Genomic DNA, 55,934 nt, shown 5'->3' on the forward strand with positions numbered 1-55,934 from the left:
GAGAACCTCAGCGCTTAACCCCGCATCGGCAATTTCTTTTAACGCATTGGCGATTAAAGGGTACTGTTTATGCGGATTATCAGCAGCAATATGCTTTTTCATCTGATCATCAGCGTAGCCCTTTACCTCAATAACTTTATCGTCAACGTACTGACGCGTTGCCAGCACAACCGACGGATCAATTTTCAGGGAAATTGACGATGTGCTCGACACAATAAGAATCATGCGGATGGTCTGCGTGCGGCCACTGCCTTCCTGCAGCTGAGGCTTATATGTCTCCGGGCAGTTAGCCACGGCGATCAGAATGCCGTCGTCGTCATAGAGACCGATCTCTCGGATCCAGAAACCGCCCTCATTCTCGGGAATAATCTGTTCAGCGATGATCTGGCTGGTATTGTTTGGGTCAACAGCGAGCAGGTTCAGCGGCGCTATGCGTTTTTGGTTGACGAGCTTCGTCTGCGCCGGGTCGGGGGTTGGCAACGTTCCGTTGGCGTCGCCTACCGCCATTTGCGTCAGGTTGAGTTGCGTACCAAGTGCCGTCGCGTTAGCTAGCCGCGCCGCGCCCTGATTCGTCAGTATGGCAAAATATTTTGCGGTCATGCGTTCACTCTCAGGTTATCAATCAAATGGATGGCCGAGGCCGGGTAATAATCACCACCGACAATAAGTTCCTCAGTGGTATAGGGGTAAACAGCCAGCGCATCGCCGTGATAGCATCCTGCGCCAACATAAAACTCTCCCGTTGAGCTCAGGCTGATAGCCAGCCCGGTCATGTGTCTACTTGCCGGTTTGGCATCCTCAATGAGCCGTTCAAGCTCCTGATACATTTCGTCCGTGATGCCGTTATCAAGCACACCGACAACCAGACGGAATGTGCCAGGCTCCTCACCGAGCTGCCACCACTCGCGCACCTCAATCAAAAAGCCAAGCGGTTCCACCACACGACGCAATGCGCTGATGGTTCCTTTGTGCTGATGGACGAAAAACGAGGACATAATGACGCTGCGTTTGGTGCTCTCCGGCCACGCCTCATCCCAACGGTCTACCGACAGCGCCCATGCCAGGTAGGGAAGTAAATTTACCGGGCACGCGCTGGGGTTCCATAACGTGCGTAGAGGTACCGGCACACGCTCAATATTCGAGAGCGCAGCGGCAGCGGCGACTTCCAGCGGCGAGGATCCAACGGGTAACAGCCTTTCACTCATCCGAACCCCCGATTGCTATCTGATACGAGGTACAGTTCGAGGCCTGCGACTTACTCAGTACAATGTCAGAGTGGGGAGATTCCAGTTCCACGCGCTGCACGCCTTCAACGTGAAGTGCTGCATAGATGGCCGACAGACGAATATCGCGTCCAAGGCGATGCTGTGCGCTGATATAATTCAGCAGCTTCTGCTCTGCAGCTTGTCTGATGGGTTCAGCTTCTGGTCCGGGATAAACGTAGAGCGTTGCGTTTATCTTGTAAGGCACAATTTCGGCTGACTGGACAGTTACACGATCGCCGACCGGGCGGACGGTTTCAGCGTTAAGCGCTTTTTCAACAACCGCCAGTAGTTCAGGACGAGCGGTACCATCACCCTCACGGGATAACACCGAAATCGTCACGTATGCGGGCTGAGGGCTTTCAACCGAAACGTCAGCGACCCGTCCGTCGGCGCTTCGACCATGATATTCATAGGCTCCAACCGGCCCCGCGACGCTCAACCCTTCAAAGGCCTGCTGCGCACGCAGTCGCAGGTCAGCATCAGACTCCATGACGGCAGCCGTTGGCGGAATGGTAGTGACATCGCCCGGGGTGATGGTCAGGCGTTCGGTATTATTGTTTCCCGCAATAACGTCCAGATCGTGACCGGAAGAATAGGCCAGCGTCACGGCCAGCGCAGCCTCATTAACCCGCTGGCGCCAGATAACTTCCCGGTAGGCATTCTCCTGCAGCAGCTTCACAATCGGCTCGGATTCCAGCGTCAGCGTCCGTGCAATCGCCTCTCGCTCCTCTTCCGGATAGAGCGAGACAAAGGTGGCCTTTCGTTCTGCCAACAGCGTTTCATAATCCACCTCCTCCACGACATCAGGCGCGGCGAGCTGGCTCAGATCAACAATAGCCATAGCGTTTAACTCAGTGAAATGGTGATAGAAAAGGATTGCCCGGAGGTCGGGCGCGTGCCGGTGATATCGACATACAACGTCCCGTCGTTCTCCGAACGCTCGAAAGTGATGGCCGTCAGGCTTATTCGCGGCTCCCATTTCTGGATGGCGGAATAACAGGCGGCCATGATTTGCAGACGCAGCGCCGGGCTCTGCGGCCTGTCGATCATCGCCGCCAGCAGCGAGCCGTAATCCCGCCGCATGACCCGCGAGCCAATCGGCGTAACCAGAATGTCGCGCACGCTTTGGCGGATGTGTTCCGCCTCTGAAAGGCTAAGCCCGGTCTGCCTGTTCATCCCCCTGTAACGCACCGTCATTGTGTCCCCTTAGTCCAGCTTCCGCCGCTTTGCACACTGCCGTGCGCGTGGTTATCCACCTGCACCCCGTTGGAGGTGAATTTACCGCCGGAATGCTCAATATTTCCGGCCATCACACCGCCCTTCTGCACTTCAAGAGAGGCGGTAATTAACTTGTTGGTACACACCACTTCAGGCGTATCCAGCGTGATGCGGGACGTTGACGTCACCCTCACCTCCGGCACGGTGGCAGTCAGCGATTCAGAGGCGGTAATATCGGCCGTTTTAATGCCTGTAACCGTCAGCGCCCCGTGACCGGGTTCGTACTCAATCACCGCGCCGTCAGGGAACGAGACGTGGAACGCGTCAGGTGACCCGGACGGCGCCGGATGGTCGTCAGAGAAAATGCCGGGCAGCACAAAGGCGGTATCAAGCTCGCCGCCGATGGCCAGCAGCAGCACCTGTTCCCCCTCAGAAGGGGCCCACCAGACGCGCGAACGTCCCGCACGACAGGTGAGCCAGTTCAGCCAGGTGGTTTTCATCCCGCCGGTCTGGACACGACAAAGTCCTCTGCTGAGGTCAACATCGGTCACAACACCGATACGAATAAGATTGCGGATCGCGCGAGCGATGCCGTTCATGGAAGTTAATGTATTCATGAGAAGAGAATGCCGTTCAGGAGGAACGGCAGCAACGAGACGGGGTTTTCTGCGGGATGATACAACAAGCGGTCCAGACGGCAGTCGGATGGCGGCCTTCAGCGCGGGGAAATTACTCCTCCCACTGGCTGACCAGCTCGCCGTTAACGTACAGCGCCTTCGGACGCGTGACGGGCTCCGGCAGCGGCGGCTCGGGGGAATACGTCGCGTGCAGAGCGCCCTGCTCCTGGGAAACAAGAATACGCTCGGTTAATTGCACGCTGATGGTGATATCCATCGTATCGTCATCGTTTAAGACGATCGCGAAGGTGTAACCGTTTTTACGGCCTTCATCGAGGGTAAAAATATCCGGCTGGTTTTCCCGAAGCCAGGCCAGCACCGGGACGAAAAATCCCTCGCTGTCGCCGGTGAAGCCGCTAACCTTCGCGTTCAGCGCATACCGCTTTTCAAAGGAGAGCGAGGAGGCCTGGCGGGCGTCAATATTGCCGCCTCCGACCGACATCTGCAGGCGCTCCGGGTTGGCATTGAGTTGGGGGATCGCGTCAATTAATGCCTGACGCAGGCTCTTGAGTTTGTGCATCGAGTTTATCCTGACAGTCTTTAATGGTTTCAACCTGCAGCGCGCAGGCGATAAGGGCGTATTCCAGCCTGCGAATATCCGCGCTGAGATCGCCGTTAGTGGCGGGTTCGCTCCCCGGCATCGGGCAGCGGCTCACCTTCGGGCAGGCGTTGTAAACAATGGGCTGCAGAGGCGCAGGCGGTGCGGGTGTGCAGCCTGCGGACAGCATCAGGCAGCTGAGCGGTATACCAGCGGCGTAACGCTTCATTTTCATTGAGTAATCTCCCGATAGTCGCTTCCCGTCTTGCCCTCTCCTCGCCCGCGGTGACAAGCTCCTCACGGAGCCTGACCTGGGCATTTTCATTTGCTCTGGCCATCCGCTGCGACAGGGACAGCTGCTGATCAAGCGTGGCGAGGGCTGTTTTTTGCTCGCTGGCGACCCGGTTGGCCGTGGCTAAGGAACGGGACAGGTTCAGGTTGTCATGACGAAGCCACAGCGTGATGGCCAGCAGCCCGGCCAGCGCCAGCATGAGCGTTCTCACGGCAGCCCCTTCATGCACCAGGCCTTCTCGCGGACGCGACGGTTTTCCAGACCGGCATTTTTGACGCCGTTGACGTACACCCAGCGGGTAAGCTGCCCGCATGCCTGCGGCCACTGTTTACGTTTGATAAAGGACACCAGCGTCGAACGGCAGGCGGCGCCTGCGCCGACATTAAAGGTAAAACTCACCAGCGCGTCATAGACCCGGGGCGGCATCTCTACTGGCGCACACGCCGCCAGACGCCGCTCAACATTGAGCACATCAGCGACCAGATTTACCGCGGCCTCACGCTCGGTAATGTCCCGCGTCGGCACAACGTTTGCCGTGTGGCCAATGCCGGACGTCCATACGCCGGCGCTACACCGGTAGGGCGAGAGGCGACATCCTTCGAGATCGGCAATCAACGCCAATCCTTCCGGGGACGTTTTCAGTAATCGAAAGTCAGGCATCAGCACCGCCAGGGCCAGCACGCCGGCGACGCTGCAACGCTTAATGATTGAGTTCACGAATGCTCTTCTTATCGAGGCCAAGAGACTGGAGATAGCGCCAGGTTTTTCGCTTAAACCAGTAATTCGTTAATGCGGTAAAAATGGCGCAAAGACTCCCGACGTACAGCGCGACTTTTTCAGGAGACATCGCCCCGAACCAGGCCAGCGCCACGGCCAGCCAGTAGGCGATAAACGTGGTGATTTTCTCCAGGCTCAGTCCCATAGGTTTACGGATTCTTTTGTGGGGGCGCTATTCACCTCCGGCATCTCTACCGGCGTGCCGTGAGGCAAGATAACGCCTAACTCCGCGAGGCCAGGATTGGCCTTCAGAACGGCTTCAACGACGCCAGCCGTGCGCCCATAAAAGCGGGCGCAAACGGCATCAAGCGTGTCCCCCTGCATTGCATAGATTTTCATCAGACGCTCCCAACATCCGGTTTCCAGGTACCGTAGAGTTTCCCGGGCCAGCAGGCTTTTCGCTATCGCTGTCGGATGGACAATCGCGGGCACAACAGATCGTCCGCGAGCGGCGAAGCGTGGTTCAACGGAAGCGCAAAACAGGAATGAGGGTGTTGGTACGGGTGATGACGCCGGGGCTAGCGCCAGCTCTCGTCTTCCCAGACTTCCCGGAGGATAGCGTCCAGCGCCTCGCGATCGGCTTCTTTTTCAAGCCCCTGGAGCTCGACACCCGTCACCGATCCTATTTTCACGTTCACCCGCGATGACGGAAACAGGGAGCGTATTCTGCGGGTCAGTTCGCACTGAAAGGCCTCAACGACGGCATGATCGATCTGCTGATCTTTATCGAGAGTAATGTTCACCCGAACGTTGCCCTCTTTTTTGATTCGTTCCGGAACAGGCGATGCTGAGAACACAACGGTAAATGCGTTGTTCTTAATTAAATTTCCCCGCGCAATCTCAGCAATCAAATTCAGGGCAATCTCACGATCTCTTTCCTGACACGTTCCTTCTGTCGTCAGTCGCGCAATCAGCTCGACTCGTTCAATCATGACCTGCTCGTTCAACTCTCTGTCCACACAACCTCCACCACGAGATACTGTATAAACATACAGTAGCACGTATTCATAAAAAGAGTGAAGCGAAAAATCAGAACCCTTCACGGTATGTACATGATATGGATGGAGATTAGCGGGTTCTCTGAGCGAAGAGATCCGTTAAATACCCAATACGTTCAAGGATTTTCCGCGCCTTTTGCTGGTAAGAACACGGTGCCGGAAATAGCGATCCGTCGGCTGCACCTCTGCACCATTTATCGTTAAAGCGGCTGATGCCTCCCGCCATCAGATGCAGGGCTTCTGCCCGGCTGATGGCTATCCCGGTGGCGAGCCGTATCTCATCGATCACCTTCTCCGGCACGCCGTTCTGCGGGTCGCTCGCGAAGACGACGGGCGCTGTCGCGCCAGGGCGGATGAATTTGATGCGTTCGGTTAACGCCCGCCTCGCACGCCGGCTGAGGGGTTGAGAAAGATCGGTCTGCGTATAGTTATTGACAGAACTCCGAGAGGATACGGGCGCGTCCTTAAGATCCGCGGCCCGCTTCGGTACAATTTTCCACTGCGTGAGCCGGGTTAAAACTGGGCTGCCCGCGCCAACGGCGGAATCGTACACGCCGCGGATGCGGACCGTTTCCTCGCCGTACTGGTTAAACCCGGCGCGCGGCTCATACAGCGTGCGCACCTGTAAATCATCGCGACGCACAAACGGCCCGCCCTGCGCGGTAACGTAACCCGCCCAGTCCCCGGCGTCGGCAGCCTCCTGGACGGCGGCAAACTCAATGCTCAGACCGCGCGCGGCCTCGGCATCCACCAGACGTCGCAGCTCGCGGTAGACCGTTACCGGCGCGCCGCCGATGAACTGAAACTGGCGAATGTGCCAGCGTCCTGCCCAGGCCGACACGGCGGACGCCGTCTCCTTCAGCAATCCACCGCTTTCGTTATCGGTATCGCCATCGAGCGCATAGCCGTCGATATTCTTTGAGATGTATTTGGCGATATAGCCGGTAGCACTGCCTTTCTGCGGATCGATCGCGTCCGCGTGAAAGCGCGCCTGTCTGGCGTCTTCGCTCTGCAGCTCAGCGCCATCCTCCTGCCGGGCGTAATCCCCGATAATCCGGCGAACGCATTCGACGTCTTCCGGCAGCATAAACATCAGCATGTGCCAGTGGGGTGTACCGTCGTGATGGGGTTCCGCAACGCGGATACCAAAGATACGGCGCCCGTCCCGGTGCAGTTTTGCCCGGATACGCGCCCACAGGCGGGTAAAGTAGAGTTGCGTATCCGCCGGGCTGGCCCCGTTCCACTTCGCGTTGGGGAAGCCTGATTTCAGCGTCGCGTGATACTGCGCGGGCGCGGTTAAGGTATAGAACTCGCCCACGTAGCCCAGCGCCTCACAGATATTTTCAAACCCGCGGATACGGGTCATCAGTTCACAGCGACGTATCGCCGGGTTGGCCGCCGAGCTGTCGTATTTTTCAATCAGGCTGATGCGGTTGCCCTCTTCATCTTCCAGCTCCATGCCCTTGAGAAATTCGCGCGTGCGGCGCTTCTGCTCGCGCCACTCGGTCACGCAGCGTTTGCTCGCATACGCCGTTCTCCGTTTGCTGACGTTGCCGAGGGCAATCTGCAAATGCTCGCTCCAGGCAGCCGCGACCCGACGCAGGCGCCCGCGCCACCACGCCTCGGAAAACATGCGGATCACCGCCGCGGCAACGTCATCTTTGTTGAAAAACGTCTTCGACACCCGCTCCCAGTGCGGAGGCGACACGTTGAACTGTCGGGCGATCAGTCCGGCGCGCTGATACCAGACGTACAGCGTCTGGTATTCACCCATCTCAGCATCGTTAATATTCGCCAGCTCGCCGCGAATAAAGCTGGCGATATCTGCGGCCAGCAGGTCGATGTCCGCGCGGGACATATCAGGAAGGCGGTTATAGCGGGCAACCAGTTCGACCATCCGCGAGGCGAGGTATTGCAGAAGCAGAGTGTCGAAATGGCCGTCAAACACGGCCCTGGAGACCTCGTCGTGCAGGCCTGTGCAGGCATAGCGTTCAGAGACCCGCCTCAGACGGGGCAACATCCTTTTGCAGAAGCGGATCAAAAAGGCGTTAGCCTGCGGGCTGCCCCGATGCTGTTCGAGGGCGTCAACCGTGCGCCAGACCTCGAAGCGTACGCAGTCTGGCTGCTGTGAGAGGGCAATTCTTGCCTGCTGCAGCGCCGCGAAAAGGCGATCGCGGCGCTGCTGTTGGGCGTGGGTGAGATAAGGGCTGGCAATGGCCGACCGTGGGGCATTCCACGGATAAGCAAATGACGTAGCCAACTTATCCTCCCCGGACGTGTTTATTTTTCATCTCCGCGATCTCCTGGCAGGTCACGCACAGGGCTACGCCAGGCACCGCTATTCGGCGCGCCTCCGGTATCGGGGCCTCGCAGTCCTCGCAGAGGAAACGCGAAGGCGATGCGGGTCGTCTGCGGGCGCGATTAATGTAACGCTCTCTGTCCTCCTGCTCGCGCGCCTGCGCAAGATCGATAAAATCGGCCATCAGTGTAGCTCCTGGGATTCACGCTCGTAGCGGGCCGCCTCGTGGCACAGCAGTTCGGCAACGTCTTCTCCGCTCATGCCGGTTTTGTAGATATGGCTCGCCAGCGCCTCCAGACGCAGGGAGACCGCGAGGGCTCGCGCGCATCGTTCCTCTGTTTTTGCCTCTGCCAGCAGGCGCTTCAGTTCTTCACTTCCGGTCGGATAAGGGCGGTTTTCACTGTTTCGCATCACGCGTTCTCCTTAAATTCAGGCAAAAGGATGCCCGGCGGGTTTACGCCATTAGTTTTTGGGTTGGGTTATATCGGCATGGTCAGCCGTTCAGGAAATAAACTCACGACAGCACGAAAATGATTCATGGCGTTAATCAGCGCCCTTTTCTCCTCTGTGGTTAGCTCACTGAGCTCGCACTCATGACGGGCGACGGGCAATCTCGCCAGGAAAAAGAGGGCGGCCAGCGCCCTGCTGTTCTCCTCAAAACAGGGATCGCGCTTATCGCGCAGCTCAGCCATAAACCGCGCCAGCTCTTTTCCGCTATCGCTCCCGTATCGGGCGCGCAGTTCAGCGATGTGGTTAAGCCCGCTAAGGCGAGCTCCCACGCTAAGTGGAACCCTTGCACGGGCAGCTTCTATCGCCATATCTCCCCTCGCGTAAATTCACGCACGCTAGTGCGCTGAAAACGGGCACAGCACGGTTTTTTCCGCCGTTTGATGATTGCGATTTCAGATGCCATGCTGCATGATTCCCATTTTGATAATGTCTGCAATCATTAGCCTCTGTTTGCCAACGCCTGCCGCTGATTGCCCGAATTTGTAATGATACTAATACCCAAGTGAGTATTAGTAAACACCCAAAGGAATATATTTTGATTTTAGATTCTCAAGTGAATAATGAAGAGTTACTCGATAGAATCTGTCAGGTATATGGTTTCACGCAGAAAATCCAGCTGGCCCGGCACTTTAATATCGCCGCCAGCTCGCTTCAGAACCGCTACGCGCGCGGTACCGTCTCTTACGACTTTGCGGTTCAGTGCGCGCTGGACACCGGTGCCAGCCTTCGCTGGCTGATGACCGGACAAGGTGCACAGTTTGAAGGTCACCCCGCGCCGGGCGATCCGGTTTCGGTTTCCACATTCACACTAAGTGATGGGAAGCTGGAAGAAAATACCACTTTGAGTATTGGCTCTGGTTTCTTTAGCAAACCGCTGGCTCGCGGCATCGCCGTTCGGGCGGAGGGAAAGCTGCACTTTATTGAAAAAGAAGCATCGTTAACCGACGGCCTGTGGCTGGTTGAGATTGAAGGCACCGCCAGCATCCGCGACCTCACGCTGCTGCCGGGTAAAAAACTCCACGTGGCGGGCGGCAAGGTTCCGTTTGAATGCGGTATCGACGAGATAAAAACGGTGGGTCGCGTAGTGGGGATTTACAGCGAGGTGAGCTGAGGTTGGGTCATGAGAATCCTACTGGCGGTTGGATTTGTGAGCTCTACCCAAACGGTGCAAAAGGCAAGCGTATCAGAAAGAAATTCGCTACTAAGGGCGAGGCTCTGGCGTTTGAACAGTACACCGTTCAAAACCCGTGGCAGGAAGAAAAGGAAGACAGGCGCACGTTAAAAAAGCTGGTTGATTCATGGTATAGCGCTCATGGCATTACACTGAAAGACGGCCTGAAACGCCAGTTAGCCATGCACCATGCTTTTGAGTGTATGGGTGAACCACTCGCACGCGATTTCGATGCGCAGATGTTTTCCCGCTACCGAGAAAAACGGTTAAAAGGTGAGTATTCCCGTTCAAACAGAGTGAAAGAGGTATCGCCTCGCACGCTTAATCTTGAGCTGGCCTACTTCCGGGCAGTGTTCAATGAGTTAAACCGCCCTGGAGAATGGAAGGGTGAAAACCCACTGAAAAATATGCGCCCATTCCGCACAGAAGAAATGGAAATGGCATGGCTAACTCACGACCAAATTTCGCAACTGCTCGGAGAGTGTAAACGGCATGACCACCCTGATTTAGAAACTGTGGTAAGAATTTGTCTCGCCACTGGCGCACGGTGGTCTGAGGCCGAGAGCCTGAGAAAAAGCCAGCTCGCGAAATACAAAATCACATACACCAACACGAAAGGCAGAAAAAACCGTACCGTCCCAATCAGCAAAGAGCTCTTTGAGTCTCTTCCTGATGATAAAAAAGGCCGGTTGTTTAATGATTGTTATGGCGCGTTCCGGTCTGCTTTGGAAAGAACTGGCAGCGAACTACCGGCAGGACAACTTACCCACGTTTTGCGCCACATCTTTGCCAGTCACTTTATGATGAATGGTGGTAATATTTTGGTCTTGCAGCGGGTACTCGGCCATACCGACATAAAAATGACGATGCGATATGCGCATTTCGCTCCAGATCACTTAGAAGATGCCGTGAAGTTGAACCCTCTCAATTCCCAAACGAAGATTAATGAGGTTTTGAATGTTGCTTGATAATGTATCTATAGACAGCCGTATCAAGGGGATTTGGTATCAAATATCCAGCCAAAATAAGCATACATCAATTACTTTAGATGAAATAAAGTCCTTAGCAGACACGAAGGGTTTAACTATAATTGAATTAAGAGAAATCACCTTTGGTTATGATGTGCATTCAGATGGCATATTAATAAAAACCAACACAGGGAGCGCAATTTTCCCTAGACTAAGGGCTACCGAAATTAATTTATCACAAGAGCGAATTGCCCCGTCACTAAATTATGAAAAATACTGGAAGCATATCGATTGGTTTTTACCACCATATATTTCTAATGGGGCATTATCGGAATCGATACAACGGTGTGATGTAACCCCCAGAACCTTTTCAACAATTGATACCAAAATAGCTCAAAAACGTTTTGAGAATGAATTCTGCTCATTATATCCATTATCAGTAATAATTCCCGTAACCATTCAAAACCTATCAACATCCACAGCAATCAGCAAACACCTCCCTATAATTAAAGAAGCTATATTAGCGTTTTACAGCGGAATGAAAATAGCCGCCATTGCAGCTCTCATCCCAATAATTGAAGACATATTGAGAGTCATCGTTGGTGAAGAAGGAAGCGAGCTAGATACAGTAAGTAAAATAAATAGTTGTTTTGATATAGCTCGATTGAATGTTTTGAAACTTGATATTCATGGAGTGGATTGGATTCCTAACGAATTTTGCGATCCTACGTTTTTAAAAATCAATAATGAAAGAGTATTTATGCTTGAGACGCTTCGAGCATGGTTGTTAGATAGTTTTTACGCAAACACGATTAACTATGACAAAGAGTCTGGTTTTAATAGACACCATTTTGCACATGCCCTTTCCGATGTATGGCAAAATGAAAGTAATTTTTTCAGAGCGATAGGTTTAATACATGCGTTAGCATTTGTTGAATGTTTTTCATTTGCCGATAGCAGAATCAGTATATTCGTTCCTGAAAGCAATGACGAATCACTGTCTTTTCATGCAGAGGTACTAGCATGCCTTGAGGCACAAGCTATTAAAAAATTTGCATTGAATCGTTATCAGTTGACAAATGAATTGCCATTTAATGTGACAGCATCTGATGACGGATGGTCAATCCGTGCTGTTACACTGAGTGAAAAAATGGATAAAATAATAATACCTCTACTGAGAGATAAAGGTTGGCAATGTCACAACATTGGAGACCCAATAAAAGATGGTGAATACATAACCGTTGAAGCAAAGAAAAATGGGAGAAATATAAAAATAGCATTAGTTTACAGTTTTGCTATATCTCCCCAAATCTATTCACGGTTTAATGGGTCTTATGATTTTGTGCTGTGTCAAGGTGCCTCTTACAAGAGTAATGAGTTTACTTCTCACTTACAATGTCAGGCTTTACCCTTAAGCGCCTGGATTGCCCCTGATGCATGATTTTCTCATGTTTTAGGCATGGATCTTACTTGGGTTTAGATTGGCGATAAAGTGGCGGTAGAAATGGCGAATAATGGGTAATTATTGGCAAACAATGGCAATCTATATCAATGATAAATAACGCAAACTATTGATTTTCGGTTGTTCCTGTAGGAACTACATAATCGCTTGGTCGCTGGTTCAAGTCCAGCAGGGGCCACCAAATTTTAGTTTTACAATCATATGATTAAGCCACTCTATTGAGTGGCTTTTTTTGTTGGGTGAATGATGGATGTCCCCTGACTTTTCCCCAGGCATTCGCCAGGCTGTATCCCGCCTCTGATTTTTGCTGCACCCTATGCGAGCACATACGGAATCAATCACTCGTAGCCCGCCCTGCAGCTCACCCTCACAAACTGCAAAACTAAAGAAATCCCCCATCGCGCCGATCATCATCCGTGTGTATTATTTCCTGTAGCTTTTACAACAACTAACCTTAACTCAAATACTTAAGCGCCAAAGCGAAAGGCATCATGAGCACACCGATCAAACGGCTAGAAATCATTAAAAATGCCATTGAACTGGAAGATGACGACATCATCCAGAGCCAGCTGACACGCCTGAAAAATGAAGCGTTTGACGATGAGCTGCAGGCAATCGTCGTGGCGCTTGAGGAGAAGAACTACACCGCTGCGATGGCGGCAATTACCGCCTGGCTGCAGGGCCAGCGCGCCGTGACCCAGTGGCGCGATCCGCAGGTGGCCGCCAGCAAGCTGGAGCTGAAGGCGCTGGAAGAGCGTCTGCGCGATCTGATTGACCGGCGCAACGCCCGGGTGCAGCAGCTTGATGAGTTCAACGATCTCTATTTTTCTCGCCTCGGGCCGCTGATGCAGCAGATCCTCGCCCTGCGTAAAACGCTGGCCGAGCTCAATCTGCGCCGTCAGCAGGCGGAAGCGCGTCGTCGCGAGGAAGATTACCGTCGCTGCCAGCGCTATATGGCGCAGGCGGTAGAGGTGCTGGCGACGCTCACCCAGCGCTGGCGCGATCTCCCGGCCGACTCCGTGCAGGCCGCTGAGGCGCGTAAGCATCTGGAACAGCAAAGCAATCTGATTGCCAACCTGCTGGCCGAAGCGCTGGAGCTGGAGAGCGGCTTAACGCGCGAAGAGGAGCCTACGCGTCAGGCGCGCGACGACGCTAACGAAGAGTACGAGAAATATCGCGAGCAGCATCACGATGCCGAAGTGCGGCTGCGCAAGGGCAAGGATCTTTCGGAAGAGGATCGGAACGAGCTCAAGCGCCTCTGGCGGCAGGCGAGCAAGCTCTGCCATCCGGATCTGGTGGCGGACGACCTGAAAGAGGAAGCTAACGCGATGATGGTGCAGCTCAACCAGGCGAAGCAGCGTGGCGACGTTAAAACCATTCGCTCACTGGTGGCCCGGCTGCAGCAGGGCTTTGAGCCATTGATGGCAAGCGACAGGCTGAACGATCTGGAACGTATCCGCAAAAAAATGGCGCAGGTTCGCGAGCAAATCGACATTTTAGTGAACGAGCTGGCGGAGCTGGAGAAAGAGGAGTCCTGGCTTCTGGTCTCGTCGCTGAACAATATGGAAGCGTACTTCGCTCAGCAGGAGAAAGCCCTGCACGAGGTCCGCGCCTCGCTCGAACATCAGGTGAGCGAAGCGCAGCTGGATTCCGCCGCCTGATTATTTGGCGTGCCAGTATGCGCTGGCACGCACCAGCTGCTGGTCAATCGCGTCGGTTTCAAACTGACGGCTCAGCGTCTTCACCACCTTCCCTTCCCCGGTCAGCCAGATGAAGTAATCTTCCCCTGGAACGGTCAGCGCCGCCAGATGGTCCGCTACCGCCTGCTCGCTGTGGCCCACCACCCAGGTGATGTTGAATTCACTCAGGTGCGCCAGATACGCCTTATAAGAATCGTCTCCGACCGTCACAACCGCATGAATTTCCGGGCGAACCGGCAGTTTAGCAATGCTCTCCAGGCGTCGGCGCAGCGCGGGCATGCCGGACTCGTCGCACACGTACAGCTGCCAGGCGTAATCCTCCGGCACCACCAGCGAACCGCGCGGGCCGCCGATGGTCAGCCTGTCTCCCGCTTTCGCCTCGACCGCCCAGCGGCTGGCAATGCCGCCGTCGTGAATGAAGAAATCGAGTACCAGCTCATGGTTTGCCTCGTCGTACAGCGGCGTATAGTCGCGCGTCTGAGGACGTACGCCGTCGCCCCAGTCGATGCCTTCATCGGTGACCACCGGCGGCACAAACACTGCCCCCGGGGCCGGGAAAAAGACTTTGGTATGGTCGTCGAAACCGCGGGAGCTAAAGCCCTCCAGCTGCTCGCCGCCTAAAACAATGCGCTGGAAACCCGCGCTGGCGCGCTCAACGCGGAGCACCGTCAGCTCGCGAAAGCGCAGGTCATTACGAACACGCTGTGGGTAACGGGTAGATGCCATTTTTAGCCCCTTCTCTGGTGAATACGATATATCTAAATCAATTATCCAAATGATAATGATTACTAGTAAGTAAAAATGCAAGATCTTTTAGATTGCATCTGAATATATCTTAGATATAGTTTAGATATATCAAATTAAGAGAGCTACTATGCGACACGAACACGACAGCGGCGGGCGCCGACCGCGCTTTTTCGGCCACGGCGATCTGCGGCTGGTGATTCTGGATATCCTGACCCGCAGCGCGAGCCACGGCTACGAGCTGATCAAAGAGATCGAGAACCTGACCCAGGGGAATTACACCCCGAGCCCAGGAGTGATCTACCCGACCCTGGATTATCTTCAGGATCAAACCTTTATCACCATTACGGAAGAAGAGAACGGTCGTAAGACGATTACGATTACCGCTGAGGGACAACGCTGGCTGGACGAAAACCGGGAGCAGCTGGAACAGATCCAGGTGCGTATCAAAGCGCGTTCCGTCGGTTTTCAGCTGCGCAAAAACCCGCAGATGAAGCGGGCGCTGGATAACTTCAAAGCGGTGTTAGACCTGAAGGTGAATCAGGGAGAGCTCAGCGACGCGCAGCTCAAGCAGATTATCGGCGTTATTGACCGCGCGGCGCTCGAGATCTCCCAGCTGGATTAAGCGGGAGCGTGCTCGCTCACGCGGAAGACGCGTACCAGCTCCTTCAGGTGCATCGCCTGTTCGTTAAGCGATGCTGCCGCCGCGACGGACTCCTCCACCAGCGCGGAGTTCTGCTGGGTGGTGGCATCAATCAGGCCAATCGCGCTGTTAATCTGCGAGATACCTTCCGTCTGCTCGTGGCTGGCCTGGCGGATTTCGCGCAGGATAACGTCCATCTCTTCCACGTTGCCGACCATCCCGTTGATCAGTGCACTCGCTTTTTCAACCAGGTTCATCCCGTCCTGGGTCTGGCTGGTAGAGCTCTCAATCAGCTCGCGGATTTCGCTGGCAGACGACGCGCTCTTCTGGGCAAGCTGGCGAACTTCACCCGCCACCACCGCAAAGCCGCGACCGTGCTCGCCGGCGCGCGCCGCTTCCACCGCCGCGTTCAGCGCCAGAATGTTGGTCTGGAACGCAATGGCGTCGATCAGGTCGATAATGTCGGACATTCGGTTCGACGTCTCGTTAATCAGGCGCATTTTGCTGGTTACCTGCTTCATCATCTCGCCGTTGTTTTTGACCACCGTGGCGGCATCCGCCGAGAGGTTGGTCGCTTCCCCGGTATGCGAGGCGGTATTTTTCACCGTCGCGGTGATCTGCTCCATCGAGGCGGCGGTCTGTTCTACAGAACTTGCCTGCTCTTCCGTGCGCGCGGCCAGATCCTGGTTCCCGGCGACAATCTGCGCGGCTGCGCTGGAGATATTCTCCGAGCCGGTTTGCACCTGCTGCACGATGTCCAGCAGTCGCGTTTTCATCTCCATCAGCGCATGCAGCAGCAGACCCGTTTCGTCTTTACCGTGTGGCGTGATGCTGCCCGTCAGATCGCCCTCAGAAATGGCTTTTGCAAAATGCACCGCCTCGCCGAGCGGTCGAGTGATAGCGCGCACGATAAACCAGCCAATCAGGCTGCCTGCCGCGACGCTAAAGAGCGTGAGCAGGATCAGCAGCAGACGGTTAGACCTGAAATCCCCTTCCACCTGCGCGCCGGCACTCTGCATCTCGCTGTTTTGAATGGTAATCAGCTCCTTCACCTTCGCTTTATAAGCCTGCTGCACGGCGAGGGTGGTGGTCATCATCTCCTGAATAGCGCCCGCACGATTGTTGTTCTGCACGGCCTGCAAAATGCGGTAGCGCGAGTCCAGATACTGCTGGCGCACGCTGCGGATCTCCGCCAGCACCTGCTGAGACTTTTGATCCTGCAACGCGTTGTTCAGCTCGCCCAGGATCACCGTGATGTGCTCGCTGATCTCTTTCAGGCGCTGCTGAGATTGCCCCGTATAGGTGCCCTGCTCGTCCAGCAGCATCAGCTGTTGAGTGCTAATAAATTCCTGGAAGTTATCGATTAACTGGTTCGCTTTTACCGTGGTCGGATAATCACTGGTAATAATCGATTGCATCCCGTTATTAGCCCGATCCAGACTCAGCAGAGACAGGCTCGCACTGATGGCCATCAGGACAATAAAGAACCCGAACGCCAGAAATAATTTCGTGCCGATCTTTACGTCATGTAAGAACATATTTTCTCCATCGATGTGATTATTTCTCAGACGATCGCTGTTATCGGTAACGATTTCGCTAACTTTATGAGTTTGATCGTTTTTTTATTTCATAACCACCGCAATGCATAGGTGTAGGCTATTAATATGGCCTCATCGATCGTTACCAGACCGTCAAACGGGGTATTTTCGAAATAGCATTCTGAAGAACTGACTTAGGCAGGAATAAATAACTGAGGCACTTTCTTTAGTTATTTAATATTAAATTAACAATAAACCACATTAATAGTCACAATCAGAAAAATAAAAAGCCGTTTATTCCCTACGGTATAAACGGCTTTTTTGGAACATTACTGACTCAGTGGAGCACAGTCACCGCATCCTTGAGGCGTCCGGCGCGGTGCTTCACCATTGCAGAAATGTGGGCGCTCTCCTCGACCAGGTCGGCGTTTTTCTGCGTAATGCTGTCGAGTTCAGCCACCGCGCGGGTCAACTCTGACAGCCCGGTGGCCTGTTCGGAGGTCGCGTGGCTGATCTGGGCGATAAGCTGCGTCACGTTTTTCACCTGCACCACGATATCATCCATCGTGCGGCCTGCGGCGTGAACCTGCTCAGAGCCGGACTGCACCTTGCTGGCGCTGGCATCAATCAGTTTACGAATATCATTGGCGGCACTGGCGCTGCGACTGGCGAGATGGCGCACTTCGCCCGCGACCACGGCAAAACCTTTTCCCTGCTCTCCTGCCCTTGCCGCTTCAACCGCCGCGTTCAGCGCCAGAATGTTGGTCTGGAAAGCGATATCGTTAATCAGGGAGGTAATCGAGCCAATCCGCTGCGTGCTGTCGGCAATGTCATCCATGGTTTTGACCACGGTCTGCATCGCGTTGCCCCCTTTCGTGGCCGCGCTGCTCGCGGCCACGGAGAGTTTATCCACCTCGGCGGCAGTTTCAGAGTTACTCTGAACGGAAGCGGCCATCTGGTTCATTGTTGCGACGGTCTGCTGCACGTTCGCCACGGTCTGACGCGTCCGATCGTTCAGGTCTTCATTTCCCTGTGCCAGCCTGTCGCTGCCGTCACGGACGCTCACCACCTGGCTCGACACGTCATTGATTAACCAGCGGCACATCAGGCCCAGCTGCCCGACCGCGCGCAGCGTCAGCCCGAGCTCGTCGCTGCGGTTCAGATGCTGCACGCTGTTGCGCTCACCGGTTGCGACCTTCAGGGCCTGTCGCGCCACATTCTCTACCGGGCGGACAATCTGTTGCTCAAACAGCAGCGTTCCCAGCAGCATCACCACCGCGGCAGCAACGAGCGGCATCCACCCGGCGGAAGTCGCGATCAGCGTGGCGGCGAGAACGGCAAAAAGCGCCGCCATCACGCTGCGTACGCGCCAGCGCAGCGGCATTGCCGGCAGTTTACCCAGCCAGCCTTTTCCAACCACCAGCCCCTTGTGCACGCGTTTCTTACAGCTCCCGTCGTTCAGCGCCCGGTAGAGCGGCTCCACGGCCGCAATCTCTTCGGCTGTGGCTTTGGTGCGAATGGACATATAGCCCGTCACCTGCCCGCGGCGCACCATCGGCACCGCATTCGCACGCACCCAGTAGTGGTCGCCGTTTTTGCGCCGGTTTTTGACAATTCCGCTCCACGGCTCGCCCTGCTGCAGCGTGTACCACATATCGGCAAACGCGGCTTTTGGCATGTCGGGGTGGCGGACCAGATTGTGCGGCTGGCCCGTCAGCTCATCAAGCTGGTAGCCGCTCACCTGCACAAAGGTGTCGTTGGCGTGTGTGATGTAGCTGTGGACGTCTGTGGTAGACATTAAGGTGGTGTCATCGTCCAGAGAATATTCATTCTGGGTGACATAGGTTGGAGAGGACATCGTGGGCATCCCTTGCAGGTTATTTGAATGTTAATTTTGTGGGTCAATGTTTTTTCGGCGGTAAACAATTTATCTTTAGTTGTTAAACTTGATGAAGATCGCAGATTTCACTTAAACCATACTTTTTGTACGATTTTATAATTCATTGATTTCAAATACTTTCGTAAAGAAATTACCTATAAAGCATGACCAGTTAATGCCCACTTAAGTTGCAGCCAATGCACTTCTTTAGTGCAGATGCGCTTTTCCGCCTCATTTACCCTTTTTGTCCTGTACCGCTAAATCCCGTTTCGGTTGCTCCGGCATGATTAAATATTGTGCAACATTATTTTAACCTGGCGTTTATCCCGATTTTCGTTAAGTCATCTGAAGTGGCGTAATCCCTGCAATACTTAAACCAGTATCATGTGATACGCGATCCCCGGGAGCACATTTTGAACAGGTTACCTTCCAGCGCCTCGGCTCTTGCCTGTACCGCGCACGCACTGAATCTCATTGAGAAGCGAACGCTCGATCATGAGGAGATGAAACAACTTAACCGAGAGGTCATCGATTACTTTAAAGAGCACGTCAATCCAGGTTTTCTGGAGTATCGCAAATCTGTTACCGCCGGCGGGGATTACGGAGCCGTAGAGTGGCAAGCGGGGAGCCTTAACACGCTTGTCGACACCCAGGGACAGGAGTTTATCGATTGCCTGGGTGGTTTTGGTATCTTCAACGTGGGGCACCGTAATCCAGTTGTGGTTTCCGCCGTACAGAATCAACTTGCGAAACAACCTCTCCATAGCCAGGAACTGCTCGACCCGCTTCGCGCCATGCTCGCGAAAACGCTGGCGGCCTTAACGCCCGGCAAACTGAAGTACAGCTTCTTTAGCAACAGCGGCACGGAATCGGTCGAAGCGGCGATTAAACTCGCCAAAGCGTACCAGTCGCCGCGCGGGAAATTCACCTTTATCGCCACCAGCGGCGCGTTCCACGGTAAATCCCTGGGCGCACTGTCTGCTACCGCCAAATCCACCTTCCGCAAACCGTTTATGCCGCTGCTGCCGGGCTTCCGCCACGTGCCGTTCGGCGACATTAACGCCATGCGCACCGTGCTGAGCGAATGCCGTAAAACCGGCGATGACGTGGCGGCGGTGATCCTGGAGCCGATTCAGGGCGAGGGCGGCGTAATCCTCCCTCCGCAGGGCTATCTGCCCGCCGTGCGTCAGCTGTGCGATGAGTTTGGCGCGCTGCTGATCTTCGACGAAGTCCAGACCGGGATGGGGCGCACCGGCAAGATGTTTGCCTGCGAGCACGAAAACGTGCAGCCGGACATCCTGTGCCTGGCGAAAGCGCTCGGCGGCGGCGTGATGCCGATTGGTGCGACGGTTGCGACTGAAGAGGTCTTCTCGGTGCTGTTCGACAACCCGTTCCTGCATACCACCACTTTTGGCGGTAACCCGCTGGCCTGTGCGGCCGCGCTGGCAACCATCAACGTGCTGCTGGAGCAAAACCTGCCCGCCCAGGCGGAGCAGAAAGGTGACATGCTGCTGGACGGCTTCCGTCAGCTAGGCCGGGAGTATCCGGACCTGGTGCAGGACGCGCGTGGCAAAGGGATGCTGATGGCGATTGAGTTTGTCGATAACGAAACCGGCTATAGCTTCGCGAGCGAGATGTTCCGCCAGCGGGTGCTGGTCGCCGGAACGCTCAACAACTCGAAAACCATCCGCATTGAACCGCCGCTGACGCTGACGATTGAGCAGTGCGAGCAGGTGCTGAAAGCGGCGCGTAAAGCGCTGGCAGCGCTGCGAATAAGTGTGGAAGAGGCGTAATCAACGCCGGGTGGCGCTACGCTTACCCGGCCTACAAAATACTGCATGCAGGCCCGGTAAGCGTAGCGCCACCGGGCATGGTCATTACTCCGGCAACAGCCCCACAAAACTGCGTTTCTTGCGCGGCTCCGACATCAGCTCCTCAAGCTTATCCACGCACGCCAGATAGTGCGGGGTTTGCTTGTGCGCCAGCACCGCCTCTTCGTCTTTATAGGCTTCGTAGATAAAGAACCGGGTTTTCACCCTCGGATCCTGCAATACGTCAAAACGCAGGTTTCCCGGCTCCTGGATTGCCCCCTCGTGGTTGGCGCGAAACACCTCCAGAAATTCGTCCACCCGCTCGGGCTTAATGTTGATCTCCACCAGCGTCACGTTCATTTTGCTTCTCCCTGTTTCTCATCCTGCCAGAACTGGAACGCATCGCGGGCGTTCCAGTTCTCGTGAACCACTTTTTTCACCGCCTTCAGCATGGCGAGCGGCGCGCTGGACTGGAAGATGTTGCGCCCCATGTCCACACCGGACGCGCCCTGGTCAATCGCGCGCCAGCACATCTCCAGCGCCTCGTGCTCCGGCAGCTTTTTGCCCCCGGCGATAACGATCGGCACCGGGCAGCTGGCGGTCACTTTTTCAAAGCCCTCGTCCACGTAGTAGGTTTTGACGAACTGCGCCCCCATTTCGGCCGCGATGCGGCTGGCGAGCGAGAAATAGCGCGCGTCGCGCGCCATCTCTTTCCCCACGCCCGTCACCGCCAGCGTCGGCATACCGTAGCGCGCGCCCGCATCGACAAGCTTGATGATGTTGTTGATCGACTGATGCTCAAACTCGCTGCCGATATACACCTGCGCCGCCACCGCGCAGACGTTCAGGCGCAGCGCGTCCTCCATCGCCACCGCCACGCACTCGTTGGACAGTTCGCCCAGAATCGAGTTACCGCCGGAGGCGCGCAGCACCACCGGTTTGTTCGTCGCGGCTGGCACCTGGCTCCTGAGGATGCCGCGGGTGCACATCAGCACGTCGGTTTCGCCAAACAGCGGCGCGATGGAGAGATCGATACGCTCAAGGCCGGTGGTCGGCCCCTGAAAGTAGCCGTGGTCAAAGGCCAGCATCACCGTGCGGTTGCTCTGCGGGTTGAAGATGCGCGCAAGCCTGGACTGCATGCCCCAGTCCAGCGAGCCGCAGCCCTTCAGGGTGTACGGCACATTCTGCTGCGGCGTGCCGATGCCAAAATCCTTGCCGTCTTTGATGTCGTCTAAATCAGCCATTTGCTCCCCCGTCAGAAATCGTATTTGCTGATGTTCTCTTTGGTGAACACCACGCGCTCCGGCAGCAGCACGATGCCGTTGCCCTTCGCCTCATACTGGTAGCCCTGCACGCTGTTCGGCTCGACCTTCAGCGCGCCGATATTTTTTACGTCCACGCTGTCGCCGACGTTAAGATCGCCTTTTTTCAGCAGGCGATCGGCGACGTTGACCGCAATTTTGCCCTGTTGTACGACATCCCACAGGCCGAAGGCTTTCACCGTGCCGCGCTCAACGTACGGGCGCATCACGTTCGGCGTGCTGAACCCGACAATCGCCACTCCTTCCCGCTTCAGGTTTTCCGCCGCCTGCGCCGCCGCTGGAAGCGCGTTGGCGTCCGGGGCGATAATCGCATCCAGATCCGGATAGGCTTTTAAGATCCCTTCGGCGGTTTGCAGGGATTTGGTGGCGTCGTTATAGCCAAACTGGGTCGTCACGACCTGCCACTGGGGGTGATCTTTCTCGATTTTGGCCTTCGCCTCTTTCACCCACTGGTTCTGGTCGGTGACGGTCGGGCTTGAGTAGAAGAACGCCACTTTAGCGTTCGGTTTGGTGACCTGTTTGCCCGCCATCTCCACCAGCAGGCCGCCAAGCTGCTCCGGCGTCCCCTGGTTGATGTAGATGCTGCGGCACTCCGGTTTGGTGTCGGAATCCCAGGTCAGGACCTTGACGCCACGCTGCATCGCGCGCTTGAGCGCCGGGCAGAGGCCGTCCGGCGACACGGCGGAGACGATAATGGCCTTATAGCCCTGGTTAACGAAGTTATTGATGAGCTGCACCTGCCCGGAGACGCTCGGCTCGGTTGGGCCATCGTAGGTCACGTCCACGCCGAGGTCTTTCCCCGCCTCTTTCGCGCCGTTGCCGCCGCTGGTGAAGAACCCCACGCCCACCAGCTTCGGGATAAAGGCAATGCGGTCCGCCGCCTGCGCCGAGGCAAAGCTGAGGGCCATTGCCAGGACTATCAGTTTTGTTTTCATCTTACGCTCCGGAAAGTTTTCTAAAGAGAGAACGCACCCACTCGCGGTGCAGACTCAGCGAACGTCCCATCACCACCACAACCAGCAGCGCCCCTGACAGCGCGCTCGACACCTGGTTAGGGATGCCGACCATCTGTAAACCCTGCTGCAGGTAGCCCACCAGCAGTGCCGCCAGCGCAGTACCAACAACCGAACCTGACCCGCCGTAGATATTAGCCCCGCCGAGCACGGCGGCGGTGAGCGCGGGCATCAGCAAATCACGCCCCAGATCCGAACGCGCGGAGCCGAAATAGGAGACCATCACCAGCGCGGCAACCGCCGAGGCCACGCCCACCAGCCCGTACAGTGCGTAGGGCATGCCGTTCACCGACAGCGCCGCATAGCGCGCCGCGCGCGGGTTTTGCCCGATCAAAAACAGATGACGACCAAAGCGCCCTCGGTGGGTAATCAGCCAGAAGAAAAACGTAATCACCGCGAACAGCACCAGCGGGATCGGCAGGCCCAGCACCGTGAGGTTAGCGAACGCCGTGAAGCCGTCCGGGAAGCCGCCGATGCCCTCATAGCCCGTCGCGCCCGCCATGCCGGAGAGCAGCAGCGCACCCCCGCCGTAGAGGTAGAGCGTGCCAAGGGTGATAACCAGCGGGCTAATGCCGGTATAGTGAATAAGCGCGGCATTAAGTAATCCGCACAACAGGCCGAGCAGCAGCGTCAGCGGAATGGCAACCGCCATCGGCCACCCCGCCTGCATCATCACGCCCAGCGCGATGGCGCACAGTCCAATGGTTGAGCCGAGGGAGATGTCGATCCCGCCGCTGATAATCACCAGCGTAAGCGGCAGCGCCACGATGCCGATGCAGATGAAGTCGCTGGTGCTGAACAGCAGCATGTTGACATCGAGCATGCGCGGGTTGCTGGCGCCAAAGAGCAGGATCTCCAGCACCAGTAAAATCAGCAGCGCGCTTTCCCAGTTAAGCCTCATTTACGCCACCTCTTTTTTGCGTTTGGGAAACGGGGTGACGTGCTTTCCCCCTTTGTTACCCGGCTGGAAGCGACCGTACTTCAGCGCCCGCTGATGGCGCGCCAGCGCCTGGCGCAGGCGCCCGTCGAGCACCAAAACGCCTAGCAGCACCAGTCCGGCGATAAAGTCGTTCCACCACGCCGGGAGCCTGAACAGCACCAGCACGGTGTCGATTTGGGTCAGGAAGAAGGCGCCGAGCAGCGCGCCAATCAGCGTGCCCGTGCCGCCCAGCAGCGAAATACCGCCGAGCACGCAGGCGGCGATGGCCTTCATCTCCAGCCCGCTGCCGGTCTGGTTGGGCACAAAGCCAATCTGCGCGGCAAAGACGATCCCGGCGCAGGCCGCCAGCATGCCGTTGAGGGTAAAGGCGATCATGCGGGTGCGGTTCACCGCCACGCCCAGCTGGCGCGCGGCGGCGAGGTTATCCCCCACCGCGTAGAAATCACGCCCGAACGCGGTGCGCGAGAGCGTCCACGCGCCCGTGACCGCGATAATCAACACCAGCATGCCGAGCGGCGAAATGCCGACGGCGGCAGGCTCAGAGAGGGATTTCAGCCCGGGCGGCAGCCCTTCAATCCACTTTCCGCCGGTCCAGAGCAGCATTGCCCCGCGGTACAGCCCCAGCGTGCCGAGGGTGGCGACAATCGCCGGGATGCGCAGCCCCACCACCAGGAACCCGTTGAACGCCCCGGCCAGCGCGCCAATAGACAGCGCGAAGAGAATGGAAACGGGAAGGCTGTAGCCGCTATTAAGCGCCACGCCGACGGCGATGGCGGACAGCCCGACGATGGAACCGACGGACACGTCGATATTGCGGGTCAGCATCACCAGCGCGGCACCGATGGCCAGCAGGATCAGGATCTGCGAGCTGGCGAAAATCATCCCCAGCGTCTGTAAACTCAGGTAGGACGGATTCAGCGCCACCAGCACGGCGAACAGCGCCAGGATGGCGAGGAACGCGCTCAGCTCGCGGTTTTTCAGCAAGGTCTTCATGACTGCCCTCCGAATGCCAGCGCCATCATCCTGTCGAGGCTGACGGCGTGGCGCGGCAGCTCGCCGCTGAGCACGCCCTGATGCATCACCAGCACGCGGTCCGCAAGGCCCGGGAACTCGTCAAGATCGCTTGAGATCATCAGCACCGCCACGTTCTGCGCCGCCACGCTTTTTATCAGCTGATAGATGTCGGCGCGCGCCGAGACGTCCACTCCGCGCGTCGGTTCATCGACGATCAGCAATAAGGGGTTGGCCTCCAGACAGCGCGCCAGCAGCACCTTCTGCTGGTTGCCGCCGGAGAGCGTGCGCACGGTTTGATCCGCATGATTGAGCTTGATCCCCAGCGCCCGGTGATAGCGCTCCACCACCGCCGACTCCCGCTTGCGCTGCTGCCAAATCGACGGCTCGTTCAGCGCCACCGTGTTCCAGCGGATCGGCGCGTCGAGGAACAGGCCGGATACCTGCCTGTCTTCCGGCAGGTAGACCAGCCCTTTTTCCAGGCGTGAACTTACCGGCTCGGCGGTAATGTCCTGATTCTCCAGCCAGACGCGTCCGCCGCGTACCGGCCGCAGGCCGTAGAGCGTTTCCGCAAACTCGGTGCGCCCGGATCCCACCAGCCCGGCCAGGCCGACGATCTCTCCGGCGTAGATCTCAAGGCTGAGATCGATAAAGCCTTCCCCGGTGAGATCCTCCACCCGCAGCACCGGGAAATCCTGCGGCTGGGTGCGGCGGTTGCCCGGCAGCGCCAGCCACAGCTTTTGCGTATCGCTGAGGGATTTCTCCCGGCTTACCGGCGTCATGGCGGCGATCAGGGCGCTGTCGTCAAACTGCGCGGTTTCACCGCTCAGCACCACCGCGCCGTCGCGCATCACCGAGACGTGGCTTGCCAGCTGGCGAATCTCCGGCAGCTTGTGCGAGATAAAGACAATCCCGACGCCGAGCGCCTGCAGGGCGCGGATCTGGCGGAACAGCCGCTCGGTTTCGCCCGGCGTGAGGGAGGCCGTGGGTTCGTCGAGGATCAGGATCCTGGCGTTGCGCATCAGCCCGCGCAGGATCTCCACCATCTGCTGATCCGCCACTTCCAGGGTGCTGGCGGCGGCGTCGAGGTTAAGCTGGCACTGGAGCTGCTGGAGCTGCTCCGCCAGCCGCTTTTCCAGATCGCGTTCGCGCGGCAGGCGAAACAGGATATTTTCCCGCACCGTCAGGTTGGGGAACAGCAGCGGCTCCTGCGGCACCAGATAAATGCCTAACCCGTGCGCCTGAGCGGGCGTGAGCCGCGCATATGACTGCCCCTCGACAGAAAGTTCACCGCCGTCCGGCGTTTCGACCCCGGCGATTATCTTCATCAGCGTCGATTTTCCCGCGCCGTTTCCGCCCATCAGGGCGTGCACCTGGCCCGCAAGCAGCGTGAAATCAATGCCTTTTAAGACCGGCACGCCTGAGAACTGCTTGCTGATATTCCGCGCGTCGAGAAGTGGTGTCATCATCGCTCCGCTATTGAACAAATGATTTTTAGATTTAATAATGTTCAAAAGCGTAGACGGTGAACTATATTTACAACCGTGCAGGGATCACAGTTTTATCGATTGAGATTCAGATAAACCAGAAACGATCTAAAAGATCCGTTTTGTCGCGTGGCTCACACTTTCCCTTCGCGTCATCACGAACATATGATCTAAATTTTTATAAGAGTTCAACTATGAGCGATAAACGCACTGCGGAAGAAGTAAGGTTTGCCGGGCTGGCACTGGCGGAAGAGGAGCTGGTGGCGCGCGTGGCCTGGTGCTACTACCACGACGGGCTGACCCAGAACGACATCGGCGAGCGGCTCGGGCTGCCGCGCCTGAAGATCTCCCGCCTGCTGGAAAAAGGCCGTCAGTCCGGGGTGATCCGCGTGCAGATCAACTCCCGCTACGAGGGCTGTCTGGCGCTGGAGACCGAGCTACAGCAGCGCTTTGGCCTGAAGCTGGTGCGCGTGATGCCCGCGTTAAATACGCCGCCGATGAACGTGCGGCTCGGCATTGGCGCGGCGCAGTCGCTGATGGGCGTACTGGAGCCCGGCCAGCTATTAGCGGTGGGGTTTGGTGAAACCACCATGAGCTGCCTGCAGCACCTGAGCGGCTTTATCAGCTCGCAGCAGATCCGCCTGGTGACGCTTTCCGGCGGCGTCGGGCCGTACATGACCGGTATTGGCCAGCTGGACGCGGCCTGCAGCGTCAGCATGATACCCGCCCCGCTTCGCGTGTCATCCGCAGAGGTGGCCGGGATCTTAAAACGCGAGACCAGCGTGCGGGACGTGATCCTCGCCGCGACCGCCGCCGACGTCGCTGTGGTCGGCATTGGTTCAGTGAACCAGCGCCGTGACGCCACGATACTGCGCTCCGGCTATATCAGCGAAGGTGAACAGCTGATGTACGCCCGCAAAGGCGCGGTCGGCGACATTCTCGGTTATTTCCTCAATGCCGAAGGGGAATGCGTCGAGGAGCTGGAGATCCACAAAGAACTGCTGGGCGTCACGCTCGATGAACTGGCGCAGCTGCCCACCATCGTTGGCGTGGCCGGAGGAGAAGAGAAAGCCGATGCGATTTATGCCGCACTGAAGGGTCGCCGTATCAATGGCCTGGTGACGGAGGAGACGACAGCCCGCGCGGTGCTGGCTCTGGCCGACTAAGAGCCGCCCTGCGCTAACAACGAGGCAAGCTCATGAGTTACCTTTTAGCGTTAGATGCAGGGACAGGCAGCGTTCGCGCCGTGATTTTCGATTTACAGGGCAACCAGATTGCCGTCGGCCAGGCCGAGTGGAAGCACCTGAGCGTGGAGAACGTGCCGGGATCGATGGAGTTCGATCTGGAGACCAACTGGCAGCTGGCCTGCCGGTGCATTCATCAGGCGCTGGAACGTGCGTGCCTGAGCGCGGCGGATATTCAGTCCGTCGCCTGCTGCTCGATGCGCGAAGGGATCGTGCTGTACGACCGCAACGGCGAGGCCATCTGGGCCTGCGCCAACGTCGACGCCCGCGCCAGCCGCGAGGTGGCCGAACTCAAAGAGATCCACGACGACCGTTTTGAATCCGAAGTGTATGAGGTTTCCGGCCAGACGCTGGCGCTGAGCGCCATGCCGCGCCTGCTGTGGCTGGCGCACCATCGTCCTGACATCTACCGTAAAGCCGCCACCATCACCATGATCAGCGACTGGCTGGCGGCGAAGCTCTCCGGCGAGCTGGCGGTCGACCCGTCTAACGCGGGCACCACCGGCATGCTGGATCTCTTCTCCCGCGACTGGCGTCCGGCGCTGCTCGACATGGCCGGGCTGCGCGCAGATATCCTCTCCCCGGTGAAAGAGACCGGTACCGTGCTGGGCGCGATTACCAAAGAGGCCGCGCAGCAGAGCGGCCTGCGCGAAGGCACGCCGGTGGTGATGGGCGGCGGCGACGTGCAGCTGGGCTGTCTGGGGCTGGGCGTGGTCCGCGCCGGACAAACGGCGGTGCTGGGCGGTACCTTCTGGCAGCAGGTGGTGAACCTGCCGCAGGTGCGTACCGACCCCGAGATGAACATCCGCGTGAACCCGCACGTTATCCCCGGCATGGCGCAGGCGGAGTCGATCAGCTTCTTTACCGGGCTGACCATGCGCTGGTTCCGCGACGCCTTCTGCGCCGAGGAAAAGCTGATTGCCGAGCGGATGGGGATGGACACCTATTCCCTGCTGGAAGAGATGGCCAGCCGCGTACCGGCGGGCTCCCACGGGGTGATGCCGATTTTCTCCGACGCGATGCATTTCAAGCAGTGGTACCACGCCGCGCCGTCGTTCATTAACCTTTCCATCGACCCGGAAAAGTGTAACAAAGCGACGCTGTTCCGCGCCCTGGAGGAGAACGCGGCGATCGTCTCGGCCTGCAACCTGGCGCAGATTTCGCGCTTCTCCGGCGTGACGTTTGAAAGCCTGGTGTTTGCGGGCGGCGGGGCCAAAGGCGCCCTGTGGAGCCAAATTTTAAGCGACGTCACCGGGCTGCCGGTGCGCGTGCCGGAAGTGAAAGAGGCGACGGCGCTCGGCTGCGCGATTGCCGCAGGCGCGGGCGCGGGGCTGTTTGCGGATATGGCCTCGACGGGCGAGCGGCTGGTGAAGTGGAGCCGCGAGTTCACGCCGAACCCGCAGCACCGCGAGCTGTACGACGGCATGATGCAGAAATGGCAGGCGGTGTACGCGGACCAGCTCGGGCTGGTGGACAGCGGGCTGACGACGTCGATGTGGCAGGCCCCGGGGTTAGTAAAAACCCACACCCCTCACCCTGCCCCTCTCCCCTGAGGGGAGAGGGAAAAAATCAGATCGAGCCAATTCTTTGAGACCGCACCAGCCAGTCCCCTCTCCCCTTTGGGGAGAGGGTTAGGGTGAGGGGCGAAGTTCTTTGAGATCTATCACAATCATTCGATCCCGCTTTTACCTTTCCGCTCCCGCTGGCTAAATTAGTAACTCATCCGACCACATAACAATAATTTTACACTGGAAGAGACTATGAGCCGCTACCCGTCGTTATTCGCCCCCCTCGATCTGGGGTTCACCACACTCAAAAACCGCGTGTTGATGGGCTCGATGCACACCGGGCTGGAGGAGCATCCGGACGGGGCCGAGCGTCTGGCAGCCTTCTATGCCGAGCGCGCCCGCCACGGGGTGGCGCTGATTGTCACCGGCGGCGTGGCCCCGGCGCCTTCCGGCGTGGGCATGGAGGGCGGCGCGGTTCTGAACGATGCGTCACAGCTGCCGCACCACCGCATTGTGACCGACGCGGTACACCGCGAGGGCGGTAAAATCGCCCTGCAAATCCTGCACACCGGACGCTACAGCTATCAGCCGAACCTGGTCGCGCCGTCGGCCATTCAGGCGCCAATCAACCGCTTTAAACCTCACGCCCTCAGCCACGATGAGATCCTGGCGCTGATCGACGACTTTGCCCGCTGCGCGGCGCTGGCGCGCGAGGCGGGCTATGACGGCGTGGAGGTGATGGGCTCAGAAGGCTATCTGATCAACGAGTTTCTCGCCGCCCGCACCAACCAGCGCGACGACGAATGGGGCGGCGACTATGCCCGCCGGATGCGCTTTGCCGTGGAGGTAGTGCGCGCGGTGCGCGAACGAGCGGGCGCAGACTTTATTATCGTTTTCCGCCTGTCGATGCTCGACCTGGTGGAAGGCGGCGGCACGTTCGACGAAACCGTGCAGCTGGCGCAGGCGATTGAAGCCGCAGGCGCTACCATTATCAACACCGGGATTGGCTGGCACGAGGCGCGCATCCCGACCATCGCCACGCCAGTGCCGCGCGCGGCGTTCAGCTGGGTAACACGGAAGCTGAAAGGCAAAGTCTCTGTTCCACTGGTCACCACCAACCGCATTAACGATCCGCAGGTGGCGGACGATGTGATTTCGCGCGGCGACGCCGACATGGTGTCGATGGCGCGCCCGTTCCTGGCGGATGCCGAACTGCTCTCCAAAGCGCAAAGCGGCCGTGCGGACGAGATCAACACCTGCATCGGCTGTAACCAGGCCTGTCTGGATCAGATCTTCGTCGGCAAGGTCACCTCTTGCCTGGTTAACCCGCGCGCCTGCCATGAAACCAAAATGCCGGTCGTTCCGGCGGTCAGTAAAAAGCGCCTGGCCGTGGTGGGCGCTGGCCCGGCGGGCCTGGCGTTTGCGGTGAATGCCGCCTCGCGCGGGCACAGCGTGACGCTGTTTGATGCGCTGGCGGAAATTGGCGGGCAGTTTAATATCGCCAAACAGATCCCCGGCAAAGAGGAGTTCTATGAAACCCTGCGCTACTACCGCCGGATGATCGACCTGACGGGCGTCGAGCTGCGGCTTAATCAGTTTGTCAGCGCGGCGGATCTGATCGGTTTCGACGAGGTGATCCTGGCGAGCGGGATCGTACCGCGCACGCCTGCGATCGAGGGCATCGATCATCCTAAAGTGTTGAGCTATCTGGATGTATTGCGTGACAAAACGCCGGTCGGCGAGAAGGTGGCGATTATCGGCTGCGGCGGGATCGGCTTTGATACCGCCATGTACTTAAGCCAGCCGGGCGAGGCTACCAGCCAGAACATTGCCGAGTTTTGCGTGGAATGGGGTATCGACACCAGCCTGAACCAGTCCGGCGGGCTACGCCCGGAAGGGCCGCAGCTGCCGAAAAGCCCGCGCCAGATCGTGATGCTGCAGCGCAAGGCCAGCAAGCCGGGCGAAGGGCTGGGCAAAACCACGGGCTGGATCCACCGCGCCACCCTGCTCTCGCGCGGGGTGAAGATGATCCCGGCGGTGAGCTACCAGAAGATCGACGACGAGGGTCTGCACGTCACGATCGGCGGCGAGCCGCAGCTGTTACGTGTGGATCATGTGATTTTATGCGCCGGGCAGGAGCCGAAGCGCGATCTGGCGGATCCGCTGCGCGAAGCCGGTAAAACGGTGCATTTGATCGGCGGGTGCGACGTGGCGATGGAGCTGGATGCGCGGCGGGCAATTGCGCAGGGGACGAAGCTGGCTCTGGCGATCTAGGGTATTGCCGGGCGGCCAGGGTAAAAGCAAAACGGCAACCCAGTTGCCGTTTTTAGCGTTTGCTCCCTCTCCCTGTGGGAGAGGGCCGGGGTGAGGGCATCAGGCCGCACATCCCCAATCTTACCGACGACGTCCCAGCTTCACCGCCTTCAGCACCACGAACTTATTGTTCGTCGCAACGGTGACGCAGTTGCCGAAAATCTTCTTCAGCTTGTGGAAGTAGTCCAGGTGGCGGTTCGCCACGATGTACAGCTCGCCGTTGATTTTCAGGCAGCGGCGCGCGTGGTGGAACATCTCCCACGCGACGTTATCCGTCAGAGCGTGCTTCTGGTGGAACGGCGGGTTGCAGAACACGGCGTTGAAGCGGAACGGCTCTACGCCGGACAGCGCGTTGTTGATCATAAACTCGCAGCGGTCCAGCGCTTCCGGCATGTTGGTTTCCACGTTCAGACGGCTGGAGGCCACCGCCATTGGCGACTCGTCGCTGAACACCACGCTGGCGTCCGGGTTCTTCGCCAGCAGCGTCAGGCCAATCACGCCGTTACCGCAGCCCAGATCGACGATTTCCCCTTCCAGATTTTCCGGCAGATGTTCCATAAAGAAACGCGCCCCGATATCCAGCCCGGTGCGGGAGAAGACGTTCGCATGGTTGTGGATGGTCCAGTCGGTGCCTTCCAGCTTCCAGCTCAGCGTCTCCGGCGCGTCGGCCAGCTCCGGCGCGCTGAAGGTGCAGTTGATCAGGCGCGCTTTTTTCCAGGCCAGCGTCGTGGTGGTCGGGCCGAGGACTTTCTCGAACAGCTCGAGCGTCGAGGTGTGAATATCGCGCGCTTTAGCGCCCGCAATGATGCGCGTTTCCGGCGTCACGACCTTACGCAGCGCGCGCAGCTGTTGCTCCAGCAGCGCCAAGGTTTTTGGCACTTTGATCAGCACCACGCCCGGCGCCTGCGGGTAGTCCGCGGTGCTGTCGAGGAACTTCACGCTGGACTCTTCGATGTCGTTATGGCGCAGGTTTTCACGCGTCGCCAGCTCGCTCAGGTAGGAATCGCCGATGCTGTATGGCGTGTGCTCCGCCAGGGCGCAGCCCAGCGCGCCAAAGGCGTCATTCAGGATCAAAACCGGGCCGCGGATTTCAGTCTCATCCAACTGCTGCAGCAGATATTCATCCGCCGCTTCCCACGCCATGAGCGGGTTAACGTCGTCCGTTTCCGGGAAACGTTTAAGGTTGAGTGAACGGAAACCGTTGTCTAAGTGGCTCATCGGCCCTCCTGAATGGTAAAATTTGGCGTATCCCTGAAAAGGGTGCGTGAGTATACCCGTTTTCGCATTAATTTGGGCTTTTGATGAACCAACTTACTTATCTCCAGGGCTATCCGGAGCATTTACTGACTCAGGTTCGCAGCCTGATTGCCGAGCAGAAGCTCGGCGCGGTGCTGGAAAAACGCTATCCCGGCACGCACGATTTCGCGACCGATAAGGCCCTCTGGCAGTATACGCAGGATCTGAAAAGCCGGTATCTGAAGAGCGCGCCGCCGATCAACAAGGTGATGTACGACAACAAGATCCACGTGCTGAAAAACGCGCTCGGCCTGCACACCGCCATCTCCCGCGTACAGGGCGGCAAGCTGAAAGCGAAGGCCGAAATCCGCGTCGCGACGGTTTTCCGTAACGCGCCGGAAGCCTTTCTGCGGATGATCGTGGTCCACGAGCTGGCGCACCTGAAGGAGAAAGAGCACGACAAAGCGTTCTATTCCCTGTGCTGCCACATGGAGCCCCAGTACCACCAGCTGGAGTTTGATACCCGCCTGTGGCTTACGCATTTATCGTTAAATGGTAATGCGGAATAGCGCACGCGATTTGTCATGATGACGTGCTACAGTGGCTAAAGGTTCCCCGCTACGGAGTACGTAAACGTTTATGATACGTTTCGCAGTCATTGGTACGAACTGGATCACGCGCCAGTTCGTCGACGCCGCCCACGAAACCGGCAAACTTAAGCTTACCGCAGTCTATTCCCGCAGCCTTGAGCAGGCGCAGAGTTTTGCCAACGATTACCTCGTTGAGCATCTCTTCACTTCGCTTGATGACATGGCGCAAAGCGACGCCATTGACGCGGTGTATATCGCCAGCCCGAACTCCCTGCACTTCCCGCAAACGAAGCTGTTCCTCAGCCATAAAAAGCATGTGATTTGCGAGAAGCCGCTGGCGTCAAATATTGAGGAAGTGGAGGTGGCCATTGCGCTTGCCCGCGAAAACCAGGTGGTGCTGTTCGAAGCGTTCAAAACCGCCAGCCTGCCGAATTTCCTGCTGCTGCAGCAGTCCCTGCCGAAAATTGGCAAAGTGCGTAAAGCCTTTATCAACTACTGCCAGTACTCGTCGCGCTACCAGCGCTACCTGGACGGCGAGAACCCCAACACCTTTAACCCGGCGTTCTCGAACGGCTCGATTATGGATATCGGTTTCTACTGCCTGGCCTCTGCCGTGGCCCTGTGGGGCGAACCGCACGGCGTCAGCGCCACCGCCAGCCTGCTGGAGAGCGGCGTGGATGCGCACGGTGTAGCGGTGCTGGATTACGGTGATTTCAGCGTCACGCTGCAGCACTCCAAGGTGAGCGATTCCGTGCTGCCGAGCGAAATTCAGGGCGAAGCGGGCTCGCTGGTTATTGAGAAGATCTCCGAGTGCCAGAAAGTGAGCTTTGTGCCGCGCGGCGGCAAAGCGCAGGAGCTGACGCAGCCTCAGCATATTAACACTATGCTCTATGAGGCAGAGGTCTTCGCCCGTCTGGTGGAAGACAACGAAGTGAATCACCCCGGCCTCGCGGTGAGCCGCACCACGGCGAAGCTGCAAACGGAGATCCGTCGCCAGACCGGCGTGGTATTCCCGGCAGACGGCGTGAGCGCGGAAGCGATCGCGTAAAGCTGTGTAATGAAACGGCGCAAACCATTGACGAAACCGATGGTCTGACATATTTTGTTACCTGCAAAGGGGAGTAACTTCTTCGCCGGTGGATCGTCATTACGATGCGTTAAATACGCATCCGGTCGCCGGGCAACCTTCGTGGTTGTAAGTGAGACCTTGCCGGAAGGCGAGGTCTATGCATAAAAAGCTAACGGCTATCGTCTTCTGACCATGGCCGTTTTTGTTTTTTTATGTGTAAGGAAAATAGTATGCATTCTGTCGGCACTCCAATGTTGTGGGGCGGATTCGCGGTTGTCGTGCTCATCATGCTGGCGATCGACCTCTTTTTGCAGGGGCGTCGCGGCGCACACGGCATGAGCATCAAACAGGCTGCGGCCTGGTCTCTGGTGTGGGTCACCCTCTCCCTGCTGTTCTGTGCCGCCTTCTGGTGGTACCTGGCCTCGACCGAAGGCCGCGCGGTGGCCGACCCTCAGGCGCTCGCCTTCCTCACCGGTTATCTGATTGAAAAAGCCCTGGCGGTTGATAACGTCTTCGTCTGGCTGATGCTGTTCAGCTACTTTGCCGTGCCTGCTGCCCTGCAGCGACGTGTGCTGGTGTACGGCGTGCTGGGCGCGATTATCCTGCGTACCATCATGATCTTCGCCGGCAGCTGGCTGATTACCCAGTTCGAATGGCTGCTGTACGTCTTCGGCGCGTTCCTGCTGTTCACCGGGGTCAAAATGGCGCTGGCGAAAGAAGACGGCTCCGCGATTGGCGATCGCCCGCTGGTGAAGTGGATCCGTGGGCATCTGCGCATGACCGACAAGATCGAGAGCGAGCACTTCTTCGTGCGCAAGAACGGCCTGCTGTTCGCCACCCCGCTGCTGCTGGTGCTGATTCTGGTTGAGCTGAGCGACGTGATTTTCGCTGTGGACAGCATTCCGGCGATCTTCGCGGTGACCACCGACCCGTTCATCGTCCTGACCTCAAACCTGTTCGCCATTCTCGGCCTGCGTGCGATGTACTTCCTGCTGGCAGGCGCGGCGGAGCGCTTCTCGATGCTGAAGTACGGTCTGTCGGTGATCCTGGTGTTTATCGGCATCAAGATGCTGATCGTCGATTTCTACCATATCCCGATCGCCATTTCGCTCGGCGTGGTGTTTGGCATTCTGATCGTGACGCTGATTATCAATACCTGGGTTAACCGCCAGCACGATAAGAAGCAGCAGGTGGAGTAATCCCCCTCACCCCGGCCCTCTCCCACAGGGAGAGGGTGAACACACTTTTGTAACGCAGCAGTTAAAAAATATGATGCAACACGTAAAATCCAGCATTTTACGCTTCCTTCCTTTCGCGCATTCCCTATACTCGACCAGGCAAACATTTACTTACATCCGGACATAAATGTGACTAAGAGCACATCCGGGATGGAACGCAATTTCACTCAGGAAATACGTATGAGCACACAATCAAGCGGACTGTTCGCGCGCCTGGCGCAGGGCAGCCTCGTTAAACAAATTCTGGTCGGGCTGGTGCTGGGTATTCTGCTGGCGATGGTGTCAAAACCTGCTGCGGAGGCTACGGGGCTGCTCGGGACCCTTTTCGTTGGCGCACTGAAGGCCGTCGCACCGGTACTGGTTCTGATGCTGGTCATGGCGTCAATTGCCAACCACCAGCACGGACAAAAAACCAACATTCGCCCCATTCTGTTCCTGTATCTGCTGGGAACCTTCTCGGCTGCCTTAACGGCCGTGGTGTTTAGCTTCCTGTTCCCGTCCACGCTGCACCTGACCAGCGCGGCCGGTGACATCACGCCGCCATCCGGCATTGTCGAAGTGCTTCGCGGACTGCTGATGAGCATGGTTTCTAACCCCATCACCGCGCTGATGAGCGGAAACTACATTGGCATCCTGGTCTGGGCGATTGGTCTGGGCTTCGCGCTGCGTCACGGTAACGACACCACGAAAAACCTGGTCAACGATCTGTCCAACGCCGTGACCTTTATGGTGAAGCTGGTGATTCGCTTTGCGCCAATCGGTATTTTCGGGCTGGTCTCCTCTACGCTTGCAACCACCGGTTTCGACGCGCTGTGGGGCTACGCGCAGCTGCTGGTTGTGCTGGTCGGCTGTATGCTGCTGGTGGCGCTGGTGATCAACCCGCTGCTGGTGTTCTGGCAGATCCGCCGCAACCCGTATCCGCTGGTGCTGACCTGCCTGCGCGAGAGCGGCGTGTATGCCTTCTTCACCCGCAGCTCTGCGGCGAACATTCCGGTTAACATGGCGCTGGCGGAGAAGCTGAACCTGGACCGCGATACCTACTCCGTGTCGATCCCGTTGGGCGCAACCGTGAACATGGCGGGCGCGGCAATCACCATTACCGTGCTGACCCTGGCGGCGGTGCATACGCTGGGCATTCCGGTGGATCTGCCAACCGCATTGCTGCTGAGCGTGGTGGCGTCACTGTGCGCCTGTGGCGCATCCGGCGTAGCGGGCGGTTCGCTGCTGCTGATCCCGCTGGCGTGTAATATGTTCGGCATCCCGAACGAGATTGCGATGCAGGTTGTGGCCGTCGGCTTTATCATCGGCGTGCTGCAGGACTCCTGCGAAACAGCGCTGAACTCCTCTACCGACGTGCTGTTTACCGCAGCGGCCTGTCAGGCGGAAGACGCGCGTTTAGCGAAGAACCCCCTGCGAGGCTAACAGCAAAACGGCAACCCTGAGGTTGCCGTTTTTAGTGTTTGTCCCCTCTCCCCGTGGGAGAGGGTCAGGGTGAGGGCATCAGGCCGCACCGATTAAAGCGTCACACCACTCTTAAAGATCGCCAGCTCGCGGAAGTCGTTCTTCTCGTTACAGGTCTGCCTGCCGTTAGCAAATTCCACGATAGTATCCACGAACTCCGTCAGCAGCTGCGGCATCGCTTTGCCGTGAATCAGCTGGCCCGCATCAAAGTCGATCCAGTGCTTTTTCTTTGCCGCCAGCTCGCTGTTGGTAGCGATTTTCACCGTCGGCACAAAACCACCGTACGGCGTGCCGCGACCGGTACTGAACAGCACCATATGACAGCCAGCACCCGCCAGCGCGCTGGTGGCGACCGCATCGTTGCCCGGTGCGCTCAGCAGGTTCAGACCGTGAGTTTTCAGGCGCTCGCCGTAGCGCAGCACGTCAACCACCTGGCTCGCGCCCGCTTTCTGGGTGCAGCCGAGGGATTTCTCTTCCAGCGTGGTGATCCCGCCCGCTTTGTTGCCCGGCGACGGGTTCTCGTAAATCGGCTGATTGTGGGCGATGAAGTACTGTTTGAAGTCGTTCACCATGGTGACGGTCTTCTCAAAGGTCTCTTCGTCGCGGCAGTGGCTCATCAGAATACGCTCCGCGCCGAACATTTCCGGCACTTCGGTCAACACCGTCGTGCCGCCGTTGGCAATCACGTAATCCGAGAAGCGGCCCAGCATCGGGTTAGCGGTAATGCCGGAAAGGCCATCTGACCCGCCGCACTCCAGCCCAAACTTCAGCTCGCTCAGCTTGCCCGGCTCGCGCCTGTCGTGGCGCATCACCTCATAAAGCTGGTGAAGCTGTTCAACGCCCGCTTCCACTTCGTCGTCCTGATGCTGGCACACCATAAAATGCACGCGCTCGGGATCGAACTCGCCCAGCGTGTCGCGGAAGGCGTCAACCTGATTGTTCTCGCAGCCCAGGCCAATCACCAGCACCGCGCCCGCATTCGGATGACGCACCATGTTTTGCAGCATGGTGCGGGTGTTAATGTGGTCGTCACCGAGCTGGGAACAGCCGTAGGTGTGGCTGAAAAGATGCACGCCGTCAGTCCCTTCGGCGTTGTTGGTCTCTTTCAGGAAGCGCGTCTGGATCTGGCGCGCAATTCCGTTGACGCAGCCGACGGTCGGGAGGATCCACAGCTCGTTGCGGATCCCCACGTCGCCGTTGGCGCGACGGTAGATCTGCACCTCACGATCCGCCGCCTGACGCTCTTCCGCCGGTAAATCAGGTTGATAGCTGTACTCGTCCAGATCGCTCAGATTGGTGCGGGTATTGTGTGAGTGAATGTATTCACCCGGCGCAATATCCGCCAGCGCATGGCCGATGGGCAAACCGTACTTCACCACGTTCTCCCCTTTCGCAATGGGGATCAGGGCAAACTTGTGTCCACGGACGATCGCCTGACGCAGGGTGACGCTCTGGTTATCAACGGTCACCACGTCGCCTTCAGCGAGATCCGTCAGCGCGACGGCCACGTTATCCAGCGAATGGATTTTGATGTATTGCATATCAACCTCAAACGGCCTTAGTTCAGTTCAATGGCGAAGTAGTCACGCGCATTGTTAAAGCAGATGTTTCTCACCATTTCGCCCAGCAGCTGGATATCCGCTGGCGCTTCGCCCGCGTGTACCCAGCGGCCAATCATCTGGCACAGAATGCGTCGGAAATATTCATGACGGGTATAGGATAGGAAGCTGCGGCTGTCGGTCAGCATGCCGACAAAGCGGCTCAGCAGACCCAGCTGCGCGAGCTGCGTCATCTGACGCTCCATGCCATCTTTCTGATCGTTAAACCACCAGCCGGAACCGAACTGCATCTTGCCCGGCATCCCTTCGCCCTGGAAGTTGCCGACCATGGTACCCAGCACTTCGTTATCGCGCGGGTTCAGGCAGTACAGGATGGTTTTAGGCAGCAGGTTTTGTTCGTTCTGTTTGCTCAGCAGTTTTGACAGCTCTTCCGCCAGCGGACGGTCGTTGATGGAGTCGAAGCCCACGTCAGCACCGAGCAGTTTGAACTGGCGCTGGTTGTTATTGCGCAGCGCGCCGATATGGTACTGCTGTACCCAGCCGCGACGCGCGTATTCCGCACCGAGGAATACCAGCACCGCCGTTTTGAACTGCGCCACTTCGTGCTCGCTTAAGCCTTCGCCAGAGAGACGACGCGCCAGAATGCTGTCCAGCTCGGCTTCGTTTGATTCCGCAAACAGCACTACGTCCAGCGCGTGGTCAGACACTTTACAGCCGTGCGCCGCGAAGTGATCCAGACGTTTGGTCAGCGCGGTTTGCAGGTCAGCGAAACGACGGATATCGGTATCCGACACTTCCGCCAGCTTCGCCATGTAGTCGGTGAAGGTGGCCTGCTCAATGTTGAAGGCTTTGTCCGGGCGCCAGCTTGGCAGCACTTTGATATCAAAAGAGGTGTCTTTCGCGACAACGGCATGATGCTCCAGGGAGTCGATCGGATCGTCGGTGGTGCCCACCATCTTCACGTTCATCTGCTTCATGATGCCGCGCGCGGAAAAGTTATCCTGCGCCAGCAGCGCGTTGCAGCGATCCCATATTTCATCCGCGGTCGTTGGGGAAAGCAGCTTGCCGGTGATGCCAAACGGACGGCGGAGTTCAAGATGGGTCCAGTGGTAGAGCGGGTTGCCGATGGTGTGCGGAACGGTTGCCGCCCAGGCGTCAAACTTCTCGCGGTCGGTCGCATCGCCGGTACACAGGCGCTCCGCCACGCCGTTGGTGCGCATGGCACGCCATTTATAGTGGTCACCCTTCAGCCAGATGTCATACAGGTTTTTGAAGCGATAATTTTCGGCAACCTGCTGCGGCGGTAAATGGCAGTGGTAGTCGAAAATCGGCTGGTCTTTTGCGTAGTCGTGGTACAGGCGGCGAGCAAATTCGGTATCTAACAGAAAATCTTCGGTCATAAACGGCGTCATTATCGTCTTCCTCATTACGGGAGCGCAGAAAGCGTATGTTCATATGCTGCAAAGTTATCACACCAATTTCCACCAACCGAAGCTTTTTTCGTGAGTGAGATCAATAAACGCCAACAAATAAATTACCCTCAATGAAGCAAACCCTTCTGCAGGCCGCGCCAATACTGGCTTTGCGCGCGACGATTAATGTCCCCACAAAGAATCATACATTTGTGATGTCACTCACCTTTTAAAGTTGTATGACAAGTTATCTTTTCGCCGTCGCAAACACTCAGCCGACGGAATGCATTACCGGTGTGAGAGACATCGGGTTTAACGGTACGGATACCGACTTATGCACGCTTACTTATGGCAAGGTTCGGGCCGTTCCGGGACATGCTCCTGGTTACGCCCCTCCCGTTACACAACTGCTCCCGGAAACGGTTGAGAGGTTGCCGTGCTCTGGCGCGGAAATAACATAACGATGAGGTTTTAGATGCGTAAAATTAAAGGGTTACGTTGGTATATGATCGCACTGGTGACGTTAGGCACCGTGCTGGGCTACCTGACGCGTAACACCGTGGCAGCAGCAGCGCCAACGTTGATGGAAGAGCTGCATATCTCCACGCAGCAATACTCCTACATCATTGCCGCCTATTCCGCGGCGTATACCATCATGCAGCCTGTTGCGGGCTATGTGCTGGACATTCTCGGTACCAAAATCGGTTATGCCTTCTTCGCCATCGCCTGGGCGGTGTTCTGCGGTGCAACCGCGCTGGCAGGCAGCTGGGGTGGACTGGCGCTGGCGCGCGGTGCGGTCGGTGCGGCTGAAGCCGCGATGATCCCGGCGGGTCTGAAGGCCAGCTCCGAGTGGTTCCCGGCGAAAGAGCGTTCCATTGCGGTCGGCTACTTCAACGTGGGCTCGTCCATTGGGGCTATGATAGCGCCGCCGCTGGTGGTGTGGGCCATCGTGATGCACAGCTGGCAGATGGCGTTCATCATCTCAGGCGTGCTGAGCTTCGCCTGGGCGATGGCGTGGCTGATTTTCTACAAACACCCGCGCGATCAGAAAAAACTCTCCGAAGAAGAACGTGAATACATCATTGGCGGTCAGGAAGCGCAGCATCAGACCAACAACGGCAAAAAAATGACCGTCTGGCAGATCCTGGGCACCCGTCAGTTCTGGGGCATCGCCCTGCCGCGTTTCCTGGCTGAACCGGCCTGGGGTACCTTTAACGCGTGGATCCCCCTGTTCATGTTTAAAGTCTACGGCTTTAACCTGAAAGAGATCGCGATGTTCGCCTGGATGCCCATGCTGTTCGCTGACCTGGGCTGTATCGTGGGCGGCTACCTGCCACCGCTGTTCCAGCGCTGGTTTGGCGTGAACCTGATCGTTTCCCGTAAGATGGTGGTGACCATGGGCGCGCTGCTGATGATCGGCCCAGGCATGATCGGCCTGTTCACCAGCCCGTACGTTGCCATTGCCCTGCTGTGCATCGGTGGCTTTGCGCACCAGTCCCTGTCCGGCGCGCTGATTACGCTCTCGTCTGACGTCTTTGGTCGTAACGAAGTGGCAACCGCCAACGGCCTGACCGGCATGGCCGCCTGGACCGCGAGCACCATGTTTGCACTGGTGGTCGGCGCGCTGGCGGATACCATCGGCTTCAGCCCGCTGTTCGCGGTGCTGGCGATCTTCGACCTGATGGGTGCGGTGGTTATCTGGACGGTGCTGAAAAGCAAATCCGCAGAGGAGCTGGCGAAAGAGTCCCTCGGGAAACCGGCGACGCAGAGTTAGCGAAAATGCGTTTCGCCGAAGCCGCCTCCGGGCGGCTTTTTTAATGGCAAAATCTGGAGAGTGGCACGCAAAAGTGGTATAACAAATCATCTGCCGTACCCTGCCTGGAGCGCATATGGAAATCACCGAACCACGTCGTTTGTATCAACAACTTGCTGCGGAGCTGAAAGATCGCATCGAGCAAGGGGTCTATCTTGTCGGTGATAAACTTCCCGCCGAGCGCTTTATCGCGGATGAAAAAAGCGTCAGCCGCACGGTGGTGCGTGAAGCGATTATCATGCTGGAAGTGGAAGGCTACGTTGAGGTACGCAAAGGCTCCGGCATTCACGTGATTTCTAATCTGCCGAAACACTCTCCCGTCGCGGACGAAAGTCTGGAATTCGCCAGCTATGGCCCGTTTGAGCTGCTCCAGGCTCGCCAGCTGATCGAAAGCAATATTGCTGAGTTTGCGGCGACGCAGGTGACCAAGCAGGACATCATGAAGCTGATGGAGATCCAGGAGAATGCCCGTAAGGAAAAATGTTTCCGCGATTCAGAGTGGGATCTGCAGTTCCACGTTCAGGTCGCCCTGGCAACCCAAAATACGGCCCTGGCGGCAATCGTTGAAAAAATGTGGACTCAGCGCGTTCACAACCCGTACTGGAAAAAACTGCACGACCATATCGATTCCCGTACCGTCGACAACTGGTGCGACGATCACGACCAAATCCTTAAGGCGCTGATTCGTAAAGATCCGCATGCCGCTAAGCTGGCGATGTGGCAACACCTGGAAAACACCAAGCAGATGCTGTTCAACGAAACCAGCGATGACTTTGAATTTAACGCTGACCGCTATCTTTTTGCCGATAATCCGGTTGTTCATCTCGATACGGCTTCCAGTGCCGCAAAATAGATGACCTTTCTGCTGGCAGGCGCTACGTTGCGCCTTCCGGCTTACAGGAGTAAGCAAAACATATATAGTGTCAGCCTTTGTAAATCCCCTCGCTCACTTCCTGGGCTTACGCCAAAATCAATTCACCCCTGCAAATTCTGTGACGCAGAACGTTGGGCTTTGTTACAATTGGATTCAATTCCTTATTTTGTAAGTTAGTGCTTGCTAACCAGCCAATTAACAGGGAACAGTGTTGGCCACACCGCAATGTGTCCGCGAGCGACCATAATGAAATCACAACAATGTCGCCGTGCTGTATGTCCCGGATAACAGGCGTGACGTTAACCGATTTCCAGGAACACTGAATGGAACTTTTGACCCAACTACTGCATGCCCTCTGGGCGCAGGATTTTGAAACGCTGGCCAACCCTTCCATGATTGGCATGCTCTATTTCGTCTTGTTTATGATCCTGTTCCTTGAGAACGGTTTGCTGCCTGCTGCCTTCCTGCCCGGTGACAGTTTGCTGGTGCTTGTCGGCGTGCTGTGTGCCAAAGGGGCGATGGCGTTTCCACACACCATTTTATTACTGACCGTTGCGGCAAGCCTCGGCTGCTGGGTGAGCTATATCCAGGGACGATGGCTGGGCAATACCCGGATCGTCCAGAACTGGCTCTCTCATCTTCCCGCGCATTATCACCAGCGGGCGCACCACCTTTTCCACAAGCACGGGCTTTCCGCGCTGCTGATTGGCCGCTTTATCGCCTTTGTTCGCACCCTGTTGCCGACCATTGCCGGTCTGTCGGGGTTGAGCAGCACGCGCTTCCAGTTCTTTAACTGGATGAGCGGCCTGCTATGGGTGCTTATTCTGACGACGCTCGGCTATGCGCTGGGTAAAACGCCGGTCTTTATGAAATATGAAGATCAGCTGATGTCCTGCCTGATGCTGCTGCCTGTGGTTCTGCTGGTCTTCGGCCTGATTGGCTCACTGGTTGTCCTGTGGAAGAAGAAATACGGAGCCAGAGGCTAACGATGGCTATCTCACCGCTCGCCCTGCGCCGTTTTGCGGTTGCCGTGATTACGCTGATCGTCCTCAGCGCCATGCTGCTGGCATGGAGCGCGCTTTCGCATCAGGAATCGACGCTGGCTATTCGCCCGGTAAACCAGGGCGCCAGCGTGCCTGACGGTTTTTCTGTCTGGCATCATCTGGACGCGAACGGGATCCGCTTTAAGAGCATTACCCCGCAGGACGATGTTTTACTGATCAAGTTTGATTCCCGTGCGCAAAGTGCCGCCGCGAAAGTGGTTCTCGACCGTACGCTGCCGCACGGGTATATCATTGCCCAGCAGGAAGATGACAGCCAGCCTGCAGCCTGGCTGTCATTGATTCGCGATACGTCGCATCGGTTTGGATAACTTCCAGGATTCCGAATCTTTTCACTCACTTTGGTGAATCCCCCGTTTACTTACTATGCTTAAGTACGCGGAGCACCCCTCGATGTACTCCGCATAACTTTGGATAGCGGCTAACGCCGCAACACAATGGAAGGTTTCGATAATGAAATTCCGCATGACTCTGGCTCTGGCCCTTTTTTCTTTAAGCACAGCATCCTTCGCAAACTCTCTCTGTCAGGAGAAAGAACAGGATATTCAGCGTGAGATCGGTTATGCCGAAAAGCATAACAATCAGCACCGTGTTGATGGTCTTAAAAAAGCGCTGAGCGAAGTGAAAGCGAACTGTTCAGACAGCAAGCTTCGTGCCGATCACAAGAAGAAAATCGCTGAACAGAAGGACGAGATAGCCGAGCGCCGTCGCGACCTGCAGGAAGCGAAAGAGAAAGGAGATGCGGAAAAAATTGCTAAGCGCGAGAAGAAGTTGAAAGAAGCGCAGGACGACCTGAAAGCGCTGGAAGCTCGCGATTATTGAGTTAACGGAAATCTCAACAGGAGAGAGAATCATGTCAAAAGATACGACGTCTGAACATCTGCGCGCTGAACTGAAATCCCTGGCCGATACCCTTGAAGAGGTGCTGAACTCCTCTGCTGACAAGTCAAAAGAAGAGGTCAGCAAGCTGCGCAGAAAGGCGGAGCAGGCGCTGAAAGAGAGCCGCTATCGCCTGGGTGAAACCGGTGATGCGCTGGCGAAACAGACCCGCGAAGCGGCTGCCCGCGCGGACGAATATGTGCGTGATAATCCATGGACGGGTGTTGGGATTGGTGCCGCAGTGGGTGTGGTACTGGGTGTCCTTCTGACGCGTCGTTGATATGGAAGATCCTCGTCACGCACAAGGGCCTGCTAACAACGTCCTCGGCATCGGCCAGCGTATTTTAACGACGCTGGTCGGGATTGCCGAAACGCGCGTCCGGCTGGCAGTGGTGGAGCTGGAAGAGGAGAAAGCGAACCTCTTCCAGATGCTGCTAATGCTCGGGCTGACCATGCTCTTTGCAGCGTTTGGTCTGATGAGCCTGATGGTGTTAATCATCTGGGCCATCGATCCGCAGTATCGTCTTAACGCGATGATTGCCACCACCGTCGTTCTGCTGGTCGCTGCGTTGATAGGCGGTATCTGGACGCTGCGTAAAGCGCGCAAATCCACTTTCCTGCGCCATACGCGTCAGGAGCTGGCGAACGATCGCGCTCTGCTGGAGGATGACTAGCCGTGAGCGATAAAGCCGAACGTCAAAAGCGAAAAGCGTACCTGTTAAGCCAGATCCAGCAGCAACGGCTGGATCTGTCTGCCAGTCGTCGCGACTGGATCGACGCGACGCGACGGTTTGACCGGGGCTGGAATACCGTCCTGAGCCTGCGTTCGTGGGCGCTGGTCGGCAGCAGCGTGATGGCGATCTGGACGGTTCGTCATCCGAACATGCTGATCCGCTGGGCTCGTCGTGGATTCGGCGCCTGGAGCGCCTGGCGTCTGGTGAAAGCAACGTTACGGCAGCAGCAGCTGCGGTGATAAAAGCAAAACGGTAACTCAGGTTACCGTTTTTTGTTTTTGCGCCCTCTCCCCGTGGGAAAGGGTTGGGGTGATGGCACCAGCGCGCACGTTCCCTTACTCAATATCTTTGAAGAAGATTGACAGTTTTCCTTGCTAACAATTACCACCCGCCCCGTTTATTATCCTCTCCATCAACAGCAACGCCGCGGTATCTACCCGGAATTGCAGACAAATAATGTTCAGCCGCTCATGTGGTTTCCTGGAGAGTAAAATGAAAAAATTAGAAGATGTTGGTGTACTGGTCGCGCGTATTCTGATGCCAATTCTGTTCATCGTGGCAGGTTGGGGAAAAATCACCGGTTATGCGGGTACCCAGCAGTATATGGAAGCCATGGGCGTTCCGGGGTTCCTGCTGCCGCTGACCATTCTTCTTGAGTTCGGCGGCGGCCTCGCGGTACTGTTCGGCTTCCTGACCCGTACCACCGCGCTGTTTACCGCAGGCTTCACCGTGCTGACAGCGTTCATCTTCCACAGCAACTTTGCGGAAGGCGTGAACTCTCTGATGTTCATGAAAAACCTGACCATCGCGGGTGGCTTCCTGCTGCTGGCCGTCACTGGCCCGGGCGCATACAGCATCGACCGCGTTCTGAATAAGAAGTGGTAAGCACGCTATACTGAATGAACACAAAGCGAGGAGACATCTCCTCGCTTTTGCTATCTGACGGAGGAGAAAAAATGGGACAACTCGTAGACGGCGTATGGCAGGATGTCTGGTATGACACCAAATCCACCGGAGGTCGCTTCAAGCGCTCAGTTTCGGCCTTCCGTAACTGGCTGACCGCCGACGGCGCGCCAGGCCCGAGCGGCGAAGGCGGCTTCGCGGCTGAGAAAGACCGTTATCATCTTTATGTTTCGCTTGCCTGCCCGTGGGCACACCGCACGCTGATTGTGCGCAAGCTTAAAGGTCTCGAATCCTTAATTCCGGTTTCGGTCGTGAACCCGCTGATGCTGGAAAACGGCTGGACGTTTGACAGTGATTTCCCCGCGGCGACCGGCGACGATCTCTACCACCACGATTTCCTTTACCAGCTCTATCTGCGCGCCGATCCTCACTACACCGGGCGCGTTACCGTGCCGGTGCTGTGGGACAAGAAAAACCAGACGATTGTCAGCAATGAGTCTGCGGAAATTATCCGCATGTTCAATACCGCGTTTGACGCGCACGGTGCCCGCGCCGGAGATTACTATCCGGCTGAGCTGCGTGAGAAAATTGACGAGCTGAACGGCTGGATTTACGACAACGTCAACAACGGTGTCTACAAGGCCGGTTTCGCCACCAGCCAGGAAGCGTATGACGAAGCGGTTGGAAAGGTGTTTGAATCGCTGGAGCGTCTCGAGCAGATCCTGGGCCAGCATCGCTACCTGACGGGCGATCGCCTGACGGAAGCGGACATCCGCCTGTGGACCACGCTGGTTCGCTTCGATCCGGTCTATGTCACCCACTTTAAGTGCGACAAACACCGCATCAGCGATTACCTGAACCTGCATGGTTTCCTGCGTGACATCTACCAGATGCCGGGTATTGCCGACACGGTCGATTTCGACCATATCCGCACCCACTATTTCCGCAGCCACAAAACCATCAACCCGACGGGCATTATCTCCATTGGGCCGTGGCAGGATCTGGATGAACCTCACGGGCGCGACGTCCGATTTGGATAAATACGAAGGGCATCACCAGATGCCCTTTTTTAATTCACAATCTCCATCTATCCTTACCTCGATCGCTTAGAAAACAAGTGATTGACTGACTAATGAGGCAAGGAAAATGGACTGGTATTTAAAAGTACTGCGTAACTACATTGGATTTGGTGGCCGTGCCCGCCGCAAAGAGTACTGGATGTTCGTTCTGGTGAACTTCATTCTCATTATGGTGCTGGGTATTGTGGATAAAATTCTTGGCTGGGAGCGGGCTGGCGGTGAAGGCGTGCTGACCACCATTTATGGCCTGTTAGTCCTGCTGCCATCGTGGGCGGTGCTGTTCCGTCGACTACACGACACCGATCGTTCAGCGTGGTGGTTATTGCTGCTGCTGATCCCGATTATTGGCTGGATCGTGATTTTGATCTTCAACTGCCAGAGCGGGACGCCGGGCGAAAACCGCTTTGGTCCGGATCCTAAGATCGGTGCATAAAAAAAGCCCGGTGGCGCTTCGCTTACCGGGCCTACCAATTAAGATTTTATTTATTGTATTGCGTGAAAAGCTTCGGAATTTCGCGTAAACACCATGATTTGGCTTCGCCCATGCTGTCACGGCGCCACGCCATAATGATATCCACCTCGTGGCTATATTCAGGGCTGACAACGCGCAGCCGCCCTTCTGCAATGTCTTTTTCGACAAACGGGTACGGCATGGTCGCCACGCCCAGACCGGCCAATAGCGCCTGCCGTTTGTCTTCCAGTGACGTGACCGTCAGACGAGGCTGTTTATCCAGCAGCTGCACCGTCAGCACCGGACGCTCGCGCGCGGTATCCGCTACCGCCACGCCGCGATACTTCACGCGCGTCACTTCAGAGAGCGGCTCCGGCTCCTGGTGAATCGGGTGATTAGGTGCGGCAACATAGACGTTCATCACGCTGTAGAGCTTGCGCGAGTTGATTTCCGATGAGGAACGGAAGTGCATGTCCGGCGCAATTACAATATCCGCCCTGCCCGTTTCCAGACGTTCCCACGCGCCTGCCAGCACCTCGGTGATGATTGACAGCTGCGTATTGGCCTTCGCCGCCAGGCGGTCCACCAGCGGGAACAGCGCTTCTGTCGGCACCAGCGCTTCGGTAACTAACGTCAGATGGGTTTCCCAGCCGCGCGCCAGCGCTTCGGCGTCCGTCGTGAGCTTGTCCGCCGCTTCGAGCAGCACGCGGCCGCGCTCCAGCAGCATTCGCCCCACGTTGGTGAATTTTGTTCGATGACCGGAGCGGTCAAACAGCACCACGTCCAGCTCTTCCTCCAGCTTCTGCATGGTGTAGCTTAGCGCAGACGGAACGCGCCCCAGCTCATCTGCCGCCGCCGCAAAACTGCCGCGCCGGTCAATCGCGTCCATGACGCGAAGCGCCTCAAGCGTCAATGCTCTCTCTTTAGCCATCTCGTTCTCATTCAGGAAATTTGAACATACCGGGCAGAATATCTGGCTAACAATGCAGCGTCCATACCTTTACCATTGTTTTAGTGTAAAGAGAGGTCAAGTTTATGATTACGACAAGAACAGCTAAACAGTGCGGACAAGCCGATTTCGGTTGGCTGCAGGCCCGCTACACCTTTTCCTTTGGACACTACTTTGACCCTAAACTCCTCGGTTACGCTTCACTGCGCGTGTTAAACCAGGAAGTGCTCGCCCCGGGCGCCTCCTTCCAGCCGCGTACGTACCCGAAAGTCGATATCCTGAACCTGATCCTGGAAGGCGAGGCAGAATACCGCGATAGCGAGGGCAATCATGTCCAGGCAAAGGCTGGCGAAGCGTTGTTAATTTCCACGCAGCCGGGCATCAGCTACAGCGAGCATAACCTCAGCAAAGACAAAACGCTGACCCGTATGCAGCTGTGGCTGGACGCCTGCCCCGAGCGGGAAAATCCGCTGGTACAGAAGTTAGATTTAACGGGCGATAAGCAGCAGCTGATTGCATCGCCGGACGGCAGTAAAGGTAGTCTGCAGCTGCGCCAGCAGGTGTGGCTGCACCATATCGAACTGAAGAAAGGTGAACAGGCGAGCTTCCAGCTTCATGGTCCGCGCGCCTATTTGCAGTCTATTCACGGTACGGTACATGCGGTGACGCACACGGAAGAGAAAGAAGCGCTCACCTGCGGCGACGGGGCGTTTATTCGTGATGAAGCGAATATCACCCTGGTGGCGGATACGCCGCTGCGCGCGCTGCTGATTGATTTGCCGGTTTAGAGAATGCTCTCACCCTAACCCTCTCCCAATGGGAGAGGGAACCGATCGAGCCACGGCAGAATCATCCGGCGCCGTAAGAAATCACTCTGCCAGCGCGTTAGCCATATCGGTTCTAATCTGCTTACGCTGTTCCGGCGTCAACACCTGGCTGACGTCGAAGTAATATTTCACGCGGTAATAGCGGGTCTGCTCTTCAATTTTGCTAAAGGCAGCAAGCTGGCTTTTCACCGTGCTTTCGTCCCATTTACCCGCCTGGAACATGTCGATCAGCGCGCCGTCCTTCACCCCCGTCATCGGGATCTTGCTGACATTTTGTTCCAGCTGCTTATGCAGATCTTCAATCTTTTTAACCTGCTCATTGCTGAGCTTCAGGTGCTGTACGAGCGGATCCTGCGAGGGAGACGGGGCAGCCTCAACGTTCGCGGCCTGCGCCGTAAAACTGCACGCTGCCAGCGAGGCGGCGACCAGCGCAATACGGGTCATTTTCATCATCTTACTGTCCTTACATGCTGTGATAGGGAAAAGCAGGCGTATTGTTTTTCAAGAGCGGATGAATATGTGTGAGTAATTATATAAACAATTTTGTATGTTTAGCGGGCAAAAAAATGCCCCCAGGGTGAGGGGGCATGAGACCTGAATGTCGTCAGATAGATTGCGTAAACGTCCTCGAAATCACATCCTGCTGCTGCTCGCGCGTCAGGGCGTTAAAACGCACCGCATAGCCTGAAACGCGGATCGTCAGGTTCGGGTAATTCTCGGGATGCGCGATGGCATCGAGGAGCATTTCCCGGTTCATGACGTTGACGTTCAGATGCTGCCCGCCCTCAATGGACGCTTCGTGATGGAAGTACCCGTCCAGCAGCCCCACCAGGTTGGTTTTGCGCACCAGCTCGTCCTTGCCCAGCGCCTGCGGCACGATGGAGAAGGTGTAGGAGATCCCGTCTTTCGCGTAGGTGAACGGCAGCTTGGCCACCGACGTTAGCGAGGCCACGGCCCCTTTTCTGTCGCGGCCGTGCATCGGGTTCGCGCCAGGCGCAAACGGCGTGCCGCCGCGGCGTCCGTCCGGCGTGTTCCCGGTCTTCTGGCCGTAAACCACGTTGGAGGTGATAGTCAGGATCGACTGGGTTGGCACCGCGTTGCGGTAGGTTGGCAGCGCCTGAATTTTCTTCATAAAGCGCTCCACCAGGTCGCAGGCGATGCTGTCCACGCGGTCGTCGTTGTTGCCGTACTGCGGATAGTCCCCTTCAATCACGAAATCGACCGCCAGACCGGTGTGGTCGCGCACCGGCTTCACCGTGGCGTATTTAATGGCCGACAGGGAATCCGCCGCCACCGACAGCCCGGCAATGCCGCATGCCATGGTGCGATAGACGTCGCGGTCGTGCAGCGCCATCAGCGAGGCTTCGTAGCTGTACTTATCATGCATGTAGTGAATGAGGTTCAGGGCGCTGATGTACTGCACCGCCAGCCAGTCCATAAAGTGGTCGAGGCTCGCCATCACGGTATCGTAATCCAGCACGTCGTCCAGCAGCGGCTCGGTTTTCGGGCCGACCTGGATCTTCAGCTTCTCGTCCACGCCGCCGTTGATCGCGTAAAGCAGCGTTTTGGCGAGGTTGGCGCGCGCGCCAAAGAACTGCATCTGCTTGCCGATCACCATCGGGCTGACGCAGCAGGCAATGGCGTAGTCGTCGCTGTTGAAGTCCGCACGCATCAGATCGTCGTTCTCATACTGCAGCGAAGAGGTGACGATCGACACCTGCGCGGCGTATTTCTTGAACGCGATCGGCAGTTGTTCAGACCAGAGGATCGTCAGGTTCGGCTCCGGCGCAGGCCCCATGGTGTGCAGGGTATGCAGATAGCGGAAGCTGTTTTTGGTCACCAGCGTGCGCCCGTCCAGCCCCATGCCGCCGATCACTTCCGTCGCCCAGATCGGATCGCCGGAGAAGAGCGTGTCGAACTCCGGCGTGCGCAGGAAGCGCACCATACGGATCTTCATGATGAAGTGATCGATCAGCTCCTGCGCCTGGACTTCATTCAGCCTTCCTGCCTGCATGTCGCGTTCAATGTAGATATCGAGGAACGAGGCCGTGCGCCCCAGCGACATCGCCCCGCCGTTCTGGGATTTCACCGCTGCAAGATAGGCAAAATAGACCCACTGCACCGCTTCCTGGGCGTTCATCGCCGGACGTGAAATATCAAAGCCATAGTTCGCCGCCATCTGCTGGATCTGCAGCAGCGCGCGCCTGTGCTCCGCCAGCTCTTCACGCAGGCGGATCGTCGCCTCCAGATCTTCACCGCGCTCCAGCCTGCCCTGCAGATCGGCAAACTGCAGTTCGCGCTCGCGCACCAGATAAGCGATCCCGTATAGCGCCACGCGGCGATAGTCACCGATGATGCGTCCGCGCCCGTAGCCGTCCGGCAAGCCGGTCAGCACGCCGGATTTACGGCAGCGCATTATCTCCGGCGAATAGACGTCAAACACGCCCTGGTTGTGGGTTTTGCGCAGGTCGGTAAACAGGTATTCGAACTGCGGATCCATCTCCCGGCCATAGGCTTCGAACGAGCTGCGGATCATGTTGATCCCGCCATACGGGTGCAGCGCACGCTTGAGCGGCTTATCGGTTTGCAGGCCGACGATCGTCTCCAGCTCCTGGTCGATATAGCCCGGCCCGTGGGCCGTAATGGTGGTGGCGATGTTGGTGTCGAAATCCACCGGGGCGTGGGTGGCATTCTCCTGGCGAATGCCGACCATTACCTTCTGCCACAGCGCCGTCGTTGCTGGCGTCGCCTGCGCGAGGAAAGCTTCATCGCCTTCATAAGGGGTGTAGTTATGCTGAATAAAATCGCGGACGTTGACGGCGTTTTTCCATTCTTCACCGCGAAACCCGGCCCATGCGTCGCTGTAGGGCGCGACGCCCGTATCGATTGTTACTTTCATGTGATTCTCGCTTTATCAGGCGTAAGCCGCGGCCGGGGTAACCTTTCCAAGACGGAGGGCGTCCAGCGCGATCATTTTTTCTTCGTTGGTAGGGATAACCGCGCAGGCCACGCGGGACGATTCGGTGGAGATCACGCGCTCACCCGCGCTCCCCGGCAGGGCATTTTTGGCGTCGTCGAGGATGATGCCGAAGACTTTCAGATGTTCCGCCACCAGCGTGCGGACAAGCTTCGAGTTTTCGCCAATTCCGCCGGTAAAGACCACCCCATCCAGGCGGTGCAGCGACGCCGCATGGCCGGCAATATGTCGCGCAATGCGGTGCACGAAGGTATGGATAGCCAGCTGCGCCCGCTCGTTGCCTTCGTGCCAGGCTTTCTCCAGCGCGCGTAAATCGGAGGAGATGCCGGAGATCCCCAGCAGCCCGGACTCTTTATTGACCACGCGCTCCAGATCCTCAAACGACTGGCCGGTCTGCTGGGCAATCCACGCCATCGCGCCGAAGTCCACATCGCCGCAGCGCGTCCCCATCACCAGCCCTTCCAGCGGCGTCATCCCCATCGAGGTATCAACGCTTTCGCCGTTGCGCACCGCGCAGATGGACGCCCCGTTGCCGAGATGGGCAATCACCAGGCCGCTGTCGTCGGGGGACAGCCCGAGAAGCGTATGCGCCTGCGCGGCCACGTAGCGGTGAGAGGTGCCGTGGAAGCCGTAGCGGCGCACGCCCAGCTCTTCAAAATAGCGGTACGGCAATCCGTACAGATACGCCTGCGGCGGCAGCGTCTGGTGGAAGCTGGTATCAAATACCGCGACCTGCTGCACGCCCGGGAACAGGCGCTCTGCCGCTTCCACGCCGCTCAGGTTGGCGTAGTTATGCAGCGGTGCCAGCGGGGAGACCTGGCGAATCTGCGCGATCGCCTCTTCCGTGATCAGGGTCGACTCGCTGAAGAGATTTCCCCCGTGCGCAATGCGGTGGCCAATTAAGGCCACGCTGCTCATCAGGTTACGCTTCTCCAGCTCCAGGGCGATGGCAGCCAGCGCCCCTTCGTAGTCCTGGTGAGCCAGTCTGGCTGGCTCACCCCCGTTCACGGAAATAAAGGCCTTCTCGGTGTTGATCCCGTCTGCAATGCCCGTCATCAGGGCATCGCAGCTGCTGGCGTCGAGCACCGAAAACTTAACAGAGGACGATCCGCAGTTAATAACCAGTACAACCGGAAACTCAATCATCATGTGACTCCGCTCTTCCTGAGCAATGGGTTAGAACAGTTTGTAAACGATATTCAGAATGGTCAGCAGGCCGACCGCGGTAACGAAGATGTTCTCGGTACGCCCTTTGTACTTCGCCAGCGCCGGTGCTTTGCGGATGGCATACATCGGCAGCAGGCACAGCAGAGAGGCAATGATTGGCGCCCCCATGGCTTCAATAAGGTCCAGAATGTTCGGGTTGGCGTAGGCCACAACCCAGGTGGAGCCCATGATGAACACCATGCTGATGGTGTTCAGCTTGCCAACGGAGACTTTCTTCTTATCGCCCTTGTAGCCAAACTTGAGGATCAGGCCGTTCAGCCCTTCCAGCGTGCCCAGGTAATGACCGAAGAAGGATTTGAAGATAGCCACCAGCGCGATGATGGAGGCACCGTATTCCAGTACCGTTGCGAACGTCGATTTGGTTCCTGACATTGACGCAAAGTGGTTCGCCAGGTAGGAGAGCACCGGAATGTTCTGCGCCTTGGCGTCCGCCATGTTCTGCGGAGAGAGCGTAAACAGGCAGCTAAAGGCGAAGAACATCACCACGGCCACCATCAGCATGCTGGCGCGACCGATGATTTTGGAACATTTCTGCTCGGTGAACGCTTTCCCGAACTCCGGCTCGTACTCTTCGCGCTTGGAGACCACAAACGAGGAGACGATAGGCGAGAAGTTGAAGGAGAAGACCATGATGGAGATACCCAGCCACACCGTGACCAGAATGCCGTCATGACCGGTGAAGGCGATATCGCTCAGGTTGACCTGGTCAATCACCGCCGAGTTCCAGTAAGGGATCAGCGACAGGGAAATCAGCACAAGGCTGGCGATAAACGGGAACACCAGGAAGCTCATGACTTTCACCATCAGGTCTTTACCAAACCAGATAACAAAGGCCATCAGCAGCAGCAGGAACAGCGCCACCACGCCGCGGTTCAGCGCAGGCAGCTGGAGCTGGTTTTCCCAGAAGGTCATAAAGGTGTTGGTAATGGTGACGCCGTAAATCCACAGCAGCGGGCAAATGGCGAAGAAGTAGAGGAAAGTGATCACCACCCCACCGGTTTTACCAAAGTGCTCTTCCACCGTTTCGGTGATGTTGCCGGAAACGTTGCTCCCGGAGAGGCACAAACGCGCCAGCGCGCGGTGGCAGTAAAACGCAATCGGGAACGCGAGAACCAGCATCAGCAGAATAGGGATCAATCCACCAAAGCCTGCGCGAATGGGAAAGAACAGCACGCCTGCGCCAATGGCGGTACCAAACAGGCCGAGCGTCCATGTGGTATCAGACTTACGCCAGGAGGACGTTTTTGTCTGGCCAACGATAATGCTTTCTGTGTTGCTCATAGGTCACCTTTATGCGTCAACGAAGCCGGTAATTTGGGAAACACGGGAGAGATCGATATTGCCGCCGGAAATAATGCAGACGGTTTTACGCCCCTGAATATAGTGGTCAAGCTTGCCGCTTAATAACGCGGCACAGGCCAGCGCGCCGGCGCCTTCCGTCACCACTTTATTTCGCTGAATAAGTGCGATCATGCTGTCGCGAATGTTGTCTTCGCTGACCAGCACAATGTCATCAACCAGCTCGCGAACAATTTCGAACGGTAAATTACCGGGACGAGAAACATCACAGCCGTCGGCCAGCGTGCCGGTAACGCGATGGCTCATTATTTCCCCGGCCTGGTACGATGCCGCCATGCCGTGAACATTTTCTGACTGCACGCCGATGATATTAATGGTGGGGTTGATGGATTTAATTGCCGTCGCAATCCCGGCAATTAAACCGCCGCCGCCGATAGGCACAATAACGTTATCCACGTCGTATAAATCTTCGAGAATTTCCAGACCGATGGTGCCCTGCCCGGCGATCACTTTGGCATCATCGTACGGAGGAATAAAAATGCGCCCTTCCATCTCGACGATTTCGCTGACTTTGGCAATGGTGTCGTTGAAGTTCTCGCCGTGCAGCACCACTTCGGCGGAGTAGTCGCGCGTCGCGGCCACCTTAGACTTCGGCGCGCCCATCGGCATCACCACTTTGCCGTCGATGCCAAGCATCGCGCAGGAGAGGGACACACCCTGCGCGTGGTTTCCCGCGGAGCAGGCGACAACGCCTTTGCGTTTTTCAGCGTCGGTCAGCGAGCTTAATTTGTTAAACGCGCCGCGGATCTTAAACGAGCCGGTACGCTGCATGTTCTCAAACTTCAGGAATATTTCGCCCTTGCAGCGTTCGCTAAGATAATTCGAGCGCGGCATACCTGTTTTATATATTTTTCCTGCCAGTCGTTTTCTGGCGTCCTGAATATCTTCAATCGTTACCGGGAGATCGT

General features: G+C 57.2%; 59 protein-coding genes (1 of these 59 running past the window's edge). 25 read left to right on the forward strand and 34 right to left on the reverse strand.

The genetic code is table 11. From position 1 onward, the window contains the following. The 16 genes from ACWKXN_RS14850 to ACWKXN_RS14925 all read right to left on the reverse strand — a co-directional run. The coding region (locus ACWKXN_RS14850; protein ID WP_196367296.1) for a phage tail protein at positions 1–600 on the reverse strand (600 nt) is incomplete at its 3' end. After that, entirely contained in the window at positions 597–1,205 is a 609-nt protein-coding gene (locus ACWKXN_RS14855; protein WP_029741411.1) for a phage tail protein I, read from the reverse strand. The genes ACWKXN_RS14850 and ACWKXN_RS14855, both read right to left, overlap by 4 nt. Continuing rightward, on the reverse strand, positions 1,198–2,106 hold the full coding sequence (locus ACWKXN_RS14860; protein WP_454543973.1) for a baseplate assembly protein: 909 nt from the start codon (positions 2,104–2,106) through the stop codon (positions 1,198–1,200). Before ACWKXN_RS14860 ends, ACWKXN_RS14855 begins: the two co-directional genes overlap by 8 nt. A 5-nt stretch (positions 2,107–2,111) precedes the next feature. Continuing rightward, a complete protein-coding gene (locus tag ACWKXN_RS14865) occupies positions 2,112–2,462 on the reverse strand; it encodes a GPW/gp25 family protein (protein WP_033146688.1) in 351 nt (116 codons plus the stop codon). Beyond that, positions 2,459–3,100, reverse strand: a complete 642-nt coding sequence (locus ACWKXN_RS14870; RefSeq protein ID WP_033146689.1) for a phage baseplate assembly protein V — start codon at positions 3,098–3,100, stop codon at positions 2,459–2,461. Before ACWKXN_RS14870 ends, ACWKXN_RS14865 begins: the two co-directional genes overlap by 4 nt. A 112-nt stretch (positions 3,101–3,212) precedes the next feature. After that, a complete protein-coding gene (locus ACWKXN_RS14875; protein ID WP_064673338.1) occupies positions 3,213–3,680 on the reverse strand; it encodes a phage tail protein in 468 nt (155 codons plus the stop codon). Further along, the gene (gene lysC, locus ACWKXN_RS14880; protein ID WP_231926973.1) at positions 3,643–3,888 is read right to left on the reverse strand and encodes an Rz1-like lysis system protein LysC; all 246 of its coding nucleotides are present in this window, start codon (positions 3,886–3,888) and stop codon (positions 3,643–3,645) included. Before lysC ends, ACWKXN_RS14875 begins: the two co-directional genes overlap by 38 nt. Then, on the reverse strand, positions 3,776–4,189 hold the full coding sequence (gene lysB, locus ACWKXN_RS14885; protein ID WP_454544005.1) for an Rz-like lysis system protein LysB: 414 nt from the start codon (positions 4,187–4,189) through the stop codon (positions 3,776–3,778). Before lysB ends, lysC begins: the two co-directional genes overlap by 113 nt. 8 nt (positions 4,190–4,197) lie before the next feature. Further along, positions 4,198–4,707 carry a lysozyme gene (locus tag ACWKXN_RS14890; protein WP_048981243.1) on the reverse strand — a complete coding sequence of 170 codons (510 nt, stop codon included), beginning with the start codon at positions 4,705–4,707 and terminating at the stop codon, positions 4,198–4,200. Then, positions 4,691–4,912: a phage holin family protein gene (locus ACWKXN_RS14895; protein ID WP_029741404.1), complete on the reverse strand. Its 222-nt coding sequence runs from the start codon at positions 4,910–4,912 to the stop codon at positions 4,691–4,693. Before ACWKXN_RS14895 ends, ACWKXN_RS14890 begins: the two co-directional genes overlap by 17 nt. Further along, positions 4,903–5,106, reverse strand: a complete 204-nt coding sequence (locus ACWKXN_RS14900; RefSeq protein WP_023309248.1) for a tail protein X — start codon at positions 5,104–5,106, stop codon at positions 4,903–4,905. The genes ACWKXN_RS14895 and ACWKXN_RS14900 overlap by 10 nt, the downstream gene beginning before the upstream one ends. A 179-nt stretch (positions 5,107–5,285) precedes the next feature. Further along, on the reverse strand, positions 5,286–5,726 hold the full coding sequence (locus tag ACWKXN_RS14905; protein ID WP_033146693.1) for a DinI-like family protein: 441 nt from the start codon (positions 5,724–5,726) through the stop codon (positions 5,286–5,288). 109 nt (positions 5,727–5,835) lie between these two features. Next, a complete protein-coding gene (locus ACWKXN_RS14910) occupies positions 5,836–8,025 on the reverse strand; it encodes a replication endonuclease (protein ID WP_454543974.1) in 2,190 nt (729 codons plus the stop codon). 1 nt (position 8,026) lies between these two features. Next, positions 8,027–8,248, reverse strand: a complete 222-nt coding sequence (locus tag ACWKXN_RS14915) for a TraR/DksA family transcriptional regulator (protein ID WP_045404086.1) — start codon at positions 8,246–8,248, stop codon at positions 8,027–8,029. After that, a complete protein-coding gene (locus ACWKXN_RS14920) occupies positions 8,248–8,475 on the reverse strand; it encodes a DUF2732 family protein (RefSeq protein WP_029741400.1) in 228 nt (75 codons plus the stop codon). The genes ACWKXN_RS14915 and ACWKXN_RS14920 overlap by 1 nt, the downstream gene beginning before the upstream one ends. Positions 8,476–8,543: 68 nt before the next feature. Continuing rightward, a complete protein-coding gene (locus ACWKXN_RS14925) occupies positions 8,544–8,882 on the reverse strand; it encodes a DUF5347 domain-containing protein (protein ID WP_033146696.1) in 339 nt (112 codons plus the stop codon). Positions 8,883–9,109: 227 nt separating this feature from the next. Here ACWKXN_RS14925 and ACWKXN_RS14930 point away from each other — a divergent pair, with 227 nt between their 5' ends. The 4 genes from ACWKXN_RS14930 to ACWKXN_RS14945 all read left to right on the forward strand — a co-directional run bounded on the left by ACWKXN_RS14930 (position 9,110) and on the right by ACWKXN_RS14945 (position 13,836). Then, complete coding sequence (locus ACWKXN_RS14930) at positions 9,110–9,685, forward strand: phage repressor protein CI (RefSeq protein ID WP_211438645.1); 576 nt, start codon at positions 9,110–9,112, stop codon at positions 9,683–9,685. A 2-nt stretch (positions 9,686–9,687) separates the two neighbouring features. Continuing rightward, positions 9,688–10,713: a phage integrase gene (locus tag ACWKXN_RS14935; protein ID WP_454543975.1), complete on the forward strand. Its 1,026-nt coding sequence runs from the start codon at positions 9,688–9,690 to the stop codon at positions 10,711–10,713. Further along, positions 10,703–12,154 (forward strand): hypothetical protein, encoded by a 1,452-nt coding sequence (locus tag ACWKXN_RS14940; RefSeq protein WP_454543976.1) that lies wholly within the window; start codon positions 10,703–10,705, stop codon positions 12,152–12,154. Before ACWKXN_RS14935 ends, ACWKXN_RS14940 begins: the two co-directional genes overlap by 11 nt. A 512-nt stretch (positions 12,155–12,666) precedes the next feature. Further along, positions 12,667–13,836: a DNA repair protein gene (locus ACWKXN_RS14945; protein ID WP_454543977.1), complete on the forward strand. Its 1,170-nt coding sequence runs from the start codon at positions 12,667–12,669 to the stop codon at positions 13,834–13,836. Here the strand turns inward: ACWKXN_RS14945 and ACWKXN_RS14950 are convergent, their stop codons facing one another. After that, entirely contained in the window at positions 13,837–14,601 is a 765-nt protein-coding gene (locus ACWKXN_RS14950) for a siderophore-interacting protein (RefSeq protein WP_454543978.1), read from the reverse strand. A gap of 148 nt (positions 14,602–14,749) precedes the next feature. Here ACWKXN_RS14950 and ACWKXN_RS14955 point away from each other — a divergent pair, with 148 nt between their 5' ends. Next, positions 14,750–15,244, forward strand: coding sequence for a PadR family transcriptional regulator (locus tag ACWKXN_RS14955; RefSeq protein ID WP_029741394.1), 495 nt, complete (start codon positions 14,750–14,752; stop codon positions 15,242–15,244). On the opposite strand, the gene ACWKXN_RS14960 is transcribed toward ACWKXN_RS14955, so the two are convergent. Together ACWKXN_RS14960 and ACWKXN_RS14965 are read right to left on the reverse strand one after the other, a co-directional pair. Beyond that, positions 15,241–16,800, reverse strand: a complete 1,560-nt coding sequence (locus tag ACWKXN_RS14960; protein ID WP_058841615.1) for a methyl-accepting chemotaxis protein — start codon at positions 16,798–16,800, stop codon at positions 15,241–15,243. The two genes, ACWKXN_RS14955 and ACWKXN_RS14960, sit on opposite strands and share 4 nt — an antisense overlap. 337 nt (positions 16,801–17,137) lie before the next feature. Continuing rightward, positions 17,138–18,658: a methyl-accepting chemotaxis protein gene (locus tag ACWKXN_RS14965; RefSeq protein ID WP_182931230.1), complete on the reverse strand. Its 1,521-nt coding sequence runs from the start codon at positions 18,656–18,658 to the stop codon at positions 17,138–17,140. Positions 18,659–19,092: 434 nt separating this feature from the next. Here ACWKXN_RS14965 and ygjG point away from each other — a divergent pair, with 434 nt between their 5' ends. Next, a complete protein-coding gene (gene ygjG / locus ACWKXN_RS14970) occupies positions 19,093–20,472 on the forward strand; it encodes a putrescine aminotransferase (protein WP_454543979.1) in 1,380 nt (459 codons plus the stop codon). 84 nt (positions 20,473–20,556) lie between these two features. Here the strand turns inward: ygjG and lsrG are convergent, their stop codons facing one another. The 6 genes from lsrG to lsrA are packed head-to-tail and all read right to left on the reverse strand — an operon-like array spanning position 20,557 to position 26,242. Then, a complete protein-coding gene (gene lsrG, locus ACWKXN_RS14975) occupies positions 20,557–20,850 on the reverse strand; it encodes a (4S)-4-hydroxy-5-phosphonooxypentane-2,3-dione isomerase (protein WP_008503162.1) in 294 nt (97 codons plus the stop codon). Continuing rightward, entirely contained in the window at positions 20,847–21,734 is an 888-nt protein-coding gene (gene lsrF, locus ACWKXN_RS14980) for a 3-hydroxy-5-phosphonooxypentane-2,4-dione thiolase (protein WP_033146707.1), read from the reverse strand. The genes lsrG and lsrF overlap by 4 nt, the downstream gene beginning before the upstream one ends. Before the next feature lie 11 nt (positions 21,735–21,745). Continuing rightward, positions 21,746–22,747, reverse strand: a complete 1,002-nt coding sequence (lsrB, locus tag ACWKXN_RS14985) for an autoinducer 2 ABC transporter substrate-binding protein LsrB (protein WP_454543980.1) — start codon at positions 22,745–22,747, stop codon at positions 21,746–21,748. A gap of 1 nt (position 22,748) precedes the next feature. Beyond that, positions 22,749–23,726 (reverse strand): autoinducer 2 ABC transporter permease LsrD, encoded by a 978-nt coding sequence (lsrD, locus tag ACWKXN_RS14990; RefSeq protein WP_454543981.1) that lies wholly within the window; start codon positions 23,724–23,726, stop codon positions 22,749–22,751. After that, positions 23,727–24,758 carry an autoinducer 2 ABC transporter permease LsrC gene (gene lsrC, locus ACWKXN_RS14995; RefSeq protein WP_039260481.1) on the reverse strand — a complete coding sequence of 344 codons (1,032 nt, stop codon included), beginning with the start codon at positions 24,756–24,758 and terminating at the stop codon, positions 23,727–23,729. After that, positions 24,755–26,242, reverse strand: coding sequence for an autoinducer 2 ABC transporter ATP-binding protein LsrA (gene lsrA, locus ACWKXN_RS15000; RefSeq protein WP_048974663.1), 1,488 nt, complete (start codon positions 26,240–26,242; stop codon positions 24,755–24,757). Before lsrA ends, lsrC begins: the two co-directional genes overlap by 4 nt. Before the next feature lie 215 nt (positions 26,243–26,457). Between lsrA and lsrR the strand changes: the two genes are divergently transcribed. The 3 genes from lsrR (at position 26,458) to ACWKXN_RS15015 (ending at position 31,289) form a co-directional block, all read left to right on the forward strand. Next, positions 26,458–27,429 carry a transcriptional regulator LsrR gene (lsrR, locus tag ACWKXN_RS15005; protein WP_048974664.1) on the forward strand — a complete coding sequence of 324 codons (972 nt, stop codon included), beginning with the start codon at positions 26,458–26,460 and terminating at the stop codon, positions 27,427–27,429. Positions 27,430–27,461: 32 nt separating this feature from the next. Further along, the gene (lsrK, locus tag ACWKXN_RS15010) at positions 27,462–29,060 is read left to right on the forward strand and encodes an autoinducer-2 kinase (RefSeq protein ID WP_039260475.1); all 1,599 of its coding nucleotides are present in this window, start codon (positions 27,462–27,464) and stop codon (positions 29,058–29,060) included. 207 nt (positions 29,061–29,267) lie between these two features. Then, the gene (locus ACWKXN_RS15015) at positions 29,268–31,289 is read left to right on the forward strand and encodes an NADPH-dependent 2,4-dienoyl-CoA reductase (protein ID WP_064673351.1); all 2,022 of its coding nucleotides are present in this window, start codon (positions 29,268–29,270) and stop codon (positions 31,287–31,289) included. A 120-nt stretch (positions 31,290–31,409) separates the two neighbouring features. On the opposite strand, the gene rlmG is transcribed toward ACWKXN_RS15015, so the two are convergent. Then, positions 31,410–32,546 (reverse strand): 23S rRNA (guanine(1835)-N(2))-methyltransferase RlmG, encoded by a 1,137-nt coding sequence (rlmG, locus tag ACWKXN_RS15020; RefSeq protein ID WP_454543982.1) that lies wholly within the window; start codon positions 32,544–32,546, stop codon positions 31,410–31,412. 83 nt (positions 32,547–32,629) lie between these two features. On the opposite strand from rlmG, the gene ACWKXN_RS15025 reads away from it, so the two are divergent. The 4 genes from ACWKXN_RS15025 (at position 32,630) to sstT (ending at position 36,883) form a co-directional block, all read left to right on the forward strand. Then, the gene (locus tag ACWKXN_RS15025; protein ID WP_023333531.1) at positions 32,630–33,133 is read left to right on the forward strand and encodes a YgjP-like metallopeptidase domain-containing protein; all 504 of its coding nucleotides are present in this window, start codon (positions 32,630–32,632) and stop codon (positions 33,131–33,133) included. Positions 33,134–33,203: 70 nt separating this feature from the next. Then, positions 33,204–34,202 (forward strand): Gfo/Idh/MocA family protein, encoded by a 999-nt coding sequence (locus tag ACWKXN_RS15030; RefSeq protein ID WP_048981216.1) that lies wholly within the window; start codon positions 33,204–33,206, stop codon positions 34,200–34,202. A gap of 251 nt (positions 34,203–34,453) precedes the next feature. Then, positions 34,454–35,422, forward strand: coding sequence for a TerC family protein (locus ACWKXN_RS15035; RefSeq protein WP_029739669.1), 969 nt, complete (start codon positions 34,454–34,456; stop codon positions 35,420–35,422). Between the two features lie 219 nt (positions 35,423–35,641). Continuing rightward, positions 35,642–36,883: a serine/threonine transporter SstT gene (gene sstT, locus ACWKXN_RS15040; RefSeq protein WP_033146717.1), complete on the forward strand. Its 1,242-nt coding sequence runs from the start codon at positions 35,642–35,644 to the stop codon at positions 36,881–36,883. 92 nt (positions 36,884–36,975) lie between these two features. Here the strand turns inward: sstT and ACWKXN_RS15045 are convergent, their stop codons facing one another. Together ACWKXN_RS15045 and uxaC are read right to left on the reverse strand one after the other, a co-directional pair. Beyond that, a complete protein-coding gene (locus tag ACWKXN_RS15045; RefSeq protein ID WP_048974669.1) occupies positions 36,976–38,463 on the reverse strand; it encodes a UxaA family hydrolase in 1,488 nt (495 codons plus the stop codon). A gap of 17 nt (positions 38,464–38,480) precedes the next feature. Next, positions 38,481–39,893 carry a glucuronate isomerase gene (gene uxaC / locus ACWKXN_RS15050; protein ID WP_047060289.1) on the reverse strand — a complete coding sequence of 471 codons (1,413 nt, stop codon included), beginning with the start codon at positions 39,891–39,893 and terminating at the stop codon, positions 38,481–38,483. Between the two features lie 475 nt (positions 39,894–40,368). On the opposite strand from uxaC, the gene ACWKXN_RS15055 reads away from it, so the two are divergent. The 11 genes from ACWKXN_RS15055 to ACWKXN_RS15105 all read left to right on the forward strand — a co-directional run bounded on the left by ACWKXN_RS15055 (position 40,369) and on the right by ACWKXN_RS15105 (position 47,669). Next, the gene (locus ACWKXN_RS15055; protein ID WP_023333537.1) at positions 40,369–41,667 is read left to right on the forward strand and encodes an MFS transporter; all 1,299 of its coding nucleotides are present in this window, start codon (positions 40,369–40,371) and stop codon (positions 41,665–41,667) included. 115 nt (positions 41,668–41,782) lie between these two features. Next, positions 41,783–42,559 carry a transcriptional regulator ExuR gene (exuR, locus tag ACWKXN_RS15060; RefSeq protein WP_023309288.1) on the forward strand — a complete coding sequence of 259 codons (777 nt, stop codon included), beginning with the start codon at positions 41,783–41,785 and terminating at the stop codon, positions 42,557–42,559. A gap of 344 nt (positions 42,560–42,903) precedes the next feature. Then, positions 42,904–43,566: a DedA family general envelope maintenance protein YqjA gene (gene yqjA / locus ACWKXN_RS15065; RefSeq protein ID WP_024906405.1), complete on the forward strand. Its 663-nt coding sequence runs from the start codon at positions 42,904–42,906 to the stop codon at positions 43,564–43,566. Between the two features lie 2 nt (positions 43,567–43,568). Next, positions 43,569–43,952 (forward strand): EnvZ/OmpR regulon moderator MzrA, encoded by a 384-nt coding sequence (gene mzrA / locus ACWKXN_RS15070; RefSeq protein ID WP_039260467.1) that lies wholly within the window; start codon positions 43,569–43,571, stop codon positions 43,950–43,952. A gap of 142 nt (positions 43,953–44,094) precedes the next feature. Further along, the gene (locus ACWKXN_RS15075) at positions 44,095–44,463 is read left to right on the forward strand and encodes a DUF1090 domain-containing protein (protein WP_023309291.1); all 369 of its coding nucleotides are present in this window, start codon (positions 44,095–44,097) and stop codon (positions 44,461–44,463) included. Positions 44,464–44,494: 31 nt separating this feature from the next. After that, positions 44,495–44,800, forward strand: coding sequence for a DUF883 family protein (locus ACWKXN_RS15080; protein ID WP_454543983.1), 306 nt, complete (start codon positions 44,495–44,497; stop codon positions 44,798–44,800). A gap of 1 nt (position 44,801) precedes the next feature. Next, positions 44,802–45,194: a phage holin family protein gene (locus ACWKXN_RS15085; RefSeq protein WP_023333540.1), complete on the forward strand. Its 393-nt coding sequence runs from the start codon at positions 44,802–44,804 to the stop codon at positions 45,192–45,194. A 2-nt stretch (positions 45,195–45,196) separates the two neighbouring features. Further along, positions 45,197–45,493, forward strand: a complete 297-nt coding sequence (locus ACWKXN_RS15090; RefSeq protein WP_033146723.1) for a YqjK-like family protein — start codon at positions 45,197–45,199, stop codon at positions 45,491–45,493. A gap of 253 nt (positions 45,494–45,746) precedes the next feature. Then, positions 45,747–46,139 (forward strand): DoxX family protein, encoded by a 393-nt coding sequence (locus ACWKXN_RS15095; RefSeq protein WP_023309292.1) that lies wholly within the window; start codon positions 45,747–45,749, stop codon positions 46,137–46,139. 71 nt (positions 46,140–46,210) lie between these two features. Next, entirely contained in the window at positions 46,211–47,197 is a 987-nt protein-coding gene (locus ACWKXN_RS15100; protein WP_045888059.1) for a glutathione S-transferase family protein, read from the forward strand. Positions 47,198–47,303: 106 nt separating this feature from the next. Continuing rightward, the gene (locus tag ACWKXN_RS15105) at positions 47,304–47,669 is read left to right on the forward strand and encodes a DUF805 domain-containing protein (protein WP_029739660.1); all 366 of its coding nucleotides are present in this window, start codon (positions 47,304–47,306) and stop codon (positions 47,667–47,669) included. A gap of 46 nt (positions 47,670–47,715) precedes the next feature. Here the strand turns inward: ACWKXN_RS15105 and ACWKXN_RS15110 are convergent, their stop codons facing one another. Beyond that, positions 47,716–48,618, reverse strand: coding sequence for a LysR family transcriptional regulator (locus ACWKXN_RS15110; RefSeq protein WP_029739659.1), 903 nt, complete (start codon positions 48,616–48,618; stop codon positions 47,716–47,718). Positions 48,619–48,722: 104 nt separating this feature from the next. Here ACWKXN_RS15110 and ACWKXN_RS15115 point away from each other — a divergent pair, with 104 nt between their 5' ends. After that, the gene (locus tag ACWKXN_RS15115) at positions 48,723–49,424 is read left to right on the forward strand and encodes a pirin family protein (protein ID WP_023309295.1); all 702 of its coding nucleotides are present in this window, start codon (positions 48,723–48,725) and stop codon (positions 49,422–49,424) included. Positions 49,425–49,505: 81 nt separating this feature from the next. Here ACWKXN_RS15115 and ACWKXN_RS15120 read toward each other — a convergent pair whose 3' ends face one another. The 5 genes from ACWKXN_RS15120 to tdcB form a co-directional block, all read right to left on the reverse strand. Then, positions 49,506–49,916 (reverse strand): Spy/CpxP family protein refolding chaperone, encoded by a 411-nt coding sequence (locus tag ACWKXN_RS15120; protein WP_033146727.1) that lies wholly within the window; start codon positions 49,914–49,916, stop codon positions 49,506–49,508. Positions 49,917–50,067: 151 nt separating this feature from the next. Continuing rightward, entirely contained in the window at positions 50,068–52,362 is a 2,295-nt protein-coding gene (gene pflB, locus ACWKXN_RS15125) for a formate C-acetyltransferase (protein WP_454543984.1), read from the reverse strand. 15 nt (positions 52,363–52,377) lie between these two features. After that, positions 52,378–53,586, reverse strand: a complete 1,209-nt coding sequence (gene tdcD, locus ACWKXN_RS15130; protein WP_048974687.1) for a propionate kinase — start codon at positions 53,584–53,586, stop codon at positions 52,378–52,380. A gap of 30 nt (positions 53,587–53,616) precedes the next feature. After that, on the reverse strand, positions 53,617–54,948 hold the full coding sequence (tdcC, locus tag ACWKXN_RS15135) for a threonine/serine transporter TdcC (RefSeq protein WP_033146729.1): 1,332 nt from the start codon (positions 54,946–54,948) through the stop codon (positions 53,617–53,619). 9 nt (positions 54,949–54,957) lie between these two features. Beyond that, positions 54,958–55,934 carry the 3' portion of a bifunctional threonine ammonia-lyase/L-serine ammonia-lyase TdcB gene (tdcB, locus tag ACWKXN_RS15140; protein WP_032640996.1) on the reverse strand. 13 nt of this gene lie beyond the right edge of the window, so the window shows 977 of its 990 coding nt (coding positions 14–990); its start codon lies off the right edge, out of view; its stop codon occupies positions 54,958–54,960.

This window comes from Enterobacter sp. UPMP2060 (assembly GCF_053709655.1).

Bases quoted from the DNA above. Each gene is read 5' to 3' on its own strand.
- ACWKXN_RS15025 (WP_023333531.1), top strand. From the start codon at position 32,630: ATGAACCAACTTACTTATCTCCAGGGCTATCCGGAGCATTTACTGACT.
- tdcC (WP_033146729.1), bottom strand. From the start codon at position 54,948: ATGAGCAACACAGAAAGCATTATCGTTGGCCAGACAAAAACGTCCTCC.
- rlmG (WP_454543982.1), bottom strand. From the start codon at position 32,546: ATGAGCCACTTAGACAACGGTTTCCGTTCACTCAACCTTAAACGTTTC.
- lsrB (WP_454543980.1), bottom strand. From the start codon at position 22,747: ATGAAAACAAAACTGATAGTCCTGGCAATGGCCCTCAGCTTTGCCTCG.
- ACWKXN_RS14895 (WP_029741404.1), bottom strand. From the start codon at position 4,912: ATGGGACTGAGCCTGGAGAAAATCACCACGTTTATCGCCTACTGGCTG.
- ACWKXN_RS14920 (WP_029741400.1), bottom strand. From the start codon at position 8,475: ATGCGAAACAGTGAAAACCGCCCTTATCCGACCGGAAGTGAAGAACTG.
- ACWKXN_RS15110 (WP_029739659.1), bottom strand. From the start codon at position 48,618: ATGGCTAAAGAGAGAGCATTGACGCTTGAGGCGCTTCGCGTCATGGAC.
- lsrC (WP_039260481.1), bottom strand. From the start codon at position 24,758: ATGAAGACCTTGCTGAAAAACCGCGAGCTGAGCGCGTTCCTCGCCATC.
- ACWKXN_RS14950 (WP_454543978.1), bottom strand. From the start codon at position 14,601: ATGGCATCTACCCGTTACCCACAGCGTGTTCGTAATGACCTGCGCTTT.
- ACWKXN_RS15115 (WP_023309295.1), top strand. From the start codon at position 48,723: ATGATTACGACAAGAACAGCTAAACAGTGCGGACAAGCCGATTTCGGT.
- ACWKXN_RS15075 (WP_023309291.1), top strand. From the start codon at position 44,095: ATGAAATTCCGCATGACTCTGGCTCTGGCCCTTTTTTCTTTAAGCACA.
- ACWKXN_RS14965 (WP_182931230.1), bottom strand. From the start codon at position 18,658: ATGTCCTCTCCAACCTATGTCACCCAGAATGAATATTCTCTGGACGAT.
- ACWKXN_RS15105 (WP_029739660.1), top strand. From the start codon at position 47,304: ATGGACTGGTATTTAAAAGTACTGCGTAACTACATTGGATTTGGTGGC.
- ACWKXN_RS15045 (WP_048974669.1), bottom strand. From the start codon at position 38,463: ATGCAATACATCAAAATCCATTCGCTGGATAACGTGGCCGTCGCGCTG.
- ACWKXN_RS14940 (WP_454543976.1), top strand. From the start codon at position 10,703: ATGTTGCTTGATAATGTATCTATAGACAGCCGTATCAAGGGGATTTGG.
- ACWKXN_RS15085 (WP_023333540.1), top strand. From the start codon at position 44,802: ATGGAAGATCCTCGTCACGCACAAGGGCCTGCTAACAACGTCCTCGGC.
- ACWKXN_RS15030 (WP_048981216.1), top strand. From the start codon at position 33,204: ATGATACGTTTCGCAGTCATTGGTACGAACTGGATCACGCGCCAGTTC.
- ACWKXN_RS15015 (WP_064673351.1), top strand. From the start codon at position 29,268: ATGAGCCGCTACCCGTCGTTATTCGCCCCCCTCGATCTGGGGTTCACC.
- lsrG (WP_008503162.1), bottom strand. From the start codon at position 20,850: ATGAACGTGACGCTGGTGGAGATCAACATTAAGCCCGAGCGGGTGGAC.
- lsrR (WP_048974664.1), top strand. From the start codon at position 26,458: ATGAGCGATAAACGCACTGCGGAAGAAGTAAGGTTTGCCGGGCTGGCA.
- ACWKXN_RS15080 (WP_454543983.1), top strand. From the start codon at position 44,495: ATGTCAAAAGATACGACGTCTGAACATCTGCGCGCTGAACTGAAATCC.
- ACWKXN_RS15055 (WP_023333537.1), top strand. From the start codon at position 40,369: ATGCGTAAAATTAAAGGGTTACGTTGGTATATGATCGCACTGGTGACG.
- ACWKXN_RS14865 (WP_033146688.1), bottom strand. From the start codon at position 2,462: ATGACGGTGCGTTACAGGGGGATGAACAGGCAGACCGGGCTTAGCCTT.
- lsrF (WP_033146707.1), bottom strand. From the start codon at position 21,734: ATGGCTGATTTAGACGACATCAAAGACGGCAAGGATTTTGGCATCGGC.
- pflB (WP_454543984.1), bottom strand. From the start codon at position 52,362: ATGAAAGTAACAATCGATACGGGCGTCGCGCCCTACAGCGACGCATGG.
- ACWKXN_RS14945 (WP_454543977.1), top strand. From the start codon at position 12,667: ATGAGCACACCGATCAAACGGCTAGAAATCATTAAAAATGCCATTGAA.
- ACWKXN_RS14870 (WP_033146689.1), bottom strand. From the start codon at position 3,100: ATGAATACATTAACTTCCATGAACGGCATCGCTCGCGCGATCCGCAAT.
- sstT (WP_033146717.1), top strand. From the start codon at position 35,642: ATGAGCACACAATCAAGCGGACTGTTCGCGCGCCTGGCGCAGGGCAGC.
- ACWKXN_RS15035 (WP_029739669.1), top strand. From the start codon at position 34,454: ATGCATTCTGTCGGCACTCCAATGTTGTGGGGCGGATTCGCGGTTGTC.
- ACWKXN_RS14860 (WP_454543973.1), bottom strand. From the start codon at position 2,106: ATGGCTATTGTTGATCTGAGCCAGCTCGCCGCGCCTGATGTCGTGGAG.
- yqjA (WP_024906405.1), top strand. From the start codon at position 42,904: ATGGAACTTTTGACCCAACTACTGCATGCCCTCTGGGCGCAGGATTTT.
- ACWKXN_RS14875 (WP_064673338.1), bottom strand. From the start codon at position 3,680: ATGCACAAACTCAAGAGCCTGCGTCAGGCATTAATTGACGCGATCCCC.
- ACWKXN_RS15095 (WP_023309292.1), top strand. From the start codon at position 45,747: ATGAAAAAATTAGAAGATGTTGGTGTACTGGTCGCGCGTATTCTGATG.
- ACWKXN_RS14855 (WP_029741411.1), bottom strand. From the start codon at position 1,205: ATGAGTGAAAGGCTGTTACCCGTTGGATCCTCGCCGCTGGAAGTCGCC.
- lysB (WP_454544005.1), bottom strand. From the start codon at position 4,189: ATGCTGGCGCTGGCCGGGCTGCTGGCCATCACGCTGTGGCTTCGTCAT.
- ACWKXN_RS14960 (WP_058841615.1), bottom strand. From the start codon at position 16,800: ATGTTCTTACATGACGTAAAGATCGGCACGAAATTATTTCTGGCGTTC.
- lsrA (WP_048974663.1), bottom strand. From the start codon at position 26,242: ATGACACCACTTCTCGACGCGCGGAATATCAGCAAGCAGTTCTCAGGC.
- tdcD (WP_048974687.1), bottom strand. From the start codon at position 53,586: ATGATTGAGTTTCCGGTTGTACTGGTTATTAACTGCGGATCGTCCTCT.
- mzrA (WP_039260467.1), top strand. From the start codon at position 43,569: ATGGCTATCTCACCGCTCGCCCTGCGCCGTTTTGCGGTTGCCGTGATT.
- ACWKXN_RS14915 (WP_045404086.1), bottom strand. From the start codon at position 8,248: ATGGCCGATTTTATCGATCTTGCGCAGGCGCGCGAGCAGGAGGACAGA.
- ACWKXN_RS14955 (WP_029741394.1), top strand. From the start codon at position 14,750: ATGCGACACGAACACGACAGCGGCGGGCGCCGACCGCGCTTTTTCGGC.
- ACWKXN_RS15120 (WP_033146727.1), bottom strand. From the start codon at position 49,916: ATGATGAAAATGACCCGTATTGCGCTGGTCGCCGCCTCGCTGGCAGCG.
- lsrK (WP_039260475.1), top strand. From the start codon at position 27,462: ATGAGTTACCTTTTAGCGTTAGATGCAGGGACAGGCAGCGTTCGCGCC.
- lysC (WP_231926973.1), bottom strand. From the start codon at position 3,888: ATGCTGTCCGCAGGCTGCACACCCGCACCGCCTGCGCCTCTGCAGCCC.
- uxaC (WP_047060289.1), bottom strand. From the start codon at position 39,893: ATGACGCCGTTTATGACCGAAGATTTTCTGTTAGATACCGAATTTGCT.
- ACWKXN_RS15100 (WP_045888059.1), top strand. From the start codon at position 46,211: ATGGGACAACTCGTAGACGGCGTATGGCAGGATGTCTGGTATGACACC.
- lsrD (WP_454543981.1), bottom strand. From the start codon at position 23,726: ATGAGGCTTAACTGGGAAAGCGCGCTGCTGATTTTACTGGTGCTGGAG.
- ACWKXN_RS14900 (WP_023309248.1), bottom strand. From the start codon at position 5,106: ATGAAAATCTATGCAATGCAGGGGGACACGCTTGATGCCGTTTGCGCC.
- ACWKXN_RS14925 (WP_033146696.1), bottom strand. From the start codon at position 8,882: ATGGCGATAGAAGCTGCCCGTGCAAGGGTTCCACTTAGCGTGGGAGCT.
- exuR (WP_023309288.1), top strand. From the start codon at position 41,783: ATGGAAATCACCGAACCACGTCGTTTGTATCAACAACTTGCTGCGGAG.